Annotated in this window: 52 protein-coding genes and 1 tRNA gene (1 of these 53 only partly in view); 43 read left to right on the plus strand and 10 right to left on the minus strand. The window is 73.3% G+C overall.

Going from position 1 to position 56,544, the window contains the following annotated elements; genetic code table 11:
- The 3 genes from ACZ6Y7_RS33520 to ACZ6Y7_RS33530 all read left to right on the plus strand — a co-directional run.
- Positions 1-93, plus strand: a 93-nt coding sequence (locus ACZ6Y7_RS33520; protein ID WP_132919430.1) for an acyl-CoA dehydrogenase family protein, incomplete at its 5' end; no start/stop codon positions are given.
- Between the two features lie 87 nt (positions 94-180).
- Complete coding sequence (locus ACZ6Y7_RS33525; protein ID WP_465761719.1) at positions 181-921, plus strand: TetR family transcriptional regulator; 741 nt, start codon at positions 181-183, stop codon at positions 919-921.
- A gap of 279 nt (positions 922-1,200) precedes the next feature.
- A complete protein-coding gene (locus ACZ6Y7_RS33530) occupies positions 1,201-2,571 on the plus strand; it encodes a chloride channel protein (RefSeq protein WP_465761720.1) in 1,371 nt (456 codons plus the stop codon).
- A gap of 174 nt (positions 2,572-2,745) precedes the next feature.
- On the opposite strand, the gene ACZ6Y7_RS33535 is transcribed toward ACZ6Y7_RS33530, so the two are convergent.
- Positions 2,746-2,830: transfer RNA gene (locus ACZ6Y7_RS33535), tRNA-Leu, on the minus strand.
- Between the two features lie 302 nt (positions 2,831-3,132).
- Here ACZ6Y7_RS33535 and ACZ6Y7_RS33540 point away from each other — a divergent pair.
- From ACZ6Y7_RS33540 to ACZ6Y7_RS33550, 3 genes are all read left to right on the plus strand, one after another.
- Positions 3,133-4,464, plus strand: coding sequence for a M20/M25/M40 family metallo-hydrolase (locus ACZ6Y7_RS33540; RefSeq protein WP_465761721.1), 1,332 nt, complete (start codon positions 3,133-3,135; stop codon positions 4,462-4,464).
- A 326-nt stretch (positions 4,465-4,790) separates the two neighbouring features.
- A complete protein-coding gene (locus tag ACZ6Y7_RS33545) occupies positions 4,791-5,033 on the plus strand; it encodes a chaplin (protein WP_465761722.1) in 243 nt (80 codons plus the stop codon).
- A 379-nt stretch (positions 5,034-5,412) separates the two neighbouring features.
- The gene (locus ACZ6Y7_RS33550) at positions 5,413-6,258 is read left to right on the plus strand and encodes a chaplin (protein ID WP_465761723.1); all 846 of its coding nucleotides are present in this window, start codon (positions 5,413-5,415) and stop codon (positions 6,256-6,258) included.
- Between the two features lie 142 nt (positions 6,259-6,400).
- On the opposite strand, the gene ACZ6Y7_RS33555 is transcribed toward ACZ6Y7_RS33550, so the two are convergent.
- The gene (locus ACZ6Y7_RS33555) at positions 6,401-6,610 is read right to left on the minus strand and encodes a DUF5703 family protein (RefSeq protein WP_224285495.1); all 210 of its coding nucleotides are present in this window, start codon (positions 6,608-6,610) and stop codon (positions 6,401-6,403) included.
- Positions 6,611-6,974: 364 nt separating this feature from the next.
- On the opposite strand from ACZ6Y7_RS33555, the gene ACZ6Y7_RS33560 reads away from it, so the two are divergent.
- Positions 6,975-7,580, plus strand: a complete 606-nt coding sequence (locus ACZ6Y7_RS33560; RefSeq protein WP_465761724.1) for a hypothetical protein — start codon at positions 6,975-6,977, stop codon at positions 7,578-7,580.
- 151 nt (positions 7,581-7,731) lie between these two features.
- Here the strand turns inward: ACZ6Y7_RS33560 and ACZ6Y7_RS33565 are convergent, their stop codons facing one another.
- Both ACZ6Y7_RS33565 and ACZ6Y7_RS33570 read right to left on the minus strand, forming a co-directional pair.
- Positions 7,732-9,858 carry an AAA family ATPase gene (locus ACZ6Y7_RS33565; RefSeq protein WP_465761725.1) on the minus strand — a complete coding sequence of 709 codons (2,127 nt, stop codon included), beginning with the start codon at positions 9,856-9,858 and terminating at the stop codon, positions 7,732-7,734.
- Positions 9,859-9,916: 58 nt separating this feature from the next.
- Positions 9,917-10,897 carry an aldo/keto reductase gene (locus ACZ6Y7_RS33570; RefSeq protein WP_465761726.1) on the minus strand — a complete coding sequence of 327 codons (981 nt, stop codon included), beginning with the start codon at positions 10,895-10,897 and terminating at the stop codon, positions 9,917-9,919.
- A 254-nt stretch (positions 10,898-11,151) separates the two neighbouring features.
- On the opposite strand from ACZ6Y7_RS33570, the gene ACZ6Y7_RS33575 reads away from it, so the two are divergent.
- Positions 11,152-12,198: an LLM class F420-dependent oxidoreductase gene (locus ACZ6Y7_RS33575; RefSeq protein WP_465761727.1), complete on the plus strand. Its 1,047-nt coding sequence runs from the start codon at positions 11,152-11,154 to the stop codon at positions 12,196-12,198.
- Between the two features lie 24 nt (positions 12,199-12,222).
- Here ACZ6Y7_RS33575 and ACZ6Y7_RS33580 read toward each other — a convergent pair whose 3' ends face one another.
- Entirely contained in the window at positions 12,223-13,212 is a 990-nt protein-coding gene (locus tag ACZ6Y7_RS33580; protein ID WP_465761728.1) for a magnesium and cobalt transport protein CorA, read from the minus strand.
- Positions 13,213-13,371: 159 nt separating this feature from the next.
- Here ACZ6Y7_RS33580 and ACZ6Y7_RS33585 point away from each other — a divergent pair, with 159 nt between their 5' ends.
- The 6 genes from ACZ6Y7_RS33585 to mshC all read left to right on the plus strand — a co-directional run bounded on the left by ACZ6Y7_RS33585 (position 13,372) and on the right by mshC (position 19,286).
- Positions 13,372-14,064: a histidine phosphatase family protein gene (locus ACZ6Y7_RS33585; protein WP_465761729.1), complete on the plus strand. Its 693-nt coding sequence runs from the start codon at positions 13,372-13,374 to the stop codon at positions 14,062-14,064.
- A 247-nt stretch (positions 14,065-14,311) separates the two neighbouring features.
- Positions 14,312-14,881 (plus strand): DUF3090 domain-containing protein, encoded by a 570-nt coding sequence (locus ACZ6Y7_RS33590; RefSeq protein WP_465761730.1) that lies wholly within the window; start codon positions 14,312-14,314, stop codon positions 14,879-14,881.
- Between the two features lie 44 nt (positions 14,882-14,925).
- A complete protein-coding gene (locus ACZ6Y7_RS33595; protein WP_465761806.1) occupies positions 14,926-15,723 on the plus strand; it encodes an SCO1664 family protein in 798 nt (265 codons plus the stop codon).
- A gap of 230 nt (positions 15,724-15,953) precedes the next feature.
- Positions 15,954-16,883, plus strand: a complete 930-nt coding sequence (locus tag ACZ6Y7_RS33600) for a helix-turn-helix transcriptional regulator (protein WP_465761731.1) — start codon at positions 15,954-15,956, stop codon at positions 16,881-16,883.
- 124 nt (positions 16,884-17,007) lie between these two features.
- Entirely contained in the window at positions 17,008-17,838 is an 831-nt protein-coding gene (locus ACZ6Y7_RS33605) for a carbohydrate-binding protein (protein WP_465761732.1), read from the plus strand.
- A 218-nt stretch (positions 17,839-18,056) separates the two neighbouring features.
- Complete coding sequence (gene mshC / locus ACZ6Y7_RS33610) at positions 18,057-19,286, plus strand: cysteine--1-D-myo-inosityl 2-amino-2-deoxy-alpha-D-glucopyranoside ligase (protein WP_465761733.1); 1,230 nt, start codon at positions 18,057-18,059, stop codon at positions 19,284-19,286.
- A gap of 81 nt (positions 19,287-19,367) precedes the next feature.
- Here the strand turns inward: mshC and ACZ6Y7_RS33615 are convergent, their stop codons facing one another.
- Entirely contained in the window at positions 19,368-20,321 is a 954-nt protein-coding gene (locus ACZ6Y7_RS33615) for a PAC2 family protein (RefSeq protein WP_465761734.1), read from the minus strand.
- 356 nt (positions 20,322-20,677) lie between these two features.
- On the opposite strand from ACZ6Y7_RS33615, the gene ACZ6Y7_RS33620 reads away from it, so the two are divergent.
- Positions 20,678-21,199: an SRPBCC family protein gene (locus ACZ6Y7_RS33620; RefSeq protein WP_465761735.1), complete on the plus strand. Its 522-nt coding sequence runs from the start codon at positions 20,678-20,680 to the stop codon at positions 21,197-21,199.
- Between the two features lie 27 nt (positions 21,200-21,226).
- Here the strand turns inward: ACZ6Y7_RS33620 and ACZ6Y7_RS33625 are convergent, their stop codons facing one another.
- Positions 21,227-22,321 carry a glycoside hydrolase family 18 protein gene (locus ACZ6Y7_RS33625; RefSeq protein ID WP_465761736.1) on the minus strand — a complete coding sequence of 365 codons (1,095 nt, stop codon included), beginning with the start codon at positions 22,319-22,321 and terminating at the stop codon, positions 21,227-21,229.
- A gap of 144 nt (positions 22,322-22,465) precedes the next feature.
- Here ACZ6Y7_RS33625 and metH point away from each other — a divergent pair, with 144 nt between their 5' ends.
- From metH to ACZ6Y7_RS33640, 3 genes are all read left to right on the plus strand, one after another.
- A complete protein-coding gene (metH, locus tag ACZ6Y7_RS33630) occupies positions 22,466-25,978 on the plus strand; it encodes a methionine synthase (RefSeq protein ID WP_465761737.1) in 3,513 nt (1,170 codons plus the stop codon).
- Positions 25,979-26,117: 139 nt separating this feature from the next.
- On the plus strand, positions 26,118-26,822 hold the full coding sequence (locus ACZ6Y7_RS33635; RefSeq protein WP_465761738.1) for an HAD family hydrolase: 705 nt from the start codon (positions 26,118-26,120) through the stop codon (positions 26,820-26,822).
- 244 nt (positions 26,823-27,066) lie between these two features.
- Entirely contained in the window at positions 27,067-28,662 is a 1,596-nt protein-coding gene (locus tag ACZ6Y7_RS33640; protein WP_465761739.1) for an ABC transporter substrate-binding protein, read from the plus strand.
- Between the two features lie 76 nt (positions 28,663-28,738).
- Here the strand turns inward: ACZ6Y7_RS33640 and ACZ6Y7_RS33645 are convergent, their stop codons facing one another.
- Together ACZ6Y7_RS33645 and ACZ6Y7_RS33650 are read right to left on the minus strand one after the other, a co-directional pair.
- Positions 28,739-29,410: a response regulator transcription factor gene (locus tag ACZ6Y7_RS33645; RefSeq protein ID WP_360261643.1), complete on the minus strand. Its 672-nt coding sequence runs from the start codon at positions 29,408-29,410 to the stop codon at positions 28,739-28,741.
- Positions 29,410-30,318 (minus strand): RecB family exonuclease, encoded by a 909-nt coding sequence (locus ACZ6Y7_RS33650; RefSeq protein ID WP_465761740.1) that lies wholly within the window; start codon positions 30,316-30,318, stop codon positions 29,410-29,412. The genes ACZ6Y7_RS33645 and ACZ6Y7_RS33650 overlap by 1 nt, the downstream gene beginning before the upstream one ends.
- A 156-nt stretch (positions 30,319-30,474) precedes the next feature.
- Between ACZ6Y7_RS33650 and ACZ6Y7_RS33655 the strand changes: the two genes are divergently transcribed.
- The 3 genes from ACZ6Y7_RS33655 (at position 30,475) to ACZ6Y7_RS33665 (ending at position 33,453) form a co-directional block, all read left to right on the plus strand.
- Positions 30,475-31,692, plus strand: coding sequence for a site-2 protease family protein (locus tag ACZ6Y7_RS33655; RefSeq protein ID WP_465761807.1), 1,218 nt, complete (start codon positions 30,475-30,477; stop codon positions 31,690-31,692).
- 71 nt (positions 31,693-31,763) lie between these two features.
- Positions 31,764-32,723: a tRNA (adenine-N1)-methyltransferase gene (locus ACZ6Y7_RS33660; protein WP_465761741.1), complete on the plus strand. Its 960-nt coding sequence runs from the start codon at positions 31,764-31,766 to the stop codon at positions 32,721-32,723.
- 121 nt (positions 32,724-32,844) lie between these two features.
- On the plus strand, positions 32,845-33,453 hold the full coding sequence (locus ACZ6Y7_RS33665) for a hypothetical protein (RefSeq protein ID WP_465761742.1): 609 nt from the start codon (positions 32,845-32,847) through the stop codon (positions 33,451-33,453).
- Positions 33,454-33,468: 15 nt separating this feature from the next.
- On the opposite strand, the gene ACZ6Y7_RS33670 is transcribed toward ACZ6Y7_RS33665, so the two are convergent.
- A complete protein-coding gene (locus ACZ6Y7_RS33670; RefSeq protein WP_402216436.1) occupies positions 33,469-33,774 on the minus strand; it encodes a ferredoxin in 306 nt (101 codons plus the stop codon).
- A 284-nt stretch (positions 33,775-34,058) separates the two neighbouring features.
- Between ACZ6Y7_RS33670 and arc the strand changes: the two genes are divergently transcribed.
- The 22 genes from arc to ACZ6Y7_RS33780 form a co-directional block, all read left to right on the plus strand.
- Positions 34,059-35,825, plus strand: a complete 1,767-nt coding sequence (arc, locus tag ACZ6Y7_RS33675) for a proteasome ATPase (RefSeq protein ID WP_465761743.1) — start codon at positions 34,059-34,061, stop codon at positions 35,823-35,825.
- A gap of 230 nt (positions 35,826-36,055) precedes the next feature.
- Entirely contained in the window at positions 36,056-37,567 is a 1,512-nt protein-coding gene (dop, locus tag ACZ6Y7_RS33680) for a depupylase/deamidase Dop (protein ID WP_465761744.1), read from the plus strand.
- Positions 37,568-37,751: 184 nt separating this feature from the next.
- Entirely contained in the window at positions 37,752-37,970 is a 219-nt protein-coding gene (locus tag ACZ6Y7_RS33685) for a ubiquitin-like protein Pup (protein ID WP_402216443.1), read from the plus strand.
- Between the two features lie 161 nt (positions 37,971-38,131).
- Complete coding sequence (gene prcB / locus ACZ6Y7_RS33690; RefSeq protein ID WP_402216446.1) at positions 38,132-38,974, plus strand: proteasome subunit beta; 843 nt, start codon at positions 38,132-38,134, stop codon at positions 38,972-38,974.
- A 31-nt stretch (positions 38,975-39,005) separates the two neighbouring features.
- Entirely contained in the window at positions 39,006-39,761 is a 756-nt protein-coding gene (gene prcA, locus ACZ6Y7_RS33695; protein WP_465761745.1) for a proteasome subunit alpha, read from the plus strand.
- Between the two features lie 120 nt (positions 39,762-39,881).
- The gene (gene pafA / locus ACZ6Y7_RS33700; protein ID WP_402216451.1) at positions 39,882-41,243 is read left to right on the plus strand and encodes a Pup--protein ligase; all 1,362 of its coding nucleotides are present in this window, start codon (positions 39,882-39,884) and stop codon (positions 41,241-41,243) included.
- A 117-nt stretch (positions 41,244-41,360) separates the two neighbouring features.
- On the plus strand, positions 41,361-42,350 hold the full coding sequence (locus tag ACZ6Y7_RS33705) for an FKBP-type peptidyl-prolyl cis-trans isomerase (protein WP_465761746.1): 990 nt from the start codon (positions 41,361-41,363) through the stop codon (positions 42,348-42,350).
- Positions 42,351-42,565: 215 nt separating this feature from the next.
- Complete coding sequence (locus ACZ6Y7_RS33710; RefSeq protein WP_465761747.1) at positions 42,566-43,885, plus strand: FKBP-type peptidyl-prolyl cis-trans isomerase; 1,320 nt, start codon at positions 42,566-42,568, stop codon at positions 43,883-43,885.
- Positions 43,886-44,062: 177 nt separating this feature from the next.
- Complete coding sequence (locus ACZ6Y7_RS33715; RefSeq protein WP_465761748.1) at positions 44,063-44,446, plus strand: FKBP-type peptidyl-prolyl cis-trans isomerase; 384 nt, start codon at positions 44,063-44,065, stop codon at positions 44,444-44,446.
- A 201-nt stretch (positions 44,447-44,647) separates the two neighbouring features.
- Positions 44,648-45,622 (plus strand): helix-turn-helix transcriptional regulator, encoded by a 975-nt coding sequence (locus ACZ6Y7_RS33720; protein ID WP_465761749.1) that lies wholly within the window; start codon positions 44,648-44,650, stop codon positions 45,620-45,622.
- Positions 45,619-46,575 (plus strand): helix-turn-helix transcriptional regulator, encoded by a 957-nt coding sequence (locus ACZ6Y7_RS33725; RefSeq protein ID WP_316520336.1) that lies wholly within the window; start codon positions 45,619-45,621, stop codon positions 46,573-46,575. The genes ACZ6Y7_RS33720 and ACZ6Y7_RS33725 overlap by 4 nt, the downstream gene beginning before the upstream one ends.
- A 3-nt stretch (positions 46,576-46,578) precedes the next feature.
- The gene (locus tag ACZ6Y7_RS33730; RefSeq protein WP_465761750.1) at positions 46,579-46,809 is read left to right on the plus strand and encodes a hypothetical protein; all 231 of its coding nucleotides are present in this window, start codon (positions 46,579-46,581) and stop codon (positions 46,807-46,809) included.
- 97 nt (positions 46,810-46,906) lie between these two features.
- Positions 46,907-47,098, plus strand: a complete 192-nt coding sequence (locus tag ACZ6Y7_RS33735; RefSeq protein ID WP_465761751.1) for a hypothetical protein — start codon at positions 46,907-46,909, stop codon at positions 47,096-47,098.
- Between the two features lie 193 nt (positions 47,099-47,291).
- Complete coding sequence (tatA, locus tag ACZ6Y7_RS33740; protein ID WP_465761752.1) at positions 47,292-47,588, plus strand: Sec-independent protein translocase subunit TatA; 297 nt, start codon at positions 47,292-47,294, stop codon at positions 47,586-47,588.
- A 127-nt stretch (positions 47,589-47,715) separates the two neighbouring features.
- Positions 47,716-48,609 carry a twin-arginine translocase subunit TatC gene (gene tatC / locus ACZ6Y7_RS33745; protein WP_465761808.1) on the plus strand — a complete coding sequence of 298 codons (894 nt, stop codon included), beginning with the start codon at positions 47,716-47,718 and terminating at the stop codon, positions 48,607-48,609.
- Between the two features lie 155 nt (positions 48,610-48,764).
- Positions 48,765-49,928 carry an NAD(P)/FAD-dependent oxidoreductase gene (locus ACZ6Y7_RS33750; RefSeq protein WP_465761753.1) on the plus strand — a complete coding sequence of 388 codons (1,164 nt, stop codon included), beginning with the start codon at positions 48,765-48,767 and terminating at the stop codon, positions 49,926-49,928.
- Positions 49,929-50,034: 106 nt separating this feature from the next.
- Positions 50,035-50,382, plus strand: a complete 348-nt coding sequence (locus ACZ6Y7_RS33755) for a (2Fe-2S)-binding protein (protein ID WP_465761754.1) — start codon at positions 50,035-50,037, stop codon at positions 50,380-50,382.
- Positions 50,363-51,817 carry an FAD/NAD(P)-dependent oxidoreductase gene (locus ACZ6Y7_RS33760; RefSeq protein WP_465761755.1) on the plus strand — a complete coding sequence of 485 codons (1,455 nt, stop codon included), beginning with the start codon at positions 50,363-50,365 and terminating at the stop codon, positions 51,815-51,817. The genes ACZ6Y7_RS33755 and ACZ6Y7_RS33760 overlap by 20 nt, the downstream gene beginning before the upstream one ends.
- A gap of 62 nt (positions 51,818-51,879) precedes the next feature.
- Positions 51,880-52,815 (plus strand): dihydrodipicolinate synthase family protein, encoded by a 936-nt coding sequence (locus ACZ6Y7_RS33765; protein ID WP_465761756.1) that lies wholly within the window; start codon positions 51,880-51,882, stop codon positions 52,813-52,815.
- Between the two features lie 122 nt (positions 52,816-52,937).
- Positions 52,938-53,942: a proline racemase family protein gene (locus ACZ6Y7_RS33770; RefSeq protein ID WP_465761757.1), complete on the plus strand. Its 1,005-nt coding sequence runs from the start codon at positions 52,938-52,940 to the stop codon at positions 53,940-53,942.
- 209 nt (positions 53,943-54,151) lie between these two features.
- Positions 54,152-55,519 carry an aldehyde dehydrogenase family protein gene (locus ACZ6Y7_RS33775; protein ID WP_465761758.1) on the plus strand — a complete coding sequence of 456 codons (1,368 nt, stop codon included), beginning with the start codon at positions 54,152-54,154 and terminating at the stop codon, positions 55,517-55,519.
- Positions 55,519-56,544, plus strand: the 5' portion of a protein-coding gene (locus ACZ6Y7_RS33780) for a proline racemase family protein (RefSeq protein WP_465761759.1). Its footprint extends 3 nt past the window's final position; only the first 1,026 of its 1,029 coding nucleotides appear in the window; its start codon is at positions 55,519-55,521; its stop codon lies beyond the right edge, outside the window. Before ACZ6Y7_RS33775 ends, ACZ6Y7_RS33780 begins: the two co-directional genes overlap by 1 nt.

The following is a 56,544-nucleotide window of genomic DNA, read 5'->3' on the forward strand; positions in this document are numbered from 1 at the left end:
GTGGAGCGGATGATGCGGGACGCGAAGATCACGCAGATCTACGAGGGCACCAACCAGGTCCAGCGCATCGTGATGGCCCGCAACCTCCCGTAGCCCGTGTGACCTGCACCGACGGCCGGCCGCCAGGGCGCGGCCCGGCCGTCGGTGTCACCGCGGTGCGCCGGTGTTAGGTTCCGGAGAATGAGCGAGAAGGAAGAGCAGGACCTGCCCATGAACGACGGGCCCAACAAGCCCGCGATGCGCGAGGCGTTGGTGGCCGCGGCCTTCGAGCTCTTCCTGGAGCGCGGCTTCGAACAGACCACCATCGACGACATCGTGTCGCTGGCCGGCGTCGGCCGGCGCTCCTTCTTCCGCTACTTCCCGGCGAAGGAGGACGTGGTCTTCCCCGACCACGAGCGCAGCCTCGCCGAGATGACGGAGTTCCTGGAGTCCGGCAGCGGCGAGGAGGACCCGGTCAAGCACGCCTGCGACGCGGCCCGCCTGGTCCTGCGGATGTACGCCGAGCAGCCCTCCTTCTCCGTCCAGCGCTACCGGCTGACCCGCAAGGTGCCGGGCCTGCGGGCGTACGAGCTGTCGGTGGTCTGGCGCTACGAGCACACCCTGGCCGCCTACCTGCGCGACCGCTTCGCCGACCGCCCGGACGGCCCGCTGCGGGCGGACGTCATCGCCGCGGCCGTCGTCGCCGCGCACAACCACGCCCTGCGCACCTGGCTGCGCTCGGGCGGGGAGAGCGACTGGGTGGCGGAGGTGGACGCCGCGATGGCCTTCGTCACCGGCACCTGGAGCGACCGCCCGTCCGAGACCGCCGGGGAGGGCGAGTCCGACGAGGTGGTCGTCCTGGTCGCCAGCCGGCGGGCTCCGCTGTGGCGGATGGTCCAGGGCATCGAGAGCGCCCTGGGCGACGGGACCCGACAGGTCTGAGCGGCCCGCCCGGCACGTTTCGCCGGGCCGCCGCGCTCGCCGGGTGGCGCTCGGCGGGGCCGCCGCGCTTCGCCGGGTCGCCGTGTTCGTCGGGCCGCGCTCGGACGGCCCGGGCCCATGCCCCCGGGCCGTCCGCCGTGCTCACCCGTCCGGCGGCACCGTGCTGCGGCCGGGCCCGGTCCGCGGCCCGCGCGCCGTGCGGGGCTCCCGGCCCCGGGCGAGACTCGGTCGCAGGACGGGCCCCGGACGGCGGCGGCCCGGGAGCGCGAAGGAGCGGCCATGCCGGGGACGCCCCCGCAGCCCGACGGCGGTCCGACCCTGCGCGCGGTGCTGCTGCGCAAGGGCTACCTCGGCCTGCTGCTGGTCTCGGCGCTGGTCGGCATCCCGGTCTCGCTGGCCGCCTTCGGCTTCGTCGGCCTGGAGCACCAACTCCAGCACTGGATCTGGGAGAGCCTGCCGGAGACCGCCGGCTACCGCCGCGCCCCCTGGTGGTGGCCGTTGCCCGCGCTGCTGCTGGCCGGACTGCTGCTCGCCCCGGTCCTCACCCGGCTGCCCGGGCACGGCGGGCACGTCCCGGTGGACGGGTTCGGCGGCACGCCCACCCCGCCGAGGGCCGTCCCCGGCGTGGTGCTGGCCGCACTCGCCTGCCTGCCGCTCGGCGCGGTGCTCGGCCCGGAGGCACCCCTGATGGCGCTCGGCGGCGGGCTCGCCCTGCTCTCCGTCCGCTCCGCCAGGCGCGCCGAACGGCCGCAGCTGGTCGCGGTGTTGGGCACGGCGGGCGCGGCCGCCGCGATCTCCACCATCTTCGGCAGCCCGCTGGTGGCCGCGGTGATGCTGATCGAGGCGGCCGGGCTGGGCGGCCCGCAGCTGATCGCGCTGATCCTGCCCAGCCTGCTGGCCAGTGGCATCGGCGCCCTGGTGTTCACCGGCTTCGGACACTGGACCGGCCTGGCGACCGGTGCGCTCTCCCTTCCGCACGTGCCCACCAGCGGCCCTCCCGATCCGGGCGACTTCCTCTGGGGTGTCCCGCTCGCCGCGGCCGTCGCCCTGGTCTGCGTGGCCGGGCAGACGCTCGGGCGGCGAGTCAAGGCCTACACCGCGGCGGACACCGCCCGGGCGACCGGCGTCCGCACGGTGCTGTGCGCGGTCGCCGTCGGCGGCTTCCTCGCGCTCTACGCCCTGCTCACCGACCGCTCGCCGGAGGAGGCCGCGCTCTCCGGCCAGGCCACCCTCGGCGCACTGGCCGCCGACCCGGCCGCCTGGCCGATCGGTGCGCTGCTGGCCCTCGTGCTCTGCAAGGGCCTCGGCTGGTCGGTCGCGCTCGGCAGCCTGCGCGGCGGCCCGATCTTCCCGGCGCTTCTGCTCGGCGCCGCGCTCGGCGTGGCCTGCGCACCGCTGCCCGGCTTCGGCACCGCACCCGCCCTGGCCGTCGGACTGGCCGCCTCCGGAGCCGCCGTCACCCGCCTGCCGGTCACCGGCGCCGTCCTCACCACCGCCCTCCTCGGCGCCGAGGCGGCCAACGTGATGCCCCTGCTGATCGTGGCCACGGTGACGGCGTTCATCACCGGCGAGGCACTCCGCGGCCGCCGGGAGCGGCACCGGCCGGGGGCCGACCGGGCCGAAGCGGCCGGGGCCGGCCCGCCTCCGTGACGTCGGCCGCCCCGAGGTAGCGCTCGATCTGCCGCCGGTCCTCCGCCAACCGCAGTCAGGGGCGCCGCAGTTGGGGCGGATCCCGGCCGGCAGGCGGATCGGCCCGGCACGCCGGCCGAACCCACCGTGGCCCGAAACGAAAAGAACCCCAGACGAATCTGGGGTTCCTGCCGGTGTCCGAGGGGGGACTTGAACCCCCACGCCCGATAAAGGGCACTAGCACCTCAAGCTAGCGCGTCTGCCATTCCGCCACCCGGACCGGGTGTCGTCCTCGCGGCTTCCGATCTCTCGTCCGTCGCGCTGACAGATGTAACTGTAGCAAAGATCGGCTTGGGCTCCCAAAACGGTTTCCGGGCCGGGGGCTGACCGGGGGCGGGCCGGGTGACGGGAGCAAGGGCGGGCCTGTGACGGGGGCGTGACCAGGGGGTTTCGGGGACGTGCGGGGGGTGGATCCGGGTCGGGGGCTGGGGGAGGATGGACGGACGTGCTCGTACGGCCCGGGTGCAGGTCCCGGGGGTGGCGCGCTGGTGCGTCGGTGCGGGCCAGAGACGAGGAGTGACCGTGAGCGAGCGGAGCGAGTCGACGGCGCCGAGGGTGACGGCTGAGTCGGAGGTCGCCGGGATCTGTCGCGATCTGATCCGGATCGACACCAGCAACTACGGCGACGGCTCCGGCCCGGGCGAGCGCAAGGCGGCCGAGTACGTCGCCGAGCAGCTCGCCGAGTTCGGGGTCGAGCCCCAGATCTTCGAGTCGGCCAAGGGCCGGGCCTCGACGGTGGTGCGGATCGAGGGCGAGGACCGCTCCCGCCCGGGCCTGCTGATCCACGGCCACACCGACGTGGTGCCCGCCAACGCCGCGGACTGGACGTACGACCCGTTCGCCGGCGAGATCGCCGACGGCTGCGTCTGGGGCCGCGGCGCGGTCGACATGAAGGACATGGACGCGATGACCCTCGCGGTCATCCGCGACCGACTGCGCACCGGGCGCAAGCCCCCGCGCGACATCGTGCTGGCCTTCCTCGCGGACGAGGAGGCCGGCGGCACCTTCGGCGCGCGGTTCCTGGTGGACAAGCACCCCGGGCTGTTCGAGGGCGTGACCGAGGCGATCGGTGAGGTCGGCGGCTTCTCCTTCACCGTCAACGACCAGGTGCGCCTCTACCTGGTGGAGACGGCCGAGAAGGGCATGCACTGGATGCGCCTGACGGTCGAGGGCCGGGCCGGGCACGGCTCGATGGAGAACGACGACAACGCGATCACCGAGCTGTGCGAGGCGGTCGCCCGCCTCGGCCGCCACCAGTTCCCGCTGCGGATCACCAAGACCGTCCGGGCCTTCCTGGACGAGCTGTCGGACGCGCTCGGGGTCGAGCTGGACCCGGAGAACATGGACGAGACGCTGCGCGTGCTCGGCGGCATCGCCAAGATGATCGGCACCACCCTGCGCAACACCGCCCAGCCGACCATGCTCGGTGCCGGCTACAAGGTGAACGTGATCCCCGGTCAGGCCACCGCGCACGTGGACGGCCGCTTCCTGCCGGGCTACGAGGAGGAGTTCCTGGCGGAGCTGGACAGCGTGCTCGGCCCGCGCGTGAAGCGCGAGAGCCTGCACTCGGACAAGGCGATCGAGACCGGGTTCGACGGCGCGCTGGTCGAGGCGATGCAGACCGCGCTGCGGGCGGAGGACCCGATCGCCCGCGCGGTGCCGTACTGCCTGTCGGGCGGGACGGACGCCAAGTCCTTCCAGGACCTGGGGATCCGCTGCTTCGGCTTCGCGCCGCTGCAGCTGCCGCCGGAGCTGGACTTCGCCGGGATGTTCCACGGCGTGGACGAGCGGGTGCCGGTGGACGGCCTGAAGTTCGGCGTCCGGGTGCTGGACCGGTTCATCGACGCCTGCTGACCGGATGCCTCCTCGTCGGGCGCGTCCTCGTCGGACGCCTCCTCGTCGGACGCCTCGTGATCGGACGTCTGCTGATCAGACGACTGGGTCGGCCCGCTCCCGGGATGCCGGGGGCGGGCCGACCGCATTGTCGGAGCGGATGATTGTGGGACGGGGTCAGGGAGATCAAGAGAAACGATTCTGCCCTGAAATCCAAGTCGACCATATGTGCGAGAGCTCACCGTTGCGAGTGAATGGGAAATCCGTTCCGTACCCCGTTTGGCCGCAGCGTCGTTCATCCCTGTGCAGCCCGCCGAACGGGTTGCGTTGTCCATACAGGAGGAATGATGAAGGTCAAGAAGATCGCCGCCGTCGCCGCCGCCACCGGTGGCCTGGTCCTCGCCGCCGCCGGTGTGGCGTCCGCTCACGGCGGTGCCGGTGCCGAGGGTGCGGCGCTGGGCTCCCCGGGCATCGCTTCCGGGAACCTGGTCCAGGTCCCGGTGCACATTCCGGTGAACGCCTGCGGCAACACCATCAGTGTGATCGGCGTGCTGAACCCGGCGTTCGGCAACCACTGCGCCAACTTCTGAGCCGACCTCCGGGCCCCTGGGGCCTGTTGAGTGGACTCGACCCGGCCCCCGGGCGGCGGACGCGCCGCACCGGGGGCCTTCGCGTGTCCGACCGGGCTCGGACCGGGCACGGACCGCTCCTGGACCGGTCCCGGACCGGTCTTCGACCGGCCCGGATACACCATCGACGACATGGTCGCTCGATCGGGTGAAGTTGCCGCAATCGGCCCAACCTCCCCGTTTGCCCCTCGTTAACTCCTGTGCAGCCGAAGGCCTTGCGTGATTTACGGATGTATCAAAATTCCGACTTTCATAAGGTTCACGTCAAGCGTCACTATCTCGTCTCGAAACGTCAGGGGAAAATATGAGGAATGTAGCCAAGAAGGGGATCCTCACGGCCGTGGCCACCGGCAGTGTGCTGGCCTCGACCGCCGGCTACGCCTACGCGGGCGCCGAGGCGCAGGGGGGTGCGGCCGGGTCGCCGGGCGTCGCCTCGGGCAACTCCGTGCAGGTGCCGGTCGAGGTGCCGATCAACGCCTGCGGCAACACGGTCGACGTGGTCGGTGCGCTGAACCCGTCGTTCGGCAACCACTGCGCCAACGTCAGCGGCGGTCGTCACGCGGCGCCCCAGGGCGGCCAGTCCGGCTGGGCCGGCGGCACCGACGGCTCCGGCGCCGGCGGGAACCGGGGCACCACGGCCTCGGGCTCCTCCGCCTCCGGCACCGCCGCCCATTCGCCGGGCGTCGCCTCCGGCAACAGCGTCCAGGCCCCGGTGCACGTCCCGATCAACGCCTGCGGCAACTCCGTCAACGTGGTCGGCGTCGGCAACCCGGCCTTCGGCAACGGCTGCGGCAACGTGGCGCAGCCCGCGCCGGCCCCGGCCCCGAAGCCGAGCGACGACTGCCCCGAGGGCAGCCACCCGACCCAGCCCCCGGCCACCACCCCGCCGCAGACCGGCGGCGAGACCACCCCGGGCATCCCGCGCAACGGCGGCCCGTCCACCGGGACGCCGACCACCCCGACCAGCGCCCCGGCCGCGCCGACCGCGAAGGGCGCCCCGAGCGTCCAGGCCGTTCCGGTCGCCGACCGCACGACGGCCCCGGCCGCCACCGCGCCGGGCGCCCCCGTCGGCAGCCAGCTGGCCTCCACCGGTGCCGGCGACGTCGAGCTGCTCGGTGCGGCCGGCCTCGCGCTGCTGCTCGGCGGCGGCGTGCTCTACCGCCGCGCCCGCGCCGGGGCCCGCTGACCGGCTGAACCGCGCGCCCCACCCGGGGCCGCGCGCACCCGCCGTGGAGACGACGCACCCGCGGTCGCCCGGACGTCCGGGCGACCGCGGGTGCGTGGGGCTTCGGTGCCGGCCCCCGGCGCGGTGCGGCGCGCGCCGCCCCTCACCAGCTCCGGACCTGGCGGATGATCCTCCGCTTGAGCCGGACCGTCCGGCTGCCGTCGGGGAACAGCCTCAGCCGGTCGAGCTCCCAGTGCCCGTACTCGGCGTGCTCGGTGAGTAGTTGGCGGGCCGCGTTGCGCGTCGTCCCGCGCGGCATGCGCAGCGACTGGTACTCGTACTCCGGCTGCCGGACCGGCTTGCGTGGGGTCAAAACGCTCCTCCTGGGGGATCACCTTCGGGCAAGCCTACGGCCTGCCGCGGACAGTCGGCCCGGGTATTTCCGGCCGTCCTCCCGTGCGGAAAGGGCGGTCCGGGGGCCCGTGACCCGGCGGGTCGACTGACAGTGCATCAGTTCTGGTGCCGTTGTGGACGGGATACCCCGATCCCGGCGCACGAAGCGGGGTCAGGACGGCCCCGCCGGGCCCGGCGCGCGCCCTCTGCGCCCGTTCCGCGCCGGTGCCGCAGGGGGACGTACGTGTGCAGATCGGACATCACGGGGGAAGTTGCGGTGAAATCGCGGGTGTAGGTGACAACCGCTGTGCGTACCGCCGCCGCGGGGAGATAGCGTCTGCACCATGTCTGATGCCGCGCAGCCCACCATTGCCGAGGTACGCGCCGCCGCTGAGGCGGTCAAGGCCGCCATCGACCGTCATCTGGAAGCGGTGTCAAGCCCCAACGCAGCCGATGATCCCGCCGTGTCCGCCGCCTACGAGCAGCTCGCGACGGCGGCCATCGCCTACGACCAGCTCCTGTACGAGGCCTACGACGAGGTCACCCCCTTCGAGATTCCCGGGGACGAGGGGCCCGGCGGGTGCCACGGCCCCGAACAGCCCGAGGCGATCAGCGTGTTGATCCGCCGCGACTACCACGTCGTCGACCCCGAGCGGTTGCGCGCCCAGGCCGAGCGGCTGGACGAGTCGCTGACCCCGGGCGGCGCCGGCGCGAGCGGGGTGAACGCCGCGATCGGCGTGCTGTTCGGAGAGTACGAACCGGACGAGATCGCCGCCCGCAGCGAGGAGTTCGGCCTGGAGGAGGCCGACTCCACGCTCTGGGTCGCGGCCGCCGAACCGACCGAGCCGGGGGAGTGGCTGCCGGAGCCCTTCGAGCACGCCGATCCCCGGCTGCTGATCTGCCGGTTCGACGTGAGCGAGGTCTACGACGACGAGGACCCGGACGACTGACCCGTCCGGGACGGACGACGGGCGGGCCCCACGACCAGTGGGGGCCCGCCCGTCGCGCGTCCGCCTCGGCGGGACGAGCCCCGGCGGGACCGGCCTCCGGGCCTCCGGGGTCCGGACCCTCCGGGGGCACTGGGGCTCCGCTGCCCCGGGCTCAGTACACCGAGCCGGCGTTCTCGGCGAGGACCGCCCGCAGCCGGGTGGTGCGCGGCTGCGCCGGGCGCTCGGCGACGGCCTGGACGAGCGCCGGGCCCGCCGCGTGCACCACGGACAGGTGCCGCTCGCCCCGGCCGAAGGCGGTGTAGACCCACTGCCGGGTGAGCGCCGGCGCGGCGTCCTCCGGGAGCACCACCACCGCGCCCGGCCAGCGGCGGCCGAGGGCCTGGTGGACCGTCAGTGCCCAGCCGTGCCGCAGCCGGGAGGCTTCGGCCGGCGGGACCGTCCGGCGCGAGCCGTCCGCGTACTCCAGGTGCAGACCGGTGGCGTCGCCGTCCAGCACCCTGGCCGGCCGGGTGATGCCGGGCGCGGGGGAGTCGACCACCCGGTCCCCCGGGTCGAAGCCCGCGAACCGGCCCGGGCCGGGGTTGAGCCGGGCCTTCGCGGCGGCGTTCAGCGCCCGGGTGCCGGCCGCGCCGCCGTGGCCGGGGGTGAGCAGCACCACCTGCTCGGCGGGGATGCCGAGGGCGCGCGGGATGGAGTCGGTGAGCAGCTGGACGGCCCGGTGGACGGCCTCGCCGGCGTCCTTGGCGGTCAGGATGACCACCTCCCTGTCCGGGGCCTCGACCTGCGGGAGCTCGCCGATGCCGACCCCGGAGACCAGCTCGCCGATCGGTCCGAAGTCCGGGGTGCGGGAGGCGACCGCCGGGCAGACCTTGGCGGCGAGCAGGTCGGCGAAGAAGCGGCCGGGCCCGGCGGACCAGAGCTGGCCCGGGTCGCCGCTGAGCACCAGCCGGGTGCCGTCGGCGAGCGACTCCAGGACGTTCGCGGCCAGTTCGACGTCCAGCAGCGGGGCGTCCAGGACGACCAGGAGGTCCAGCGCGAGCGTGCCGTCCGGCGCGCGGCCGGGGCCGGCGGTGCCGGAGAGCAGCTCGGCGAGGGTGACCACGGGGACGCCCGCGCCGGCCGTGCCGCCCCCGGCCGTCCCGCCCTCGGCGAGCGCGGCGAAGGAGTCCCGGCCCTGGTCGGTCCAGGTGGCGGCCCAGGCCCGCAGCCCGAGGCCCCGGGCTGCGGCGATCAGCGCGGCCGGTTCGGCGCGGGCCGCCTCGCCGCCGGTGTGCAGCACCAGCGCGCTGTCGGCGACGGCGCGGATCAGGGCGGTGGCGGAGGAGGACGGCGCGGCCTCGGCGGCGGCCTCCCAGGCGGCGGGGGAGCTGTTCTCCCCGGCTTCCTCGGCCGCGTCCTCGGCCGCGTCCTCGGCCGTGCCCGCAGCCGCGTCCCCGCCCGGGGCGAAGGTGGCCATCAGCTGGAGCAGCTTCTCGGCGAGGCTGACCTCCGCCATCGCCAGCCCCTCCAGCGCGAGCAGGGTCCGGGTCGGGGCCTCCTCCTCGTCGTCGCTCTGCGCGCTGCGCCCCTCGGCCCCGGTCAGTTCCTCCTGGAAGGGCAGCACCTGCCCGTCCTCCACGGCGGCCGTGATCGCGCCGGCCGGGTCGGGCACGCGGAGGCGGCCGAGCTCGGCCGCCACCTCGTCGAGCTCCAGGGCGGAGTCCCCGCGCAGGGACGCCTGGGTCAGCAGCCAGAGCACCAGGGCGTGGGCGCGGCGGGGGTCCTCGGGCCGGGCGTCGGCGCCGAGCAGGCCCCGGGCGAAGCCGTCCGCGTGCTCCGGGCGGACACCGGGCAGGCCGAGCACCGCCCACGGGTCCTCGCGCAGCCGCTCGGCGGCGTCGCCGCCGAGGGCGGCCACGGCGGGCGCCGCGAGGTCGGCGGGTGCGCCGCCGGCGGCCAGCACCTCGGCGACGGCCCGGAGCGTGCCGGCGTCCACCGGAGCGGGCGTGGCGGCCCGGGCAGGGGTGGGTGCGGCCGGACGGGGCGCGGCGGACGTCCGGGCCGGGACCTGGGTCGGCACCCGCGGTTCGACGGCCTCCGGGGGCGTGTCGGCTTCGTCAGCCCCGTCAGCCTCGGCGGCTTCCTCGGCCTCCGGCCCGGCCGTCGGCTCGGGGAGTTCGACCGGCGGCGGCGTGCCCGGCGACTTGAACGGCGCCATCCCCCGGATCTGCTCCGCCAGCTGCGCGAACTTCGCAGCCTTCTCGGCGTCCCCCGGAGCGCCGTTGCCCGTGTCACTCATCGTCGTCCGCTCCAAGGTCACTCCACTGCGCGTTCTGCTCGGCGATCCGGCCCGGGCCTCACAGCTCGGTCCACCCCTGGTCCGGGTAGCGGTGCACGGGCGAGGAGATGTCGTCCAGCGCACCGCGGATCTCACCCGGAAGCGTAAGCGCCTCCACCGACAGCGCCGCCTGCAGCTGGGCGGCCGTCCGCGCCCCGACCAGCGCACTCGCCACCCCCGGCCGGTCCCTGACCCACGCCAGGGCGACCGCCAGCGGGCTGCTGGCGAGCCCGTCGGCGGCGGTGGCGAGGGCGTCGACGATCCGCCGCGAGCGGTCCCCGAGGTACGGCTGGACGAAGCCCGCCAGGTACGCCGAGGCGCCGCGCGAGTCCTGCGGGACGCCGTGCCGGTACTTGCCGGTGAGCACCCCGCGGCCGAGCGGCGAGCCGGCCAGCACCCCGGTCCCGGCGTCCAGTGCGGCGGGCAGCGCCTCCCGCTCGATCCCGCGCTGCAGCAGCGAGTACTCCAGCTGCGCCGCCGCCAGCGGCACCCGCCCGTGGTGGGCGCGCTGCCAGGTGGCGGCCTTCGCGAGCTGCCAGCCGCTGAAGTCGCAGACCCCGACGTAGCGGGCGCGCCCCGAGGCGACGGCGATGTCGAGGGCGCTGAGCGTCTCCTCGACCGGGGTGGCCGGGTCGAAGGAGTGCACCTGCCAGAGGTCGACGTAGTCGGTGCCGAGGCGGCGCAGCGAGGCGTCCAGGGCGGCGAGCAGGTGGCCGCGCGAGCCGTCGAAGCGGCGGGCGGAGCCGGGGACGCTGCCGGCCTTGGTGGCGATGACGAGTTCGGAGCGGGGGACCAGGTTGTCGGTGAGCCGGGAGAGCAGGTACTCGGCGCCGCCGTCGGCGTACACGTCGGCGGTGTCGACCAGGTTCCCGCCGGCGTCGACGAACTCCTTGAGCTGCTCGGCGGCCTCGTGTTCGTCGGTGTCGCGGCCCCAGGTCATGGTGCCGAGGCCGAGCCGGGAGACCTGCAGACCGGTGCGGCCGAGGTGACGCTGTTCCATCGGAGGGGCCCTCCAGTGGCCGGTGGCCGCGGGAGCCCCGGCAGCCCTGTGAACGCGCAGGTGGGGAGAGTGGTCCCCACCTCGGCTGAGCGTAGCGGCCGGGCGCGCGGACGGATGTGAAGACCCGCAGGAGGATCACCGGCGGACGCCGTGGGGCCGCTGTGACCCAGCCCACCACTACCCGTCAGTAGCATGTCCGGCGCGGGCGCGGTTACCCTCGGCCCGACCCCCAAACCCACTGGAAGGTGCGGCAGATGCGACTCGGGATCAACCTCGGCTACTGGGGACTCGGCATGGACGCCGACAACATCGCCGTGGCCCAGGAGGCGGACCGGCTCGGCTACGCGGTCTGCTGGGCGGCGGAGGCGTACGGCTCGGACGCCGCGACGGTGCTCAGCTACGTCGCCGCGAAGACCGAGCGGATCGACGTCGGCTCGGCCATCTTCCAGATCCCGGCCCGCACCCCGGCCATGACGGCGATGACCGCGGCGACGTTGGACACCCTCTCCGGCGGCAGGTTCCGGCTCGGCCTCGGCGTCTCCGGCCCGCAGGTGTCCGAGGGCTGGTACGGCGTGCGCTTCGACAAGCCGCTGGCCCGCACCCGCGAGTACGTGGAGATCATCCGCAAGGCGATGTCCCGCGAGCGCCTGGTCCACGAGGGCGCGAACTGGACGCTGCCGCTGCCCGGCGGCCCCGGCAAGCCGATCAAGCTCACCGTGCACCCGGTGCGCGAGCACATCCCGCTGTACATCGCCGCGATCGGCCCGAAGAACCTGGAGCTGACCGGCGAGATCGCCGACGGCTGGCTCGGCATCTTCTTCTCGCCCGAGCACGCCGCGATGTCCCTCGACCCGCTGACCGCCGGCCGCGCCAAGAGCGGCAGGACGCTGGAGGGCTTCGACCTCTGCCCGACCGTCAACCTCGCCGTCGGCGAGGACGTCAAGGCCGGGGTGGACGCGCTGCGTTCGTACGCCGCGCTCTACATCGGCGGCATGGGCAGCAAGGAGAAGAACTTCTACAACCAGCTGACCCGGCGGATGGGCTACGAGCAGGCCGCCGACGAGATCCAGGAGAAGTACCTGGCCAAGGACTACGCCGGCGCCGCGGCCGCCGTCCCGCACGACCTGATCGACGCCACCTCGCTGATCGGCGACACCGCCCGGATCGCCGACCGGATGCAGGCCTACGCCGACGCGGGCGTCACCACGCTCACCCTGGCGCCGTCCGGCTTCACCCTGGACGAGCGGATCCGGGCGCTGCGCACGGGCGTCGAGGCGCTGGAGCGCGCCGGCCTGGCGTGACGGCGAGGGGCCGGGAGGGCGGCACTACAGCCAGTCGTGCCGCTTGAACACCCGGTGCAGGACCACGCAGACCACGGCCATCAGCAGCAGCACGGCCGGGTACCCCCAGCGCTGGTGCAGCTCGGGCATGTGGTCGAAGTTCATCCCGTAGACGCCCGCGATCATCGTCGGCACGGCGGCCAGCGCCGCCCAGGCCGAGATCTTCCGCATGTCGTTGTTCTGCTGCACGCTGACCTGCGCCAGGTTGGCGTTGAGGATGTCGGACAGCAGCCGGTCCATGCCGTCCACCTGGTCGTTCACCCGGGCCACGTGGTCGGCGACGTCCCGCAGGTAGGGCGCGGTCTCGGGCCGGACGAAGCGGGTGCCGCGCTCCAGCGCCAGCATCGGCTCCAGGAGCGGGCCGGTGGCGCGGCGCACGGACATCACCTGGCGCTTGTAGCCGTAGATCCGCCCGGCGGTGTCGCGGCCGACCCGGCCGGGGGCGAAGATGTCCGACTCCAGCTCGTCGAGGTCGGCCTGGAGCGCGGTGGCCACGTCCACGTAGCCGTCCACGACGGTGTCGGCGACGGAGTGCAGCACCGAGCTGGGGCCGTAGCGCAGCAGCTCGGGATCCTGCTCCAGCCGGTCCCGCAGGCCGCCGAGCGGGCTGTCCTCGCCGTGCCGGACGGTCATCACGAAGTCCGGGCCGAGGAAGACCATCACCTCGCCGATCGTGACGACGTGCGCGCCGGGGGCGTAGCCGAGGGTCTTCAGGGCGACGAACAGTGAGCCCTGGTAGGCCTCGACCTTGGGGCGCTGGTGGGCGCTGACAGCGTCCTCGACGGCCAGCGGGTGCAGCGCGAACTCCTCGCCGACGTGTTCGAGTTCCTCGGCGGTCGGCTCGAAGAGGCCCATCCAGACGAAGCCGTCCGGGCCGGCCGCGCGGGCGGCGGCCAGCGCGCCGGGCAGATCCTCGGGGGCCTCGATCCGGCGGCCGGCGGCGTAGGCGGCGCAGTGGACGATCATGCGGGCCATTGTCCCCCGATCGCGGCTGCCTACACGGATCCGGTCCGCCGTCCCACCCGGCCGGGACGGCGGACCGCCGGAGGCACCGCCGCGACGGGCGACGGGCGGAGGGCGACCGGACGGTAACCTCCCCCCACGGCCGGGCCGGGAGGCCGTAGGCTAAGCCCCATGCCCACCCTGCTGCTCGTCCGTCACGGCCGCTCCACCGCGAACACCGCCGGGATCCTGGCCGGTTGGACCCCCGGCGTGGACCTCGACGACACCGGGCGCGCCCAGGCCGCCGCGCTGGCCGACCGCCTGGCCCGCGTTCCGCTGGCGCAGGCCGTCAGCAGCCCGCTGGAGCGCTGCCGCCAGACGCTGGAGCCGCTGCTGGCCGCCCGGCCCGAGCTGGCCCCGCCGGCCGAGGACGAGCGGCTGGGGGAGTGCCACTACGGCGAGTGGACCGGCCGTCCGCTGGCCGAGCTGGCCAAGGAGCCGCTCTGGCGCACCGTGCAGGACCACGCGGCCGCCGCGGCCTTCCCCGGCGGCGAGTCGCTGCGCGAGCTGAGCCACCGCACGGTGAGCGCGGTGCGCGAGTGGAACGCGAAGATCGCCGCCGAGCACGGCGAGGACGCGGTCTGGATCGCCTGCTCGCACGGCGACGTGATCAAGGCGGTGGTGGCCGACGCGCTCGGCCTGCACCTGGACCACTTCCAGCGGATCAGCGTCGAGCCCTGCTCGGTCACCGCGATCCGCTACACCCCGCACCGGCCCTTCGTGCTGAGAATGGGCGACACCGGCGACCTCGACTCGCTGGCGCCGAAGGCCGGTCCGGCCCCGGCCACTCCGGCCGGTGACGCGGTGGTCGGCGGCACCGCCTGAGCCGTGCGCGGCCCCCGCGGCCCCCTCGCGCGGCCCCCGGGCCGCGCCGCCGCCGGACGAACCCGCAGGCGCGAGCCCCGGGCACCCGTCCGGGCGGCACCGCCCCAGCCCCCGAGTGCCACCCCGCCCGCGCCCGTCGGCTCGGCTCCCCGGCCGGAGCCCGGAGGTCGTAGGGTGACTAACGAGTCCGAATACCCGCGATCCCCCCAGCGGATCCGCGCCGACCGACACGATCCGGAGCGAGAGCGTGCCCCGTCAGGTCTTCTTCTACGACCAGCCCGAACGGTTCGTGGCCGGCACCGTCGGCCAGCCCGGTGCCAGGGCGTTCTACCTGCAGGCCAGCGCCCGGGGCCGGATCACCAGTGTGCTGCTGGAGAAGACCCAGGTCGCGGCGCTCGCGGAGCGCATCGAGGAGGTCCTGGACGAGGCGCTGCGGCGCAGCGGCGGCGACGCCGGCATCCCGGCCACCGCGCCGAAGGACCTGCTCGACACCGCGCCGCTGGACCTGCCGCTGGAGCAGGAGTTCCGGGTCGGCACCATGGCCCTGGCCTGGGACAGCGTGGACGGCTGCCTGGTGGTCGAGGCGCAGGCGCTGGTCGAGGACGAGGACGAGGAGGAGGCCGCCGAGGCTGTCTTCACCGACGACGACACCGGCCCGGACATGCTGCGGGTGCGGCTGTCGGGCGCGATGGCCCGGGTGTTCGCCAAGCGCGCGCTGGACCTGGTCGCGGCCGGCCGCAAGCCGTGCCCGTTCTGCAACCTGCCGCTCGACCCGGAGGGCCACCTGTGCCCGCGCGCGAACGGCTACCGGCGCTGAACACCGAGACCCCGCCGCAGGCCGACCCGGGCGCCGCCGCCGCACTGGCCGCCGACGTGCCCACCGCCCTCGCGCTGCTGCGCCGGGGCGAGCTGACCGTGCACGGCCGGCTCACCGACGCCTCCAACGCCGCGCTGTACTGCACGGTCGCGCACGGCTCGCTGAGCGCGCAGGCCGTCTACAAGCCGGTGGCCGGCGAGCGCCCGCTCTGGGACTTCCCGGACGGCACGCTGGCCGGGCGCGAGGTCGCCGCGTACGAGCTGTCCGCCGCGACCGGCTGGGCGCTGATCCCGCCCACGGTGCTGCGCGACGGCCCGCACGGGCCCGGCATGGTGCAGCTGTGGGTCGAACCGGACCCGGGCGCCGAGCCGCTGCTCGCGCTGCAGGACCCGCGCGGCCCCGAGGAGGGCTGGCTGCCGATCGTCCGGGCCGAGGTCGAGGGCGGGCGCACCGCGCTGCTGGTGCACCCCGACGACCGGCGGCTGCGCCGGCTCGCCGTCCTGGACGCGGTGCTCAACAACGCCGACCGCAAGGGCGGCCACCTGATCCCCGCCGCCGACGGCCGGGTGTACGGCATCGACCACGGCGTCACCTTCAACACCGAGGGCAAGCTGCGCACCCTGCTGTGGGGTTGGGCGGGCGATCCGCTGCCCGCCGAGGCGCTGGAGATGCTCACCCGGCTGGCCGGGCAGCTGGACGGCGAGCTGGCCGAACGCCTCGCCCCGCACCTGACCGAGGCGGAGCTGGACGCCACCCGGGCCCGGGTCGCCGAGCTGCGCGGCTCCGGGCGGCACCCACTGCCCTCCCAGGACTGGCCCGCGATCCCCTGGCCGCCGGTGTAGCGTCCGCCGGTTCGGCGAGCTCCCGCGCGTCGGCGGTGGCGGTGACCCGGCGGTGGCGGTGACCCGGCGGTGGCGGTGACCCGACGGCGATGGTGACCCGACGGCGATGGTGACCCGACGGCGATGGTGACGTCACGGCGATGGTGACGTCACGGTGACGGCGACTTCAGGGTGACGGCGACGGTTCGGTGGTCTGGACCTGTCGCCGGAGCAGGTCGCACACTGCTCCGATGGACGCGCGACGGACCACCCCCACCCCCCGAACCACGCCGGACCTGCCGTTGCACCGCCTGCAGGTCCCGCTGCCGCACGTGCTCCCCTTCGCCATCGGCAGCTTCGACGCGATCGGCCCGCTCTCCCGGGCGGGCTTCCCCCACCGGCACTCCTTCCACGAGATCGTCCACGTCACCGGCGGCCGCGGCGCCCACGTCCTGGACCTGGTCCACCGGCCGCTGGAGCCACCGCAGTTGTGCGTGATCACACCCGGCCAGGTGCACTACTGGGCGGACGCCGAGGACCTCACCGGCCGGGTCCTGCTGTTCAACGAGGACTTCCTGCTCGGCCACCCGCAGGACCTCGCCGCCTTACGGGCGCTGGCCGCGCGCCCGGCCCGCGGGCTCGGAGACCAGGCCGGGGCGGTCGGCGCCCTGTTCGCCGACATGGAGCAGGAGTTCCTGACCAGGGCACCCGGCTACCAGGGCGTGCTGCGGGCCAGCCTGCACATCCTGATCGTCCGGGCGCTGCGTGCCTGCGCCCCGGCCGACCGCCCCGCGGTACCCGGCCGCCCGGCCGAAGTCGCCGCCGCCTTCACGCGGTTGATCGCCCGGCCGGGCGGGGGGCGGCGCTCGGTGGCCTCCATCGCCCAGGAACTCGGCGTCTCCCCGGGGCACTTGCAGACCCTGGTGAAGCAGGCCACCGGCCGCACCCCGGGCGGGCTGATCCGCCGGCAGCAGACGCTGGAGGCCAAGCGGCTGCTCGCCTGCACGGATCGGACGATCCGCCAGGTCGCCAAGGAGGCGGGCTTCGCGGATCCGGCGTACTTCTGCCGCTTCTTCCGGCGGGAGACCGGGATGACGCCGGGGGAGTTCCGGGCCAGGGTCGACGGAAATCACCACGATCCCCGGATCATGTCCATCGCGGTGGCGCCGGACGGCCCGTAGTTTTGCTGGCGGCCACCGGTGGCCGGTCCGGTGCGTACGGGCGGGCGGCCGGTCCGGTCCTTGTCATGCCCCCACCATGGCAAGGGCCGCCCCCACTCCCCGCCTCACGAGAAGGAGACGGCGCATGCCCGAGCCCGACGGCATGATCAGCCGCAAGACCGTCCTGAAGGCCGCCGCCGTGCTCGGGGCCGCTCCGCTGCTGATCGGCGGCGGGGTCGCGCTGGCCCGCGAGCAGGCCGGCACCGGCCGGGCCCCGGACCTCACCCCCGAGTGCCACGACGGGGACGACCCCACGATCGAGCAGACCGAGGGCCCCTACTTCAAGCCCGACTCCCCGCTGCGCAGCTCGATGGTCGACGACGGCCCCGGCACCCGGCTGACCGTCAGCGGCTACGTCTTCGGCCGCGCCTGCCGCCCCGTCTCCGGGGTGCTGCTGGACTTCTGGCAGGCCGACGACAACGGCGCCTACGACAACGTCGGCTACACCTTCCGCGGCCACCAGTTCACCGGCGCGAACGGCGCGTTCCGGCTGGAGACCATCGTGCCCGGGCTCTACCCGGGCCGCACCCGGCACCTCCACGTCAAGCTCCAGGCCCCCGGCCGCCCGGTCGTCACCACGCAGCTGTACTTCCCGGGCGAGCCGCGCAACAGCACCGACGGCATCTACGACGCCCGGCTGCTGATGAACGTCCGGCAGAACGGCCCGGTGCGCGAGGGCAGCTACGACTTCGTGCTGAACGTGCCGCAGACCCCCGGCACGCCCAGCCCGACGCCCACCGCCACCCCCACCGGGACGCCCAGCACGCCGCCGGGCGGCAGCTGGGCCCCCGGCACCTCCTACCGCGCGGGCGACCGCGTCACCTACTCCGGCGTCTCCTACCTCTGCCTCCAGGCGCACACCGCCCTGGCCGGCTGGGAGCCGCCGAACGTGCCGGCCCTCTGGCAGCGGCTGTAGCGGCTCCGGCCGCGTTCCCCGGGGAGCCGGGCGCCCGGTCGGCGGCAGGGCCGGCCGGGCGCTCATCCCCGCCCTGGGCCGGGCGGAAACGGTCGCGGATCGACCGGAGAATCCCGCCATACCAGTCGGGAAGCGGTCGGGCAATGACAGGAACCGAATCCAGTCGATCTTGCGCACTGGTTAGGCTTTCAAATGTTCGCAAGGTTAAAGTTGTTTCCATGCATGCCTGGCCCGCCTCCGAGGTTCCCGCCCTGCCTGGTCAGGGGCTCCCCCTCCGTATCCACGACACCGCAGCGGGTGCGGTCCGAGAGGTCGTGCCGCAGGACGGCACCGCCCGGATCTACGTCTGCGGCATCACCCCCTACGACGCGACCCACATGGGCCACGCCGCCACCTACAACGCGTTCGACCTGGTCCAGCGCGTCTGGAAGGACGCCGGCCACGACGTCCTCTACATCCAGAACGTCACCGACGTGGACGACCCGCTGCTGCAGCGCGCGGTCGAGACCGGCCAGGACTGGACCGCCCTGGCCGAGCGCGAGACCGCGCTGTTCCGCGAGGACATGACCGCGCTGCGGCTGCTCCCGCCGGCGCACTACATCGGCGCCGTCGAGTCGATCCCGTGGATCGTCCCGATCGTCCGGAAGCTGCTGGACTCCGGCGCCGCCTACCGGGTGGACGGCGACATCTACTTCTCGGTCGACGCCGACCCGCACTTCGGCGAGGTCTCCGGCCTCACCCGCGAGGCGATGCGCCCGGTCTTCGCCGAGCGCGGCGGCGATCCGGACCGCCCCGGCAAGCGCAACCCCCTGGACGCCCTGCTCTGGCTGGCCGCCCGCCCCGGCGAGCCCGCCTGGGACACCGAGCTCGGCCACGGCCGCCCCGGCTGGCACATCGAGTGCGTCGCCATCGCGCTGCAGTACCTCGGCATGTCCTTCGACATCCAGGGCGGCGGCAGCGACCTCTCCTTCCCGCACCACGAGATGGGCGCCGCGCACGCCCAGGCCGCCACCGGCACCCACCCGTACGCGAAGGCGTACGTGCACGCCGGCATGGTCGCCCTGGACGGTCACAAGATGTCCAAGTCGCGCGGCAACCTGGTATTCGTCTCGGCGCTGCGTCGTGAGGGCGTCGACCCGGCGGCGATCCGCCTGGCGCTGCTCTCGCACCACTACCGCGCGGATTGGGAGTGGACCAAGGACGTCCTGGACGAGGCCGTCGAGCGCCTTGCCCGCTGGCGCGCCGCGGTCTCCCGCCCGGACGGCCCGCCGGCCGAGCAGCTGCTCGCCGAGGTCCGCACCGCGCTCGCGAACGACCTGGACGCGCCCTCCGCGCTGGCCGCGGTCGACCGCTGGGCGCAGCGGCAGGAGGCCGAGGGCGGTACCGACACCGGCGCGCCCGGTCTGGTGAGCCGCACGGTGGACGCCCTGCTGGGCGTCGCCCTGTAGGGCCCGGGAGCCGAGAACGCCGGAGGGGGCGTCAGGACCGTCGTCCTGACGCCCCCTCCGGCGTCCTGCCGCCGAGGAGGACTACTCCTCCTCGGCGCCGTCCTGGCTCTCCCGGCTGCCGCCCGGCGGCTCCGGCTCGGCCGGCCGCTCCGCCGTGGCGTGCCCGGACACCGGCTTCTCGCCCGTCGGCCCGACGTTCTCCCGGCGGCGCAGGTAGCGCTCGAACTCGCGGGCGATGGCGTCCCCGGAGGCCTCCGGCAGCTCCGCGGTGTCCTGCGCCTCCTCCAACTGCTGGACGTACTCGGCGACCTCGCTGTCCTCGGCGGCCAGCTGGTCCACGCCGAGCTGCCAGGCCCGGGCGTCCTCGCCGAGCTCGCCCGGTGGGATGCGCAGGTCCAGCAGGTCCTCCAGCTTGTTGACCAGGGCCAGCGTGGCCTTCGGGTTCGGCGGCTGCGAGACGTAGTGCGGCACCGCCGCCCAGAGCGTCACGGCCGGGACCCCGGCGTGCGTGCAGGCCTCCTGGAGCACGCCGACGATGCCGGTCGGGCCCTCGTAGCGGCTCTCCTCCAGGTCCAGCCGACGGGCCAGCTCGGGGTCGGAGGTGACGCCGCTGACGGGCACCGGTCGGCTGTGCGGGGTGTCGCCGAGCAGCGCGCCCAGGATCACCACCAGTTCGATGCCCAGCTCGTGCGCGAAGCCCAGCAGCTCGTTGCAGAACGAGCGCCAGCGCATGCTCGGCTCGATGCCGCGGACCAGCACGACGTCCCTGGTCGTCGGCTCCGTCACCCGGATCACCGAGAGCCGGGTGGTCGGCCAGGTGATCCGGCGGATCCCGCCGTCCAGCCAGACCGTGGGACGGTTGACCTGGAAGTCGTAGTAGTCCTCCGCGTCCAGGGCGGCGAACACCTTGCCGCCCCAGGTCTCGTCCAGATGCGCCAGGGCCGCCGAGGCGGCGTCGCCGGCGTCGTTCCAGCCCTCGAAGGCGCAGACCATCACCGGGTCGATCAACTCGGGAACATCTTCCAGCTCGATCACCCAGCGTCTCCCTCCGGTCGGCGGCTGCACCGGTGCCGCCCCGGCTGGTTTGCCGGGGCGCCGACGGGCCGGCTGCCGACTGTCGAACCTCTCGTCTCCCATGGAACGCCTCGCCCCATGGTCCCTACCTGCCCAGCCTACGGGCTTTGATGCGCTCCGCGGCCTGGCACCGGGACAGTCTGGGGGAGCCGGCCGCCCCGATCCAGCGGATATCGCGCCCCGGCCGGCTGACGTCCCGTCAGGACGCCGGGCGGGCGCGGGCCGCGTCCGCCCGGTGGCGCAGCGCGACAGGCGTGCCGCCCCGGCCCGGCGGCGCGATGATGAACGGGCGGGGGCCGGGTGGAAGGGGCCGAGCGATGAACCGACGGCTGTGGGCCGGCGCCTGCGCGGGCGTGGCCGCCCTGGCCGGTGCCGCCGTGCTGGCGGCGGACCGGGCCGGGCGCCGGCTACCGGTGGAGCACGTCACCGAGGGCGGCCTGGACCTCGCCCAGTCGCCCGGCGCGGTCTGGGACGTGCTGACCGACATCGACCTCTACCCGGCCTGGCGCCCGGGCCTCACCCGGGTCGAGCGGCTGCCCGCCGCGGCCGGCGGCCGGGTGCGCTGGCGCGAGTACGACCGGCACGGGCACACCACGTTCGAGGTGGTGGCCAGCGAGGCCCCGCACCGGCTGGTCACCGGCATCGCCGACCCGGACCTGCCGTACGGCGGCACCTGGACGTACGTGCTCACCCCCGCCGGGCCGGGCTGCTCGCTGACCGTCACCGAGCGCGGCGAGGTCCGCCGGCCGCTGTACCGGGCCGTCTCGCACTACGTCACCGGCGAGGACGCGACCGTGCACCGCTACCTGGGCGCGCTGGCCCACCGGATGGCCGCCTGACCGGCGGGCCGGGCCCCGATGAGGGGGCTACGTCACGTCCACCCAGCCCCGTCGGTAGGACGCCCAGTTCTCGGGTGTGGCGGCGAAGTCGACGTACAGGGCGACGCCGAAGCGGGGCCGCCGAAGGTCCTCGCGGCCCAGGCCGAGCCGGACGCCGCGGACGGCCGCGTCGACGGTCTCCGCGCGGCCCCAGTGGCCCCACTTGTCGTCCCAGTAGAACGGCAGGCCGATCAACAGGTCCACGTCGGCCGGGGTGGCCCGCAGGGCGAGCTCGGTCTGCTGGGCGACGTAGCCGCCGTACAGCGGCTCGGTCGGCATCGAGGTGTCGTAGGTCATCACGGCGATCTGGTCGACCCGGCGGGCGGTGGCGGCGAAGTACGCCTGGTCCCACCACTTGCCGTGGTCGGTGAGCAGGATGCCGGCCGTGTGCAGGCCCGGGACGGGGTCGATCTGCGGGGCCGCCACCGAGAGCACGGCGCCGCGCGCCGCTGTGACCGGGCGGACCCGGTCGAGCAGGTCCAGCCAGCCGGGCGAACCGGGGCGGATCGGCTCCAGGTCGAAGTGCACCCCGTCGAAGCCCAGGTCGAGGACCTGCCGGGCGGAGCCGGTGACCCGGTCCCGGGTGGGGGCGTCCTCCAGGTCCAGGGCGTCCTTCTCCGGTCTGACCTCGTCGCCCAGCCAGGCCTGCACCCGTACGCCCGGCAGCGCCCGGTGCGCGGCGTCGGTGAACCAGCGGGCCCGCGGGTGGACGGCGGGCGGCAGCGAGCCGTCGTGCTCCAGCGGGCCGGTGTGCACGTACAGGTCGCGGATGCCGGTGCCGGCGAGCTGCCGGACGAGGGCGTCGAGGTCGGCCTCGGTCTTGCGGCCGTCCACCCAGGCGTGGCCGAGCCAGACCGCGTCCCGGCCCCGGGTGCGGGCCTCGGGGGCGGGCTCACCCGAGTAGTGCAGTCGGATCGAGACGAACAGCGAGCCCAGCGCGGCGACCGGCACGGCCGTCACCAGGGCCAGCACCAGCAGGGCCCGCCGCCGCCGGGACCACCGGCGCCAGCGGTCACGCAGCGCCCGGAGCGGGGCCGTCAGGGCCGTGCCGGTCTGCCGTCCGAAGCCCCGGAACCGAGTCACGCAACTTGCTCCCCCCTTGCGGTCGAGCGCTCAGGATACGAAACGGGTCCGCAAGCCGACCCGTCGGCCGGATACGCTGGCCACGTGCGTGCCCGACCAAGCGGGCGTGCAAAGCCGACAGCCGTCGCACCAGGGAGAAGCCCCATGGCCACTGCAGCCGACCCGTCCATCACTCAGCAGAGCCGCGCGAACGCCCTGCGTGAAGCGCTCGCCACCCGGGTGGTGGTCGCCGATGGTGCGATGGGCACCATGCTCCAGGCGCAGGACCCGACGCTGGAGGACTTCCAGAACCTCGAGGGCTGCAACGAGGTCCTCAACATCACCCGGCCCGACATCGTCCGCTCCGTCCACGAGGCCTACTTCGGCGTGGGCGTGGACTGCGTGGAGACCAACACCTTCGGCGCCAACTTCGCGGCGCTCGGTGAGTACGAGATCTCCGACCGGATCTTCGAGCTGTCCGAGGCCGGTGCCCGGATCGCCCGCGAGTGCGCCGACGCCCACAGCGCCGCCGACGGCCGCACCCGCTGGGTGCTCGGCTCGATCGGCCCCGGCACCAAGCTGCCGACCCTCGGCCACGCCCCGTACGCGACGCTGCGCGACGGCTTCCAGCAGAACGCGGCCGGTCTGATCGCCGGCGGCGCCGACGCGCTGCTGGTGGAGACCAGCCAGGACCTGCTGCAGACCAAGGCCGCCATCCTCGGCTCCAAGCGCGCCCTGGCCGAGGCCGGGCTGGACCTGCCGGTGCTGGTGCAGGTCACGGTGGAGACCACCGGCACCATGCTGCTCGGCTCCGAGATCGGCGCCGCGCTCACCGCGCTGGAGCCGCTCGGCGTCGACTTCATCGGCCTCAACTGCGCCACCGGCCCGGCCGAGATGAGCGAGCACCTGCGCTACCTGGCCAAGAACGCCCGGATCGGGCTGTCCTGCATGCCCAACGCGGGCCTGCCGGTGCTCGGCAAGGACGGCGCCCACTACCCGCTCAGCCCGGCCGAACTGGCCGAGGCGCACGACGTGTTCACCCGCGAGTACGGCCTCTCGCTGGTCGGCGGCTGCTGCGGCACCACGCCCGAGCACCTGCGCGCCGTGGTGGAGCGGGTCCAGGGCCGGGAGCTCGCCGCGCGCCGGCCGCAGCCCGAGCCCTCCGCCGCCTCGCTGTACCAGTCGGTGCCGTTCCGTCAGGACACCTCCTACCTGGCGATCGGCGAGCGCACCAACGCCAACGGCTCGAAGAAGTTCCGCGAGTCGATGCTGGCCGGCGACTGGCAGGCCTGCGTGGAGATCGCCCGCGACCAGATCCGGGACGGCTCGCACCTGCTGGACCTCTGCGTGGACTACGTCGGCCGCGACGGCGTCGCCGACATGAAGGAGATCGCCGGCCGGCTCGCCACCGCCTCCACCCTGCCGATCGTGCTGGACTCCACCGAGCCGGACGTGCTGCGGGCCGGTCTGGAGGCGCTCGGCGGCCGCGCGGTGCTCAACTCGGTCAACTACGAGGACGGCAACGCCCCCGACTCGCGCTTCGCCCGGATCGCCTCGCTGGCCCGCGAGCACGGGGCCGGCCTGATCGCGCTGACCATCGACGAGCAGGGCCAGGCCCGCACCGCCGACACCAAGGTGGCGATCGCCGAGCGGCTGATCGCCGAGCTCACCGCCGACTACGGCATCGACGAGGGCTCGATCCTGGTCGACTGCCTCACCTTCACGCTGGCCACCGGCCAGGAGGAGTCCCGCAGGGACGGCATCGAGACCATCGAGGCGATCCGCGAGCTCAAGCGCCGGCACCCGAAGGTGCAGACCACGCTCGGCCTGTCCAACATCTCCTTCGGCCTCAACCCGGCCGCCCGCGTGGTGCTCAACTCGGTCTTCCTGCACGAGTGCGTGGAGGCCGGTCTGGACTCGGCGATCGTCCACGCCTCCAAGATCCTGCCGATCTCCCGGATCCCCGAGGACCAGCGCGAGGCCGCCCTCGACCTGGTCTACGACCGCCGCCGGGACGGCTACGACCCGCTGCAGCGCCTGCTGGAGCTGTTCGAGGGCGTCTCCTCGGCCTCGGTCAAGGCCTCCAAGGCGGAGGAGCTGGCCGCGCTCCCGCTGGAGGAGCGGCTGCAGCGGCGGATCATCGACGGCGAGCGGGCCGGCCTGGAGGCCGACCTGGACGAGGCGCTGACCGAGCGCCCCGCGTTGGAGATCATCAACGACACCCTGCTGGCCGGCATGAAGGTGGTCGGCGAGCTCTTCGGCTCCGGCCAGATGCAGCTGCCGTTCGTGCTCCAGTCCGCCGAGGTGATGAAGACCGCGGTGGCCCACCTGGAGCCGCACATGGAGAAGTCCGACAGCGAGGGCAAGGGCACCATCGTGCTCGCCACCGTCAAGGGCGACGTCCACGACATCGGCAAGAACCTGGTCGACATCATCCTGTCCAACAACGGCTACCACGTGGTCAACCTGGGCATCAAGCAGCCGGTCTCGGCCATCCTGGACGCCGCGCAGGAGCACAAGGCGGACGTGATCGGGATGTCCGGCCTGCTGGTGAAGTCGACCGTGATCATGAAGGAGAACCTGGAGGAGCTCAACCAGCGCAAGCTGGCCTCCAGCTACCCGGTGATCCTCGGCGGCGCCGCCCTCACCCGGGCCTACGTCGAGCAGGACCTGCACGAGATCTACGAGGGCGAGGTCCGCTACGCCAGGGACGCCTTCGAGGGCCTGCGGCTGATGGACGCGCTGATCGCGGTCAAGCGCGGCGTGCCCGGTGCGACCCTGCCGGAGCTCAAGCAGCGCCGGCACGCCCGGGTCGAGGTGGAGGAGCCGGAGCCGGAGGTCAACCTCGGCCAGATCCGCTCCGACGTCGCCGTCGACAACACCGTGCCCACCCCGCCGTTCTGGGGCGACCGGATCGTCAAGGGCATCCCGTTCGCCGACTACGCCTCCTGGCTGGACGAGGACGCCCTGTTCAAGGGCCAGTGGGGCCTGAAGGCCGCCCGCAGCGGCGAGGGCCCGTCGTACGAGGAGCTGGTGGAGACCGAGGGCCGGCCGCGGCTGCGGGCCTGGCTGGACCGGCTGCAGACCGAGGGCTGGCTGGAGGCGGCCGTGGTCTACGGCTACTACCCGGCCAACTCCAAGGGCGACGACCTGATCGTCTTCCACGAGGACGGCACCGAGCGCACCCGCTTCACCTTCCCGCGCCAGCGCCGCGGCCGCCGGCTCTGCCTGGCCGACTTCTTCCGCCCGGAGGAGTCCGGCGTGCGGGACGTGGTCGGCCTGCAGGTGGTCACCATGGGCAACCGGATCTCGGAGGCGGCCAACGAGCTGTTCGCCGGGAACTCGTACCGCGACTACCTGGAGCTGCACGGCCTCTCGGTGCAGCTGGCCGAGGCGCTGGCCGAGTTCTGGCACGCCCGGGTCCGCTACGAGCTGGGCTTCTCCGGCGAGGACCCGCAGGACGTCAAGGACATGTTCGCGCTCAAGTACCGGGGCGCCCGCTTCTCGCTCGGCTACGGCGCCTGCCCCGAGCTGGAGGACCGCGCCAAGATCGCCGAGCTGCTGAAGCCCGAGCGGATCGGCGTGGTGCTCTCCGAGGAGTTCCAGCTGCACCCCGAGCAGTCCACCGACGCGATCGTGATCCACCACCCGGAGGCGAAGTACTTCAACGCGCGGTAACCCGTACGTCCTTCTCCGTTCGCTCTTTCCGGACGAAGCGGGCGTATCCTTGATGATCCTGAACGGGCCGGTCCGCTGACCAGCGGGCCGGCCCGTGCCATCCCCGGGCGCGCCCGGGGCCTGTCGAAGGGAACCCGCCATGACCACCAGCCCCACCGCCACCCGCGTCCTCGACCACGGCGACGACCGCGGCCTGCAGGCGGTGCTGCTGGACATGGACGGCACGCTGGTGGACACCGAGGACTTCTGGTGGCAGGCCGAGGTCTCGCTCTTCGCCGAGCTGGGGCACCGGCTGGACGAGGCGGACCGGGCGCACGTGGTCGGCGGACCGATGACCAGGGTGATGGACTACCTGGTCGCCCGGACCGGCGCGGACATCGCCCCGGCCGACCTGGGCGTGCTGGTCAACCAGCGCTTCGTGGACCTGCTGGCCGACGGCGTGCCGCTGATGCCGGGCGCCGAGCGGCTGCTCAACACCCTTGCCGCGCACGGGATCCCGGCCGCGATGGTGTCCGCCTCGCACCGGCACGTGATCGACATCGTGCTGCGCTCGCTGGGCGCCCACCGCTTCGCCTTCACCATCGGCGGGGACGAGGTGGCGCGCACCAAGCCGTTCCCGGACCCGTACCTGGAGGCGGCCCGCCGGCTGGGCGCGGAGCCGGCCCGCTGCGTGGTGGTCGAGGACACCCCGACCGGCGTGCGCGCGGGCGAGGCGGCCGGCTGTCCGGTGGTCGCGGTGCCCTCGGTGGCGCCGATCGAGCCGGCTCCGGGGCGTCTGGTGGTGCCCTCGCTGGAACAGGTCGACCTCGACCTGCTGCGTTCGCTGGTGGCCTCGCGGGTCTGAGGCAGGGCCCTCGCGAGTGTGATTGTCATCTCATTGCCGACCGGCCTTACCCGCCGGTAGGGAGTCCGGCGGGGCTCCCACCCGGGAGGTTCGGGGGAGAAAACGGGCATTGGCTGACATCTCGTCGGGCGTGCCGTGATGCCCTGCTCCGCCGTTTCCCAAACGTCATCTGCGCGGGTATCGGTCGTGCGTGTTCGATATGGCACGCTACTCGGGTTTCGTGCCACCGATAAGGACGCGCCCCGTGAAGACTTCAGCTGAACGCCTCGCAGTACTCGGCTGTGCCGGTCTGGTCGCCGTGACGGTGGCCGGCTGCGGATCGGTGACCGACGCCGTGAAGGGGGACAGCGGCAAGTCGATCACCATGGGCACCGCCCAGCTGAGTGGCGTGCTGGACCCGGCGGTCTCCTACGACTCCGGCTCCTGGCTGGTCCTGCGCAACACCTTCCAGTCGCTGCTGGCCTTCCCGGCCGCGGCCAGCACGCCCGCCCCGGACGCCGCGCAGTCCTGCGAGTTCACCGGCGGCGACGCCACCGAGTACCACTGCACCCTGCGGCCCGGGCTGAAGTTCTCGAACGGTCACCCGCTGACCGCCGCGGACGTGGTCTTCTCGATCGAGCGGGTCAAGAAGATCAACGACCCGGGCGGCCCGGTCTCCCTGCTCTCCTCGATCAAGTCGGTCGAGGCCAAGGGCGACACCGAGGTGCTCTTCCACCTGGACACGCCCGACGCCACCCTGCCGGCCAAGCTGGCCAGCCCGGCCGGCGCCATCGTGGACCACCAGGTCTTCCCGGCGGACAAGGCGCTCGCCAACGACAAGGTGATCGGCTCCGGCCCGTACCGCGTCGACTCGGTCGAGATGGCCGGCAAGCAGCTCGGCAAGGTCGTGCTGCTTCCCAACGACAAGTTCACCGGCGACGCCAAGCTGCGGAACAACAAGTTCACCGTGCGGTACTTCGACAAGCCCGAGGACCTGAAGGCCGCGCTGGACAAGGGCGACGTCGACCTCACCGACAACAGCCTGGAGCCGAACACCGCCGCCCAGATCCGCTCCGACCAGCAGGGCGGCAAGGCCGACCTGCAGGTGACCGAGGGCGACAGCAACGACACCCGCTCGCTGGTCTTCAACACCAAGGACCCGGTCGGCGGCAACCTCGCCGTCCGCCAGGCCGCCGCACAGCTGGTGGACCGCAAGGCGCTCGCCCGCGACGTCTTCGCCCGGACCGTCCAGCCGCTCTACGCGATGGTCCCGGCCGGCGTCACCGGCCACACCACCGCCTTCTTCGACCGCTACGGCGACCAGGACGTGGCCAAGGCCAAGAAGATCCTCGCCGACGCCAAGGTCCAGACGCCGGTCAAGCTCAACCTCACCTGGTCCCGTTCGCGGGCCGGCAGCAACGAGGCCGACACCCTCAAGAAGCAGCTGGAGGCCGGCGGCCTCTTCCAGGTCACCGTCCAGCAGGAGGTGGACTGGGAGGCCTACAAGAAGGGCTGGGCCGACGGCAAGTACCAGGCGTACGTGATCGGCTGGTTCGCCGACTACCCCGACCCGGACAACTACATCGCCCCGCTCCTGGTCAACGGCGGTGCCTACCACCACGGTTGGGACGACCCGCGGATCAGCGGCAAGCTGGTCCCGGACGCGCTCAAGCAGGCCGACCGCAGCGCGGCCGCGGCCGGCTACGGCCAGATCCAGCAGATCGAGGCGGAGAACGCGCCGCTGATCCCGCTGTACCAGAACAAGGCCTTCTACGCGTTCCGTTCGTACATCACCGGGGTCGAGTCCACCGTCGACACCACCGGCGTCTTCCGGTTCTGGGAGATCGGCCGCACCAAGTAGCGGACGCAGCACGGCGGCCCGTCCGCCCCCTCACCGGGGGAGCGGACGGGCCGCCGTCACGTTCCCGCCGGGCCGCCTACAGCGTGCCCGGGCGCACCAGGCCGCTCTCGTACGCGTACACCGCCGCCTGCACCCGGTCGCGCAGCTGCAGCTTCGTCAGCACATGGCCGACGTGGGTCTTCACCGTGGTCTCGCTGACGAACAGCTCGGCCGCGATCTCCGCGTTCGACAGCCCGCGCGCCACCAGCTTGAGCACCTCCAGCTCACGGTCGGTCAGCGCGCTCAGCGCCTGCGGCGGCGCCTCGTCGCCCGAGGGCAGCTTGGTGGCGTACATGTCCAGCAGCCGGCGGGTGATGCTCGGCGCCAGCATCGCCGCGCCGTCCGCGACCACCCGGATCGCCTGCACCAGCTCCTCGGCCGGGACGTCCTTCAGCAGGAAGCCGCTGGCGCCCGCGCGCAGCGCCTCCACCACGTACTCGTCCAGGTCGAAGGTGGTCAGCACCAGCACCTTGGCCGGACCGTCCCGCCCCGGGCCGGCGATCCGGCGGGTCGCCTCGACGCCGTCCATCCGCGGCATCCGGATGTCCATCAGCACCACGTCGGGCTGCAGCGCCCGCACCTGGTCCAGCGCCTGCTGACCGTCGCCGGCCTCACCGACCACCACCAGGTCGGACTCGGCCTCCAGGATCATCCGGAAACCGGTGCGCAGCAGCGGCTGGTCGTCGACCAGCAGCACTCGGATCGTCACTAGGACTCCTTGCTCATCGGATCCCCCGTGGGATCGTCTTCATCAGACGTACGGGCCAGCGGCAGCGGGTACGGCGGTGGCGTGCCGCCGAACTCCGGGCAGCTGGCCCGGTGGTCGCACCAGTCGCAGAGCCGGTTGCGGGTGGCCGGGAAGTCCCCGGTGGCCACCGCGTGGGTGATCCGCTCCCAGAGCGCCTGCAGCTTGCGCTCCACCGCGAGCAGGTCGGCCTCGTCCGGGTCGTAGCTGACCACGTCCCCGCCGCCGCCGAGGTAGACCAGCTGGAGGCGCTTGGGGATCACGCCCTTCCAGCGCCACACCACCAGTGCGTAGAACTTCATCTGGAACATCGCCTTGCCCTCGAAGTCCCGCGAGGGCGCCCGGCCGGTCTTGTAGTCCACCAGCCGGACCTCGCCGGTCGGGGCGACGTCGACCCGGTCGATGTAGCCGCGCAGCAGCAGCCCCGACTCCAGGGCCGTCTCCACGTACAGCTCGCGCTCCACCGGGTGCAGCCGGGTCGGGTCCTCCAGCCGGAACCACTGGCCGACCAGCTTCTCGGCGTCCGCCAGCCAGCGGGTGAGGGCCGCGCCGTCCGGGTCGGCCGGGAACAACGAGCCCAGCTCCGGCCGTTCCCCCAGCAGCCGCTCCCACTGCGGGCGCAGCAGGCCCAGCGCCCGTTCCGGCGTGCGCTCGGCCGCCGGGCTGTCGAACAGCCGCTCCAGCACCGCGTGCACCAGCGTTCCCCGGGTGGCCGCCGCGCTCGGCGGCTCGGGCAGCCGGTCGATCACCCGCAGCCGGTACAGCAGGGGACAGGTGAGGAAGTCCCCCGCGCGGGACGGGGAGAGGCCGGTCGGCGGCGCGGCCGGGCGCTCCGGGGCCTCCGGGGCGGCGGTGGTGTCGGTCTGCTGCATGGCTATGACCCTATTGCCCTTCGCTGTCATCCCGCTGCCACCGTGCTGCCGGGCCCGCGCACAGGGTATGAGTCCAAGAGGGGCGCACGGCGCCGGAGGGCCGCGATCACGTAGCGTGGGCGCACCGGGGGCACGACGGGGGAGACGACCGAAGGGATCACGGTGAGCGACAGCAGGGGGCAGCAGACCTCCGACCAGCCGCCGCGGGACGACCGGGGGCGCCCGGCCGGGCAGCCGTCCGAGCGCCGCGGCGGCCTCCTGATGGGCCGGCCGTTCGGCGTGCCGGTCTACCTCACCCCGTCCTGGTTCGTCATCGCCGCGCTGATCACCTGGGTGTTCGGCGGGCAGCTGGACGACGTGCTGCCCGATCTCGGCGGCGCCCGCTACCTGGTCGCGTTCTCCTTCGCGGTCGCCTTCTACGCCTCCGTCCTGGTCCACGAGCTCGCCCACACCCTGGTCGCGCTGCGCTACGAACTCGGCGTGCGGCGGATCCAGCTGCAGTTCTTCGGCGGCGTCTCCGAGATCGAGAACGAGGCCACCACGCCCTGGCGCGAGTTCTGGCTGGCCTTCGTCGGCCCGCTGCTCTCGCTCGTGCTCGGCGGCCTGTTCTACCTCGGGGTGCGGGCCGTGGACCTCTCCAGCGTGCCCGGGGTGCTGCTCACCGGCCTGATGGTGTCCAACCTGGTCGTCGCCGCCTTCAACCTGCTGCCCGGCCTGCCCCTGGACGGCGGGCGGATGCTGCGCGCCGTCGTCTGGGCGGTCACCGGCAACCCGATGACCGGCACGGTGGCCGCCGCCTGGGTCGGCCGGGCGCTGGCCGTCGTGGTGCTGTTCGGCCTGCCGCTGGCCAGCGCCGCCCGCGGGGTCGAGCGCACCACCACCGACACCCTGGTCGACGCGGTGCTGGCCGCCGTCCTCGCCGCGATCATCTGGAACGGCGCCACCGGCAGCGTGCGCAACGCGCGGCTCAAGGCCGCGCTGCCCGGCCTGCGGCTGCGCGACCTCGCCCGGCGCGCGGTCGAGGTCACCGCCGACACCCCGCTCGGCGAGGCGATGCGCCGCGCCCACGAGGCCCGGGCCGGCGCCGTGGTCGTGGTGGACGGCCGGGGCGAGCCGATCGCCCTCGTCCGCGAGTCCGCCGTCCGGGCCGTACCCGAGCACCGGCGCCCCTGGGTGGCCGTCGGCCCGCTCTCCCGCGACCTCGAACCCGGCCTGCGACTGGACGCCGACCTGGGCGGCGAGGACCTGCTGCGGGCCGTCCAGACCACCCCGGCCGGGGAGTACCTGGTGGTCGAGGCGGACGGGCGGGTGTACGGCGTCGCGGCGCTCAGCGACATCGAGCAGCGCCTGACCGCCGCCGTCTCCGGGCGCTGAGCCCGCCCGCCCGGGGTCCGGATGATCACCGTGGTCGGGCGGGCCGCTCCGCTTCCCTTAGGATTGTCCGCATGTCCGAACCGACCGGTGCCGCCCGCCGACGCGGGCCCTTCCAGGTCGGGGACCAGGTCCAGCTGACCGACCCCAAGGGTCGCCACTACACGTTCACGCTCCAGGCCGGGAACCAGTTCCACACCCACAAGGGTGCGTTCCCCCACGACGAGCTGATCGGCGCCCCCGAAGGCACGGTCGTGCGCACCACGGGGAACGTCCCGTACCTCGCGCTGCGCCCCCTGCTCCCCGACTACGTCCTGTCCATGCCGCGCGGCGCCGCCGTGATCTACCCCAAGGACGCGGGTCAGATCCTGGCGATGGCCGACATCTTCGCGGGTGCCCGCGTGGTCGAGGCCGGCGTCGGCTCGGGCGCGCTCAGCACCTACCTGCTGCGCGCCGTCGGCGAGCAGGGCATGCTGGCCTCCTACGAGCGTCGGCAGGACTTCGCCGACATCGCCAAGGGCAACGTCGAGCGCTACTTCGGCGGGCCGCACCCGGCGTGGAAGCTCACCGTCGGCGACCTCCAGGACAACCTGGTCGAGACCGACGTCGACCGCGTCATCCTCGACATGCTGGCCCCCTGGGAGTGCCTGGACGTCGCCTCCAAGGCGCTCGTCCCCGGCGGCCTGATCTGCTGCTACGTGGCCACCACCACGCAGATGTCGAAGACCGTCGAGGCGCTGCGCGAGCACGGCACCTTCACCGAGCCGCAGGCCTGGGAGACCATGGTCCGCACCTGGCACCTGGAGGGCCTGGCCGTCCGCCCGGACCACCGGATGATCGGCCACACCGGCTTCCTGCTCACCGCCCGCCGCCTGGCGGACGGCGTCGAGCCGCCGCTGCGCCGCCGCCGCCCGGCCAAGGGCGCGTACGGCGAGGACTACGACAGCGGGGCGCCCGAGCCGACCCTGCAGGAGCGCGCCGCGGCCCGCAAGGCCTCGCGCGTCGTCGAGGACGACCAGCCCGACCTGGGCTGAGCCCGGACCCGTCGCCGAGGGGTGGCACGAGCGATCTCGTGCCACCCCTCGGTCCTTCCGTCGACCGGGTGTGGGACGATGCTCGCTCACGCAGCTCCTGGAGCTCTGGAGGGGACGCCTGGTGGAGACCGCGGTCGGGACGAAGGCGACGGCTGGACAGCAGACACCGCGCGGCGGCACCCGGACCGGGCACGCGCGCACCACTCCCTGGCACTGGGCCCTCGCCGTGGCCGGCTGCGCCGCCGTGACGGGCGCCGCCCTCGCCGCCTCCCCGGCGACCGGCACCCCCGTTCCCGCCCACGGCGCCCCCAAGGCCCTCGCCGCGAGCGCGGCCCCCGACCCGGCCCAGGCCCAACTCCCGCTCGACTGCGGCCCGTTCCCGGTCAAGGCGGCGATCAGCGTGCCCGCCGAGCTGGCAGACGGCCGCCCGGGCACGGTGGTCGCCGCGCACTGCGCCACCGAGACCGGCACCCCGCCGGACGCCGTCTTCCTGCTCGGCTTCGGCCCCGGCGGGCGCCCGACGGTGCTGGCCACCCTGCTCCCCGAGCGCGAGAACCTCACCGTGAGCCGGCTCGCGGTGCGTTCGGACGGCGCCATCACCGGCCGCGCGCAGGGGTATTCGAGCGAGGACGTGCCGCGCTTCCGGCCCGACATCTCACTGGAACTCACCTGGACGCACAAGGGCGGCGGCTGGGAACGCTCCCAGGCCGCCCCGGTCAGCCAGACCTGAGGGGCCCGGGGCCGGTCACTCCGCGTCCGGGCCGTACACCTCGACCCGGTCGGCGACCCGGCGTACGTGGATGCAGTCGCCGGGGCACTCCTTCGCCGAGTCCACCACGTCCTGAAGGATCGTCAGCGGCACCGGGGCGGTCTCCCCGGGCTGCTGGCGCAGCTCGTCGTCCGGCCCCTTGACGTAGGCGAGGCCGTCGATGTCGAGCTCGAAGACCTCCGGTGCGTACTGGACGCAGATGCCGTCGCCCGTGCACAGGTCCTGGTCGATCCACACCTCCAGCTCCTCGGTCGCTGCCGCGGTCTGCTCGGTCACCGACATGGTCCCCTGCCGTTTCTGTCCCGGGTCGCCCATTTCTGGGAGCAATCCCGCCATTCGTACAACGATCGGACCTCGCCTTGTGGTCGCGATCGGATATCGCTTCGCTCGACGATACATCTGGCCCGCTTTGGGCGGTGCGCGGTGGGTATCCCCTTAGCAGAGGGGAAGCACGCTGGGGCGAAGATCGGACACGCCCGTTCCATCTTTCTTGATCTAGGGGTTTACGGACCCCTGGTCCCAGGTAGGGTCTGGAAGCGTCCAGCTCCCCGGAGGAGGTGAGGACCGTGGCAGCCCACGATGACGACTACAACCGCAGCACCGGCAGGCCCGCTCGTGGTTCCGACGAGGCCGCTCAGGTCTCGTACCTTGAGCAGGAAATCGCCGTGCTGCGCCGCAAGCTCGCCGACTCGCCGCGCAATTCGAGGATCCTCGAAGAGCGGATCGTCGAGCTCCAGACCAACCTGGCGGGCGTGACCGCCCAGAACGAACGGCTCGCTTCCACCCTGCGCGAGGCCCGCGACCAGATCGTGGCCCTCAAGGAGGAAGTGGACCGGCTGGCACAGCCCCCGGCGGGCTTCGGCACCTTCCTCGAAGCGAACGAGGACGGGACCGCCGACATCTTCACCGGTGGGCGCAAGCTCCGCGTGAACGTCAGCCCCAACGTCGCCCTCGACGAGCTCCGGCGGGGCCAGGAAGTGATGCTCAACGAGGCCCTCAACATCGTGGACGCGATGGCCTTCGAGCGCATCGGCGAGATCGTCACCCTCAAGGAGGTCCTGGAGGACGGCGAGCGCGCCCTGGTTCTCGGCCACACCGACGAGGAGCGGGTGGTGCGGCTCGCCGAACCGCTGCGCGAGATCACCATCCGGGCGGGGGACGCCCTGCTGCTGGAGCCCCGCTCCGGCTACGTGTACGAGGTCGTGCCGAAGGCCGAGGTCGAGGAGCTGGTCCTCGAAGAGGTCCCGGACATCGACTACCGCCAGATCGGCGGCCTGAGCAACCAGATCGAGCTGATCCGCGACGCGGTCGAGCTGCCGTACCTGCACGCCGACCTCTTCAAGGAGTACGAGCTGCGCCCGCCCAAGGGCGTGCTGCTCTACGGCCCGCCCGGCTGCGGCAAGACGCTGATCGCCAAGGCGGTCGCCAACTCGCTGGCCAAGAAGGTCGCCGAGGTCACCGGCCGCCCCCAGGGGAAGAGCTACTTCCTCAACATCAAGGGCCCCGAGCTGCTCAACAAGTACGTCGGCGAGACCGAGCGGCAGATCCGCCTGGTCTTCCAGCGGGCCCGGGAGAAGGCGGGCGAGGGCACGCCCGTCATCGTCTTCTTCGACGAGATGGAGTCGCTGTTCCGCACCCGCGGTTCCGGCGTCAGCTCGGACGTGGAGAACACCATCGTCCCGCAGCTGCTCGCCGAGATCGACGGCGTGGAGGGCCTGGAGAACGTCATCGTCATCGGCGCCTCGAACCGCGAGGACATGATCGACCCGGCGATCCTGCGGCCCGGCCGGCTGGACGTCAAGATCAAGATCGAGCGCCCGGACGCCGAGGCCGCGAAGGACATCTTCTCCAAGTACCTCAAGGAGTCGCTGCCGTTCCACCCGGACGACCTCAAGGAGCACGACGGCTCCGTCGAGGCCACGGTGGCCGCGATGATCCAGTCGGTGGTGGAGCGGATGTACTCCGAGACCGAGGAGAACCGCTTCCTGGAGGTCACCTACGCCAACGGTGACAAGGAGGTCCTGTACTTCAAGGACTTCAACTCCGGCGCGATGATCCAGAACATCGTCGACCGCGCGAAGAAGATGGCCATCAAGGACTTCCTCGACCACGGCCAGCGCGGTCTGCGCGTCTCCCACCTGCTCGCCGCCTGCGTGGACGAGTTCAAGGAGAACGAGGACCTCCCGAACACCACCAACCCGGACGACTGGGCCCGTATCTCCGGCAAGAAGGGCGAGCGGATCGTCTTCATCCGCACGCTGGTCACCGGCAAGCAGGGCGCCGAGTCCGGCCGCTCCATCGACACTGTCGCCAACACGGGGCAGTACCTGTAAGCACACGGTTACCCGGGCCGGGAAGCGGTCCCCGGAGCTGTACGCACACCGTCCGGCTGTGGCGCCTCGCGGCCCCGCAGCCGGACGGCGCGTCTCGGGGGCCGCCGTCCGGCGCCGGGTTCTAGGCTCGACCCACCGTTCGCGGGCCGACGGCCGGCGCCCGGTGTTGTTCAGCGGTACGTCAGCGTGTTCCGCCCGCCGGGGGCGGAGCACCGGGCAAGGAGGGCCGCATGACCGTACGGCGCGTGATGGGCATCGAGACCGAGTACGGGATCTCCGTGCCCGGGCACCCCAACGCCAACGCCATGCTCACCTCGTCCCAGATCGTCAACGCGTACGCGGCGGCGATGCACCGGGCACGGCGGGCCCGCTGGGACTTCGAGGAGGAGAATCCGCTGCGCGACGCGCGGGGCTTCGACCTGGCGCGCGAGGTCGCGGACGCCAGCCAGCTGACCGACGAGGACATCGGCCTCGCCAACGTCATCCTCACCAACGGGGCGCGGTTCTACGTGGACCACGCGCACCCCGAGTACAGCTCGCCCGAGGTCACCAACCCGCGCGACGCCGTGCTGTGGGACAAGGCCGGCGAACGGATCATGGCAGCGGCCGCGCAGCGCGCCCTGGAGCTGCCCAACGGGCAGAACATCCACCTGTACAAGAACAACACCGACAACAAGGGCGCCTCCTACGGCACCCACGAGAACTACCTGATGAAGCGGGCGACGCCGTTCGCCGACATCGTCCGCCACCTCACCCCGTTCTTCGTCTCCCGCCAGGTGGTCGCCGGCGCCGGCCGGGTCGGCATCGGGCAGGACGGTTCCGCGCACGGCTTCCAGATCAGCCAGCGGGCGGACTACTTCGAGGTCGAGGTCGGCCTGGAGACCACGCTCAAGCGGCCGATCATCAACACCCGGGACGAACCGCACGCCGACGCCGAGAAGTACCGCCGGCTGCACGTGATCATCGGGGACGCCAACCTCTCCGAGATCTCCACCTACCTCAAGCTGGGCACCACCGCGCTGGTCCTGTCGATGATCGAGGACTCCTTCATCGCCTCCGACCTCGCCGTCGACCAGCCGGTGCGCACCCTGCACCGGGTCTCCCACGACCCGACGCTCCAGCACCTGATCACCCTGCGCAACGGGCGCAAGCTCACCGCCGTCCAGCTCCAGCTCGAGTACTTCGAGCTGGCCCACAAGTACGTCGAGGACCGCTTCGGCACCGACGCGGACGAGCAGACCGTGGACGTGCTGGCGCGCTGGGAGGACGTCCTCGGCCGGCTGGAGCGGGACCCGATGTCGCTGTCCCGGCAGCTGGACTGGGTCGCCAAGCGGGAGATCCTGGAGGGCTACCGCAGCCGGGACGGCCTGGAGTGGTCCAACTCCCGGCTGCACCTGGTCGACCTCCAGTACAGCGACGTGCGGCCCGAGAAGGGCCTCTACAACCGTCTGGCGGCCCGCGGGCGCTTCGACCGGCTGCTGACCGAGGACGAGGTCGAGCGGGCCGTCACCAAGCCGCCGGAGGACACCAGGGCGTACTTCCGCGGCCGCTGCCTGGAGCAGTACGCCGAGCACGTCGCGGCGGCCTCCTGGGACTCGGTGATCTTCGACCTGCCGGGCCGGGACTCGCTGCAGCGGGTGCCCACCCTGGAGCCGCTGCGCGGCACCCGCAACCACGTCAAGGAGCTGCTGGACCGCTGCCGCACGGCGGAGGACCTGCTGCGGGTCCTGGCCGGCGGGTAACTTTCCGATCACCACGGGTGAACGTCCGCCGAATGGGAATCATCCGGGGTGGCAGCGGGTGTTGGACAGGAAGCGCCACCGGCAAACCGGGAGCGGCAGTCGCACCTTGTGTATAGGGTCGGTGCCAACCGGCAACGACCCAACCGACCAAACCGTGCCAGACGATTCGAGCGGGGTGAGGGAAATGGCGAGCAAGGACACCGGCGGCGGCCAGCAGCGGGCAAACCGCTCCTCCGAGGAGGTCGAGGAGCAGGCCGCGGAAACGCAGAATTCCGAGGACCTCAAGGAGCGCCAGGAAAAGCTGGGCGACGACGTCGACGCGGTGCTGGACGAAATCGACGAGGTGCTGGAGTCGAACGCGGAGGATTTCGTCCGCGGATTCGTGCAGAAGGGCGGCCAATAGTCCGTCCCCGGTATTCGGGAATTCACGGTCGTGACCGTCGAGGGCGGTCGGGCGGCACTCGCCGCCCGGCCGCCCGGCACCTCCCCACCTCCTGCGGACAGTGATCGCCGGGCGGGTAGGGTGCGGGCAATGCGCGCTTCAAACTACCTGGAAGGAATCGTGTGGAAGCCAACACTCGTGGCACCGGGCGTCTACCGGCTGCCTTCCTGACCCCGGGGTCCTCCTCGTTCCTCGACTTCCTCGCCGAGCACCGGCCGGAGCTGATCCCCGGCCACCGCGGGCTCCCCGAGGGCTCGGTCGTCGAGGCGCCGCACGGGACCACGATCGTGGCCGCGGTCTTCGACGGCGGTGTGGTGATCGCGGGTGACCGCCGGGCGACGATGGGCAACGTGATCGCCCAGCGCGACATCGAGAAGGTGTTCCCGGCCGACGAGTACAGCGCGGTCGGCATCGCCGGCACCGCCGGCCTCGCGGTCGAGATGGTCCGGCTGTTCCAGCTGGAACTGGAGCACTACGAGAAGATCGAGGGCACCACGCTCTCGCTGGAGGGCAAGGCGAACCGCCTCACCAGCATGATCCGGGGCAACCTCGGGATGGCGATGCAGGGCCTCGCGGTCGTGCCGATGTTCGCCGGCTACGACCTGGACCTCGGGCGCGGCCGGATCTTCAACTACGACGTCACCGGCGGCCGTTCCGAGGAACGCGGGTTCGCCGCCACCGGGTCGGGCTCGGTCTTCGCCCGCGGTTCGCTGAAGAAGCTCTACCGCGAGGGCCTGACGGCCGACCAGGCCGTCACCCTGGTCGTCCAGGCGCTCTACGACGCGGCCGACGACGACTCCGCCACCGGCGGTCCGGACCTCGCCCGCAAGATCTTCCCGATCGTCTCGCTGATCACCCAGGACGGCTTCCGCCGGCTCACCGAGGCGGAGGTCACCGAGGTCGCCGTCGCCATCACCGACGAGCGGCTGGCCCGACCCAACGGCCCGCAGGCCCCGCTGATCTAGCCATCACCTCACAGGAAAGGGACGACCGCCGGTGTCGACACCGTTCTACGTCTCGCCCCAGCAGGCCATGGCGGACCGCGCGGAGTACGCCCGCAAGGGCATCGCGCGCGGCCGCAGCGTGGTCGTGCTCACCTACGCCGACGGCATCGTCTTCGTCGCGGAGAACACCTCCAGAGCGCTCCACAAGGTCTCCGAGATCTACGACAAGATCGCCTTCGCGGCGGTCGGGCGCTACAACGAGTTCGAGAACCTGCGCATCGGCGGCGTCCGCTACGCCGACCTGCGCGGCTACTCCTACGACCGGGCCGACGTCACGGCCCGGGGCCTGGCCAACGTGTACGCCCAGACCCTGGGCACCATCTTCTCCTCGGTCGGGGAGAAGCCGTACGAGGTCGAGCTGATCGTGGCCGAGGTCGGCCGGACCGCCGACAACGACCAGATCTACCGGCTCACGCCGGACGGCTCGGTCGTCGACGAGAAGAACTACGTGGTGGTCGGCGGCAACGCCGACTCCATCGGCAACTACCTCGGCCAGCGCCACCGCGCGGGCCTGAGCCTCACCGAGGCGGTGAAGGTCGCGGTCGACTCGCTCGCCCGCGACCCCAACGGCGGCAGCCCGCGCAGCCTCACCCCGGAGCAGCTGGAGGTCGCGGTCCTCGACCGCCAGCGGTTCCAGCAGCGGAAGTTCAAGCGGATCCTCGGCAACCAGCTCGGCCGGCTGCTCGACGGGGACCAGTCCGCCGAGGCGGACGACGAGGACACCCCGGCGGACACCACGCCGGAGTAGCAGTGCCTGAGGGGTCCCGCACGGCGGCCGGAACGCCGTCGTACGGGACCCCGGTGCCCCTGCGGCGGCCCAGTCGTCGTGGAGGCGGTTTCGGACAGCTCCGACCAGAATGGAGTGCTCATGGACCGCCGGATTTTCGGGCTGGAGAACGAGTACGGCGTGACCTGCACGTTCCGCGGGCAGCGGCGGCTGTCGCCGGACGAGGTGGCGCGGTACCTGTTCCGCCGGGTCGTCTCCTGGGGCCGCAGCAGCAACGTCTTCCTGCGCAACGGTGCCCGGCTCTACCTCGACGTCGGCTCGCACCCCGAGTACGCCACCCCCGAGTGCGACGACGTGGTCGAGCTCGTGACGCACGACAAGGCCGGCGAGCGCATCCTCGAGGGCCTCCTGGTGGACGCCGAGCGGCGGCTGCACGAGGAGGGCATCGCCGGCGACGTCTACCTCTTCAAGAACAACACCGACTCGGCCGGGAACTCCTACGGCTGCCACGAGAACTACTGCGTGGCCCGGCACGGCGAGTTCTCCCGGCTGGCCGACGTGCTGATCCCGTTCCTGGTCACCCGGCAGCTGATCTGCGGGGCGGGCAAGGTGCTGCAGACCCCCCGCGGCGCGGTCTACTGCGTCAGCCAGCGGGCCGAGCACATCTGGGAGGGCGTCAGCTCCGCCACCACCCGCTCGCGGCCGATCATCAACACCAGGGACGAGCCGCACGCGGACGCCGAGCGCTACCGCCGGCTGCACGTGATCGTCGGCGACTCCAACATGTCCGAGACCACGACGCTGCTCAAGGTCGGCTCCACCGACCTGGTGCTGCGGCTGATCGAGGCCGGCGTGGTGATGCGCGACCTCACCCTGGAGAACCCGATCCGGGCGATCCGCGAGGTCAGCCACGACCTCACCGGCACCCACCAGGTGCGGCTCGCCAACGGCCGCGAGGCCAGCGCGCTGGACATCCAGGAGGAGTACTACACCAAGGCGCTGGAGTTCGCCGACCGCAAGGGCATCAACACCGGCACCGTCGCCCGGATCCTCGACCTGTGGGGCCGCACCCTGGAGGCCGTCCGCACCGAGCGGCTGGACGGGGTGGCCACCGAGATCGACTGGATCATGAAGTACAAGCTCATCGAGCGCTACCGCGAGAAGCACCAGATGAGCATGTCCAACCCTCGGGTCGCGCAGATCGACCTCGCGTACCACGACATCCACCGCCGCCGCGGGCTGTTCTACCTGCTCCAGGGCAAGGGGCAGGCGCAGCGGGTGACCACCGACCTCAAGACCTTCGAGGCCAAGTCGATCCCGCCGCAGACCACCCGGGCCCGGCTGCGCGGGGACTTCATCCGCCGGGCGCAGGAGCAGCGCCGGGACTTCACGGTGGACTGGGTGCACCTGAAGCTGAACGACCAGGCGCAGCGCACGGTGCTGTGCAAGGACCCGTTCCGTTCGGTGGACGAGCGGGTGGAGAAGCTCATCGCGGGGATGTAGTGCCCGCGGTGATCACGGCGTCCGGCCCCGGTGGTGTCTACCGGGGCCGGACGCGTGCCGGGCATACGCTGTCCGTCGAGTCAGGAGAGCCGACTTCGACCGACAGTTAGGACCACCGTGCGCCGCACCGCCGGTTTGCTTCTCACCCTGCCGCTGCTGCTGGCGGTCGCCTGCAGCAGTTCCCCCAAGGCGGCCGGTCCGGCGACGCCGTCCCCGGCTAGCGCCGCCCCGACGGTGCCGGCGCCGGTCAACGAGGCCTCGCCGATGCCCACCCTTTCGGGCGGCGGATTCGGCAGCAAGGCGACCATCACGATCCCCGAGGGCGCGCAGCCCAGCGGCCAGTTCGTGGTGAACACGGTCAGCGAGGGCGACCGCGCGACCGTCAACAAGGGCGACTGGGTCACGGTCAACTACACCGCGAAGGACTGGACCACCGGCAAGGACCTGCCCAGCTCGTACGACGCCAACGGCAAGCCGCAGCTCTACCAGGCCGGCAGCGGGCAGCTGGTGCCGGCGCTGGACCAGAGCGTGATCGGCAAGAAGGTGGGCACCCGGCTGCTGGTGGTGGCCCCGCCGGCGGCGGCCTTCGGGGAGCAGGGCTCCGCGCAGCTGGGCGTCGACAAGAACGACACCGTGGTGTTCGTGCTGGACATCATGGAGAGCCTGCCGCAGGACTCCACGCTGACCGGGACCATGACCCAGCCGCCCGCGAACCTGCCGCAGGTCAAGGACAACGGCAAGGCGCCGGTGACGATCACCGTGCCGGCCGGGCAGCCGGCGCCCACCGACCTGCAGCAGGCGGTGCTGATCAAGGGCGAGGGCAAGCAGGTCAAGACCGGGCAGACGCTGGTGGTGCAGTACACCGGGGTGCTGTGGAGCAACGGCCAGCAGTTCGACTCCTCCTGGACGCACGGCGGCGCGCAGGCGGTGCAGATCGGCACCGGCAGCGTGATCGAGGGCTGGGACAAGGGTCTGGTCGGGCAGAACGTCGGCAGCCGGGTGCTGCTGGTGGTGCCGCCGGCGCTCGGATACCAGGACAAGGCGCAGGGCTCGGTACCGGCGAATTCCACGCTGGTCTTCGTGATCGACATTCTGGAAGCGGTGTAGCACACGCCCTAGGAAGTCGGCGGGGGGATTCCGTACGCTTGGGCGGACGCTCGTACAACGAAGCGTCCGCCCTCATCCTGAGCTGTCATACTGCCCTCGCGCTGTGGCAGGCGCCGTCCGGCGCCGAGGTCCGGGGCGGGCGGTGCGACGGCCGGCCGGCGCTCAGCACGCCGGGCGCAGACCTGGAAGACCTGTGGCGAGATGGATGGGGAGTCATGACTGAGAAGACGCCGAGCCCGGGCGGGGCCGGCACCGCGGCGAACGACAGCTCTGCGGGTGACCCGGCCGCCTCTCGTCCCGGCGGACCGCTTCCGGGAGACGGCGAGTCGATCGTCGTTCCGCCGTCGATCCTGAAGCAGCAGGCCGGCTGGGCGGTGCCCGGCGAACGGCCGGCGGTCCCGGGCGGGACCAAGACCGACGACGCCCCGCAGATCTTCGCCTCCACCGTGCGCCGCGCGGAGACCTCCGAGGCCGGGTACGACGAGAACCCGCCCGGTGTCGGCAAGCTCGGTGTGATCCTCGGCACGGTGCTGGCCGTGCTGCTGGTCGGCAGCGCCGTGACGCTGTACATGGTCAACAAGGACGGCGGCAGCAAGGACGCCGCCTCCGCGGCCAAGCCGGACGCGGCCAAGACCGCGCCGCCCACCCCCAGCGCCGAGCCGGTGCCGCCGATCAAGGACAGCGCGAAGGTGCTGCCGACCGTCACCGGGGACTTCGGCAAGAAGGCCGACATCCAGGTGCCGACCGAGGCGGCCGACGGCAGCTTCGTGGTGAAGGTGCTCTCCGAGGGCTCCGGCCCCAAGGTGGAGAAGAACTCCTGGACCTCGGTGGACTACACCGCCAAGGACTGGAACACCGGCAAGGACATCCCGAGCTCGTACGACGCCAACGGCAAGCCGCAGATCTTCCAGGCCGGCACGGACTCGCTCATTCCGGCGCTGGACCAGGCCGTGGTCGGGAAGAAGGCCGGCAGCCGGGTGCTGGTGGTGGCCCCGCCGGCCGCCGCGTTCGGCTCCCAGGGCAAGGCCGACATGTCGATCGGGCCCAAGGACAACCTGATCTTCGTGATCGACATCCGGAACGCCAACGCGCCGGACGCGGTCGTCAGCGGCACGGTCACCCCGCCGCCGGCGGACTTCCCGCAGGTCAAGGACAACGGCAAGAAGCCCGCCGAGATCACCCCGGTGCCCGGGGCCAAGGACCCGACCGAGCTGAAGAGCCACGTCCTGATCAAGGGCACCGGGCCGAAGGTGGAGAAGGGCGAGAAGGTCGTCGTCCAGTACACCGGCGCGCTGTTCAAGGACGGCAAGGTCTTCGACTCCTCGCTCAGCAAGGGCCAGGCGTTCACCTTCCCGGTGGGCGGCGGCCAGGTCATCCAGGGCTGGGACCAGGGGCTGGAGGGCCAGACCGTGGGCAGCCGGGTCGAGCTGGTGATCCCGGCCTCGCTGGGCTACGGCGACAAGGGCCAGGGCGACATCCCGCCCGGCGCGACGCTGGTGTTCGTGGTGGACATCCTGGACGCGGGACAGGGCTGATCCACTTTCGGGTGACAATGGTCTGCGTATGACCTCCGGGTCCGGCCGCGTGGCCGGACCCGGACGGGCGGCGGGCGCCCGTACGGTGGTCCTCCCGTACTCCTTGTTCGGGTGGACCGGGTGCGGGCGCCCGCCGCTTGGTCGTGAACGCACTGCGAAAACGTGAGAAGAGGGACTGTGAGCGCCAACCTCAACGAGAAGCCCGAGATCGACTTCCCGATCGGCGACGCCCCGAAGGAGCTGCAGATCCGCGACATCGTCGTGGGTGACGGCGACGAGGCCAAGCCGGGTCAGAACGTCCGCGTCCGCTACGTCGGCGTGACCTTCGAGACCGGCGAGGAGTTCGACGCCAGCTGGAACCGGAGCCCGAACGAGTTCAGGTTCCCGCTGGGCGCCGGCCGCGTCATCAAGGGCTGGGACCAGGGCGTCGTGGGCATGAAGGTCGGCGGCCGCCGCGAGCTGACCATCCCGCCGCACCTGGCCTACGGCGACCAGTCGCCGACCCCGGCGATCCCGAAGGGCTCGACCCTGATCTTCGTGGTCGACCTGCTGGGCGTCTGAGCCTCCCGCTCGGAGCCCGTCGTGACCGCGGCCGGACCCCTCCGGGGGCCCGGCCCGCGGGCGTTCCCGGGCGGTGCGGGACGCAGCCGTGGGACGCGGCTTTTGCAGTGCGTACCGCTACCGGTACGGTCGGTCCCGCCGGGTGGTGATCGCCCGGTTGGCGCACCCCGCGCGCGGCGCGGCACACCGGAAGGGTCAGCGATGGCGATCGCCAAGGCAGAGCGGCTGATGAATCTCGCCCTGTGCCTGATGAACACCAGACGTCCGCTCTCCAAGAAGGAGCTGCGGGAATCCATCGAGGCGTACCGCGAGGCCTGGCAGAGCAGCAGCGAGGACGCCTTCAACCGGATGTTCGAGCGGGACAAGGACGACCTGCGCGAACTCGGCCTGGTGATCGACGTCGACGAGAGCGCCCTGGACGGCGAGCTCGGCTACCTGGCCCGCGCCGACCGCAACCGGCTGCCCGAGATCGCGCTGGACGCCGAGGAGGCCGCCGCGCTGACCCTGGCGGCCCGGGTCTGGCAGCAGGCCAAGATGTCCGGCGCGGCCAGCGGCGCGCTGCAGAAGCTGCGCGCGGCCGGGGTGCCCTTCGCCGAGACCGAGGGCCGTACCGCCCTGGAGCCGCGCATCCCCGCCCGGGAGGCCGCGTTCGAGCCGCTGCTCACCGCCGCCCGGGACCGCCGTCCGGTCACCTTCGAGTACCGCAAGGCCGGTGCCGCCGCCGTCGAACAGCGCAGCGTCGAGCCGTGGGCGCTGGAGTGCTGGCGCGGGCACTGGTACCTGGCCGGGTTCGACCGCGACCGCGGCGACGCCCGGGTGTTCCGGCTCAGCCGGATCACCGGGAAGGTCCGGGCGAAGAACGGGGCCTTCCTGGGCACCGTGCCCGAGCACGTGGACGTCCGGGCCACCGTGGCGAAGTTCGCGGGGGAGGGCGCCACCGCCACCGCGACCGTGCGGGTCCGCCGGGGCGCCGGCTTCCCGCTGCGCACCAAGGCGCTCGGCAGCACCCGGGTCGACGAGGTCTGGGACGAGCTGGAGATCCCCTACGGCAACGGGCTGGGCGCGGACCTGGCGGAGTTCGGGCCGGACGTGCTGGTGCTCGGGCCGGAGGAACTGCGGGCGGATGTGGTCGACCGGCTGCGGGCGGTCGCGGGTATCGAGGATGTGCGGGCATGAGCAATGCGATCGACCAGACGCGACGGATGCTGTCGCTGGTCACCTACCTGCGCGAGCGGCCCGGGGCCGAGGTCGCCGAGGTGGCCCGGGCGTTCGGGATCAGCGAGCGCGAGCTGATCGGCGATCTCAACGTGCTGCCGATGTGCGGCACCAGCTTCCGCGGCGGCGACCTGCTGGACATCGACACCGACGGCGAGCGGATCTGGTGGCACAACGTCGACGACGTGGCCCAGCCGCTGCGGCTGGCCGCCGACGAGGCCACCGCGCTGCTGGTGGCCGCCCGCGCGGTGGCCGGGCTGCCCGGGCTGCGGGCCGGCGACCGGGAGGCGCTCACCCGGGCCGTCGCCAAGATCGAGAACGCGGCGGGGGAGAGCGCCGAGGGCAGCGCCCGGGTCGGCGTGACCTTCGAGGCGGAGAGCCACGTGTTCGCCGACATCGACCGCGCGCTCAGTGAGGGCCGCCGGCTCTGGCTGCGCTACTACTCGCACGGGCGCGGCGGGATGACCGAGCGCGAGGTCGACCCGATCCGGCTGCTCACCGAGGGCCACACCTACCTCGAGGCCTGGTGCCGCACCTCCGAGGACCACCGGATGTTCCGGCTGGACCGGGTCGCCGAGATCCGCGTCCTGGACGTCCCGGCCGACCCGCCCCGGCGCGAGCCGCGCGACCTGAGCGGCGGGCTGGTCAACCCGGCGGCGGACGACCCCGAGGTGGTCGTCGAGGTCTCCTCCGGCGGCCGCTGGGTGGCCGAGTACTACACCCACGACCGGGCCGAGGAACTGCCCGACGGCGGGCTGCGGATCACCCTGCGCAGCGCCGACCCCTCCCAGCTGCGGCCGCTGGCGCTGCGGCTGGGCCGGGACGGCCGGATCGTCTCGCCGCCCGAACTGGCCGAGCAGGCGCGCTCGGCCGCGCGGGAGGCGCTGGCCGCCTACGGGGAGGGGCAGGTCTGAGCGGTGGAACCGGGGACCAGATTCAAGGTGTACTGCTCGGAGTGCCGGGAGAAGGTGGAGCTGCCGGCCGAGGAGTTCCGGCTGACCCTCGGTCGCACCCCGGCCCAGGCGCACTACAGCTTCGGCTGCCCGCTGTGCGGGGCGGCGGTGCGCAAGCCGGCCGGGGAGAAGATCGTCGAGGCGCTCCTGGGGGCCGGGGTGCGCACCATGCGGCTCGTCCCGGCCGAGGGGTAGGGCTCCTCCCGGCCGAGGGGTAGGGCTCCTCCCGGCCGAGGGATGGCTCGTCCCGGCCGAGGGATGGGGCACCCGCACCCCGTATAGGGTGGGGCGCATGTCCTGGATGCTCGTCGCCGCCGTCCTGCTCGCCACCGCGGGCCTGCTGGTCCTCGGGGTCCTCGCGATCCGGCTCTGGCTGGACGTGCGGGCCCTCGCCAAGGGCGTGGACACGGCCGCCCGGGCGCTCGCCTCGGCGGCGGAGGAGCTGGCGGACGCGGTGCCGCGCCCGGGGACGCGGGCGGCGTAGCACGGATCGGTCGTAGGCGGTACGGGGGCTGCTGCACGGAGGTAGGGGCGGGTTACGCTCTCCAGTGGCTCCTGAACCGCTTACCGGGGGCCGCCGTCCTGTTCGGGCGGCCGTCGTCGTGGCGTCATCCGCAGCGGTTACCATCCGCAGCGGACGGCTCCGACGGGCCGTCGATGACTGAAGGTGGTCGCGCATGCGCATCTCGATGACCGCGATCGTGGTGATCGTGATCCTCGCCATCGTGCTGTTCGGAGCCAAGCGGCTGCCGGAGGTGGCGCGGTCGCTGGGGCAGTCGCTGCGGATCCTGAAGAGCGAGGCCAAGGCGATGCGGACGGACGGCGAGGCCGAGCCGTCGGCGCGGGCCGGCCAGGCACCGGTGGACGGTTCGAACGGTTCGGCGGGTTCCGCGGGCAAGACCATCCAGGCCGCTCCGGGCGCCTCGGGCACGGCCCGTCCGGTGGCGGAGCCCGACGGCGAGCGCCCGTACTGAGTGCGGCGAACGTGACGCACGCGACCATGGGGGCCCGTCGACCGGCGGGCCTCGACGCACGAGTTGAGGACCGGGGTTGAGCAAGCTCTCCAAGGCGTCGAAGGCGCCCAAGGATCCTGAGGGGCGGATGGCCCTCGCCGACCACCTGCGGGAACTGCGCAACCGCGTGGTCAAGTCGGTCCTGGCGATCGTGCTCTTCACGATCGTCGCGCTGATCTTCCACAAGCAGCTGGAGACGCTGCTGCTGAAGCCGATCCCGCAATGCGACAAGACGAACGCGGCGCAGTACCACGGGCGTTGTGCGCAGGTCTCGACGGTCGGCCTCACCGCCGGTTTCAACTGGATGCTGAAGGTCGCGCTGACGGCCGGCGTGGTCTGCGCCGTCCCGGTCTGGCTCTACCAGCTGTGGTCCTTCGTCGCACCCGGTCTGCACAAGCACGAGCGCAAGTACACGGTCATCTTCATGGCTTGCGGTGCCCCGCTGTTCCTCGCCGGTGTGGGCTGCGCGTTCATGGTGATGCCGACCACGGTCGCGATGCTGATCTCGTTCAGCCCGACCGACACGGTGCCGATCCTGCCGCCGGACGACTACTTCGACATCGCCACCCGGATGGTGCTGGTCTTCGGCCTGGCCTTCGAGTTCCCGCTGCTGCTGGTGATGCTGAACCTGGTCGGCATCGTGAGCGGCAAGCGGCTGCTCGGCTGGTGGCGCGGCATGGTCATGGGCATCACGGTGTTCGCCGCGTTCGCCACCCCGAGCGCGGACCCGGTCAGCATGCTGCTGCTGGCCGCGCCGATCTGGGGGCTGTACTTCGTCGCGGTGCTGCTCGCCCTCTTCTTCGACAAGCGGAAGGCGCGCCGCAACCCGGACGCGCTGCTGGACGACGAGGAGGCCTCGCACCTGGACCTGTCCGTCCAGCCGGTGGCCGGCGCGGAGGCCGTGCACGCCTCGGCGGCGCCGACCGCGAGCAGTGCCCCGGTGCCGGCTTCGCGCCACGAGCAGATGGACGACATCACCTGAGCCGGTAGGCCCGGAGGGAGCCCCGGTCCGTCGCTTCTGGGCGACGGACCGGGGCTTTCCGCTGGTCGGGGGCGTCGCGGGGTTCCGGTGGGGTGGTGCCGGGGTTTCGGTGGGGCGGTCTTGGCAGGGTGGATGGCATGTGACATATTACTGGCGTGCTGAAGACCCCCGAGAGACCTCCTCTGGACGTCGTCGTGGTCGGCGCCGGTGTGGTCGGCGCCGCCTGCGCCTACTACGCCGCCCGCGCCGGGCTCGCCGTCGCCGTCGTGGACCGCGGCCCGGTGGCCGGCGGGACCACCGGTGCGGGCGAGGGCAACCTGCTGGTCTCCGACAAGGAGCCCGGGCCCGAACTCGACCTCGCCCTGCTCAGCATCCGGCTCTGGCGCGAACTCGCCGAGGAGCTCGGCGCGGCCGTCGAGTACGAGCCCAAGGGCGGCGTGGTGGTCGCCTCCACCGCCGCCGGGCAGGAGGCGCTGCGCGCCTTCGCGGCCGGGCAGCGCGCCGCCGGGGTGGCCGCCGAAGAGGTGCCCGGCGAGCGGCTGCACGAGCTGGAGCCGCACCTCGCGCCCGGTCTGGCCGGCGGCTTCCACTACCCCCAGGACGCCCAGGTCCAGCCCGCCCTGGCCGCCGCCCACCTGCTGCGCGAGGCCCGTCGGGCCGGCGCCGAGCTGATCACCGGGGAGACCGTGACGGCGGTCGACCGGGGGCCCGACGGCGCCGTGCGCGGGGTGCGGACCGACCGCCGCCGGCTGGCCGCGCCCGCCGTGGTGAACGCGGCCGGCACCTGGGGCGGCGAGCTGGCCGCGCTCGCCGGGGTGCAGCTGCCGGTGATGCCCCGGCGCGGCTTCGTGCTGGTCACCGAGCCGCTGCCGCGGATCGTCCGGCACAAGGTCTACGCCGCCGACTACGTGGCCAACGTGGCCAGCGGCTCGGCCGGACTGGAGACCTCCGCCGTGGTCGAGGGCACCCCGGGCGGGCCGGTGCTGATCGGCGCCAGCCGCGAGCGGGTCGGCTTCGACCGCACGCTCTCCCAGGAGGTGCTGCGCCGGCTGGCCGGCCAGGCCGCGGCACTCTTCCCGGTGCTCGCGGACGTCAGCGTGCTGCGCGCCTACCGGGGCTTCCGCCCGTACCTGCCGGACCACCTGCCCGCCATCGGCGCGGACCCCCGGGCGCCCGGGCTGTACCACGCCTGCGGGCACGAGGGGGCCGGCATCGGGCTGGCGCCGGCGACCGGACTGCTGATCAGCGAGCAGCTGGCCGGGAAGCAGCCCGAGCTGGACCTCGCGCCGTTCCGCGCGGACCGGTTCCCGGTCGGATGAGTGCCCGCCCCGCGTGCGCGCCCGGCATGGCACGAGCGCTCGCGCCGCAGGAACGCCCGCCCCGCAGGAACGCGCGCCCGCGAGGGCCTCGTACGAGATTCCGCTGATGTTCCGTCCTGGATTGGAGACGCCGCCGATGCGCCGCCGCACCCCCGCCGGGCTGGTCGAGGCCGAGCCCGGGCCCGCCCACCACATCGAGTTCGACGGACGGCCCGTCCCGGCGCTGCCCGGGCAGTCGATCGCCGCCGCGCTCTGGGCCGACGGCGTGCTCGCCTGGCGCACCACCCGGGTCGGCGGGAAGCCCCGCGGGGCGTTCTGCGGGATCGGCAGCTGCTTCGACTGCCTGGCCGTCGTGGACGGCCGGCCCAACCAGCGCACCTGCCTGCTCCCGGCTGAGCCGGGCACCACCGTCACCACCCAGGAGGGTCACGGCCGTGCCGAACTCGCCGTCTGAGACCTCGTCCTTCGACCTCGCGGTGATCGGGGCCGGCCCGGCCGGGCTCGCCGCCGCCGTCACCGCCGCCGACCTCGGGCAGCGCTGCGTCCTGCTGGACGGCGGGCCGAGCACCGGCGGGCAGTACTACCGCCACCCGGCGCCCGGCCTCGGTGCGGCCCGTCCGGACCGGCTGCACCACCACTGGTCCGCCTACACCGGCCTCGCCGACCGGCTCACCGTCCACGAACGGGCCGGGCGGGCCGCCTTCCGGGGCGGGCACCAGGTCTGGGCGCTGGAGCGCACCGGCGACGGCTTCGCGGTGCACGTGACCCGCGGACCGGAGAGCACCGACCGGGCCACCGTCCGGGCCCGGTCGGTGCTGCTCGCCACCGGTGCGTACGAGCGGCAGCTGCCGTTCCCCGGCTGGACCCTGCCCGGTGTGGTCACCGCGGGCGGCGCCCAGGCCATGCTCAAGGCCGGGCTGGTGCTGCCCGGGCGGCGGATCGTGGTCGCCGGGAGCGGGCCGCTGCTGCTGGCGGCGGCCTCCTCGCTGGTCACCGCCGGCGCCGAGGTCCCCGCGGTGGTCGAGGCCACCGCCTACCTCGGGTACGCCCGGCGGCCGGGCGTGCTCGCGGGCGTCCCCGCGAAGCTGGTCGAGGGCGCCGGGCACGGCGGAGCGCTGCTGCGGCACGGCGTACGGCTGCGCCCGCGCAGCGCCGTGGTCGAGGCGCACGGGACGGACCGGGTCACCGGCGTGACGGTGGCCCGGCTGGACGCCGACTGGCGGCCGGTGCCCGGCACCGAGCGGCGGATCGACTGCGACGCCCTCGCCGTCGGCCACGGGCTGCTGCCGCAGATCGACCTGGCCACCGAGCTGGGCGCGCGGACCCGCACCGGGCCGGACGGCGCGGTCGCGCTGGAGGTCGACGCCCGGCTGCGCACCAGCGTGCCGGGCCTCTGGTCGGCGGGCGAGACCAACGGCGTCGGCGGCGCCGATCTGGCGCTCGCCGAGGGCGAGTTGGCCGCGCACGCGGTGGCCGGGGCGCTGCCGCCGGCCGCGCTGCTGCGCCGCCGCTCGCGGCTGCGGGCCTTCGCCGAGCTGATGGCCGCCGCCCACCGGCCGGGACCGGGGTGGACCGGGTGGCTGCGCCCGGACACCGACGTCTGCCGGTGCGAGGAGGTGTCGGTGGCGGCGATCCGGGAGGCCGTGGACGAACTGGGCGCGGGCGACCCGCGCACCGTCAAGCTGCTCACCCGGGCCGGGATGGGGTGGTGCCAGGGCCGGATGTGCGGTCCGGCCGTGGCCTGCCTGGCCGGCCCGGGTGAGCCCGGGGCAGACCGGCGGCCGCTGGGGTGTCCGGTGCCGCTCGCGCAGCTGATGGCGGGGCCGGCCCCGGAGTCGCCCCAGGGGCTGCCCCCGGAGGCCCCGGCAGAGTCCGCCCGGGAGTCGTGAACGGGCCCGTCGACGAACCGGCGGGCCGGGGACCTTGTCTCCGGCCCGCCCGCACCTATAAAATGTCACACCTCACCAAGGAGTCCACCGTGTCCATCACCCCGCACGACACCGCCCGTCCCTGGCGCGGCATCATGGTCGCCACCACGATCCCGCTGCGCCCGGACCACTCCGTCGACTACGACGCCTACGCCGAGCACGTCCGCTGGCTGATCGACTCCGGCTGCGAGGGCGTCGTCCCCAACGGCTCGCTGGGCGAGTACCAGACGCTCACCGCCGAGGAGCGCTCCCGAGTGGTCGAGGTGGCGGTCGAGGCGGCCGGCGACGGCTCCCGGGTCATGCCCGGGGTGGCCGCGTACGGCAGCGCCGAATCCCGCCGCTGGGCCGAGCAGGCCGCCGAGGCCGGCGCCGGCTCCGTCCTGCTGCTGCCGCCGAACGCCTACCGGGCCGACCACGCCTCGGTGCGCGCGCACTACGCCGAGGTCGCCAAGGCGGGCCTGCCGATCGTCGCGTACAACAACCCGATCGACACCAAGGTGGACCTCGTCCCCGCGCTGCTGGCCGAGCTGCACGCCGAGGGCTCGATCGTCGCCGTCAAGGAGTTCAGCGGCGACGTCCGCCGGGCCTACGAGATCGCCGAGCTGGCGCCCGGGCTGGACCTGCTGATCGGCGCCGACGACGTGCTGCTGGAGCTCGCGCTGGCGGGCGCCGTCGGCTGGATCGCCGGCTACCCCAACGCGCTGCCGGAGGCCTCGGTGGCGCTCTACGACGCCGCCGTCAAGCACGACCTGGACACCGCCCTGCCGCTGTACAAGGCGCTGCACTCGCTGCTGCGCTGGGACTCCAAGACCGAGTTCGTCCAGGCCATCAAGCTCTCCATGGACATCGCCGGCCGCCCCGGCGGTCCGGTCCGGGCGCCGCGGCAGCCGCTCACCCCGGAGGTCGAGGCGGCCGTGCGCGCGGCCACCGAGAAGGCGCTGGCCGAGGGCCTGGCGTGACCCGGTAGCCCCCGACCTCCGGGCCGGCTGCGGCGGCAGCCGGCCCGGACCCCGCCGGACCACCGGCCGCCACCCCTCCGCCGGCCCCCCGACCACCACGACCAGTACGGGAGTTGTGACCCATGCGCAGCCGTCACGTGTTCCACGCCGTCGACTCGCACACCGAGGGCATGCCGACCCGGGTGATCACCGGCGGCTTCGGCGTCATCCCCGGCGCCACCATGGCCGAGCGCCGGGTGCACTTCCAGCAGCACCTGGACCACTTCCGCACCCTGCTGATGTACGAGCCCCGCGGTCACGCGGCGATGAGCGGCGCCATCCTGCAGCCGCCGACCCGGCCGGACGCGGACTTCGGCGTGCTCTACATCGAGGTCTCCGGGCTGCTGCCGATGTGCGGGCACGGGACCATCGGAGTCGCCACCGTCCTGGTCGAGACCGGCATGGTCCCGGTGGTCGAACCGGTCACCACCGTACGGCTGGACACCCCGGCCGGGCTGGTGGTCGCCGAGGTGAAGGTCGAGGACGGCGCCGCCACGGCGGTGACCATCCGCAACGTGCCCTCCTACGCCGTCGCGCTGGACCGGAAGATCGAGGTGCCCGGCTACGGCACGGTGACCTACGACCTCGCGTACGGCGGCAACTTCTACGCCATCCTGCCGCTCGCCGAGTTCGGGCTGCCCTTCGAGCGCGAGCGCAAGCAGGAGATCCTGGACGCCGGGCTCGCCATGATGGACGCGATCAACGCGGGCCCCGACCGGCCGGTGCACCCGGAGGACCCGTCCATCCACAGCTGCCACCACGTGCAGCTGCTCGCCCCCGGCTCCACCGCCGAGCACTCCCGGCACGCGATGGCCATCCACCCCGGTTGGTTCGACCGCTCGCCCTGCGGCACCGGCACCTCGGCCCGGATGGCCCAGCTGCACGCGCGCGGCGAGCTGCCGCTCGGGCAGGACTTCCGCAACGACTCCTTCATCGGCACCACCTTCATCGGGCGGCTGGTCGAGGGGGCGGAGGTGGCCGGGCGGCCCGCGGTGGTGCCCACCGTCACCGGGCGGGCCTGGGTGACCGGCACCGCCCAGTACTTCCTCGACCCGAGCGACCCGTTCCCGGCGGGGTTCCTGTTGTAGGGCGGGTCCGACGGTTCCCCTCCCGGGCCCGCTCCGCATCGGGCTCGGCCCGCATCGGGCCCGCTCCGCATCGGGGCCGCTCCGCATCGGGCTCGGCCCGCATCGGGCCCGCTTCGCATCGGCTCGGCCCGATGCCACCGGCGGCGGGCCTGCCGCTCCCGTGGCGGGCGCGCCACCTGCTCCGAAACTCCTTCGAAGGGCTGCCAGTCGTGACCATCACCTCGTACAACCCCGCCGATCCCGCCGACCTCGTGGTCGCCGTGGAGGAGCCCGGAGCCGAGGCCGTGCGGGCCGCCGTCGGGCCGGCCAGGGCGGCGCAGGCGGACTGGCTTGCGGCCGGGGCCGGCGCCCGGTCGGCGGCGCTCGGCCGGATCGCAGACGCGGTCGAGGCGCACGCGGAGGAGCTGGCCGCGCTGATCGTGCGCGAGGTCGGCAAGCCGCTCGCCGAGGCCCGCGGCGAGGTCGCCCGGACCGCGGCGATCTGGCGCTACTACGCGCAGGCGCCGTACGCGCCCTCCGGTGAGGTGCACGAGACCGCCGCCGGGCCCGGGCTGCTGCTCACCCGGCGCCGGCCGTACGGGGTGGCCGGGCTGATCGCGCCGTGGAACTTCCCGCTGGCGATCCCGAGTTGGAAGGCCGCGCCGGCGCTGGCGGTCGGCAACACGGCGGTGCTCAAGCCGGCGCCGGAGGCGACCGCCTGCGCGCTGCGGCTGGCGGAGCTGGCCCGCGGCGCCGGGCTGCCCGAGGACGTGTTCACCGTGGTGCCCGGCGGGGCGGAGGAGGGCGCGGCGCTGGTCGACGCGGTGGACGTGGTGTCGTTCACCGGCTCGACCGGCGTCGGCCGGGCCGTGGTGCGAGCGGCGACCGGGCGAGGGGTGCCGGTGCAGGCCGAACTCGGAGGCCTGAACGCCGCGTTGGTGCTGCCCGACGCGGACATCGCACAGGCCGCCGGGCACATCGCGGCCGCCATCGCCGGGTACGCCGGGCAGAAGTGCACGGCCACCAGCCGGGTGATCGCGGTCGGCGAGGCCTACGAGCCGCTGCGCGAGGCCCTGGTCAAGGCGTTGGCGGCGGTCGACGACACGGTGTGCGGCCCGGTGGTCAACTCCGCCGCGCGGGACCGGCTGACCGGCGCCGTCGGCTCGGCGGTCGAGGCCGGGGCGAGCGTGCTCACCGGCGGCCGGGTGCCCGAGCGGGCCGGCTGGTACGTCGAGCCGACCCTGCTCGCCGACGTGCCCGCCGAACACCCGCTGGCCCGTGAGGAGTTCTTCGGCCCGATCGCCGTGCTGCACGCCGTGGCCGACCTGGACGAGGCGATCGCGCTCGCCAACGACACCCCGCACAGCCTCGCCACCTCGGTGCACACCCGCAGCCTGGACGTGGCGCTGGCCGCCGCCGACCGATTGGACGCGGGCATGATCCGGGTGAACGCGCCGTCCAGCGGCGTCGACTTCCACCTGCCCTTCGGCGGGGCCAAGGGCGCGAGCCACGGCGAGCGCGAACAGGGCCGGGCGGCCCTGGACTTCTACACCGTCAGCCGCACGGTCAGCGTGCTGCCGGCCGGAGGTGCGCTCTGATGTTCGTGCGGACCGTGGACTACCACACCGCCGGCGAGCCGTTCCGGATCGTGCTGGACGGCGCACCGGTCATCCCCGGCGACACCGTGGCCGAACGGCGGGCCATCGCGCTCGGCGCCGGCGGCACCGCCACGGCGCCCCGGCCCAGCGCGCTGGACGACGTCCGGCGGCTGCTCACCCGCGAGCCGCGCGGCCACGCCGGGATGTACGGCGGGTTCCTGGTGCCGCCGGACGACGACGAGGCGCACCTCGGCGTGCTCTTCTGGCACAAGGACGGCTACTCGACGGCCTGCGGGCACGGCACCATCGCGCTCGGCGCGTGGGCGGTGGACTCCGGACTGGTCGCGGCCCCCGCCGACGGCGTGGCCCGGGTGCGGATCGACGTGCCCTCCGGCCGGGTCACCGCGCTGGTGCACCGGACCGGCGGACGCACCACCGGGGTGACCTTCCGCAACGTGCCCACCCGGGTGAGCGCGCTCAAGCTGCCGGTGGAGACCTCGCGCGGCACGGTCGAGGTCGCGGTGGCGCACTCCGGAGCCTGCTACGCCTCGCTGCCCGCCGCGTCCCTGGGGCTGGCCGTGGAACCGGCGCAGCGGCCCGAACTCACCGCTCTGGGACGGGAGATCCGGGCAGCGCTGGCGGACTCGGCGGCGGTGGCGCACCCCGACGACCCCCGGCTGTCCGGGGTGTACGGGGTGATCCTCTTCGAGGAACTCCCCGATACGGACGGCGTGTTGACCCAGCGGAACGTCACCGTCTTCGCGGACGGGCAGATCGACCGTTCGCCCTGCGGCTCCGGCACCTCGGCCCGGCTCGCCGTGCTCGCCGCCGAGGGGCGGCTGGTGGCCGGAGAACCGCTGCGGCACGAGTCGATCATCGGCACCGTGTTCACCGGCCGGGTGCTCCCCGGCGGTGACCCGCTGGCCGGGGGCGTCGTCACCGAGGTCGGCGGGACGGCCCACCGCACCGGTGAACACGGCTTCGTACTGGAGCCGGAGGACGAGCTGGGAACGGGGTTCCTGCTG

It is taken from the genome of Kitasatospora sp. NPDC053308 (assembly GCF_055585785.1).

Coding starts and splice junctions, on each gene's coding strand:
- ACZ6Y7_RS33525 (WP_465761719.1), top strand. CDS start 181: ATGAGCGAGAAGGAAGAGCAGGACCTGCCCATGAACGACGGGCCCAAC.
- ACZ6Y7_RS33530 (WP_465761720.1), top strand. CDS start 1,201: ATGCCGGGGACGCCCCCGCAGCCCGACGGCGGTCCGACCCTGCGCGCG.
- ACZ6Y7_RS33545 (WP_465761722.1), top strand. CDS start 4,791: ATGAAGGTCAAGAAGATCGCCGCCGTCGCCGCCGCCACCGGTGGCCTG.
- ACZ6Y7_RS33560 (WP_465761724.1), top strand. CDS start 6,975: ATGTCTGATGCCGCGCAGCCCACCATTGCCGAGGTACGCGCCGCCGCT.
- ACZ6Y7_RS33565 (WP_465761725.1), bottom strand. CDS start 9,858: ATGAGTGACACGGGCAACGGCGCTCCGGGGGACGCCGAGAAGGCTGCG.
- ACZ6Y7_RS33570 (WP_465761726.1), bottom strand. CDS start 10,897: ATGGAACAGCGTCACCTCGGCCGCACCGGTCTGCAGGTCTCCCGGCTC.
- ACZ6Y7_RS33575 (WP_465761727.1), top strand. CDS start 11,152: ATGCGACTCGGGATCAACCTCGGCTACTGGGGACTCGGCATGGACGCC.
- ACZ6Y7_RS33580 (WP_465761728.1), bottom strand. CDS start 13,212: ATGGCCCGCATGATCGTCCACTGCGCCGCCTACGCCGCCGGCCGCCGG.
- ACZ6Y7_RS33585 (WP_465761729.1), top strand. CDS start 13,372: ATGCCCACCCTGCTGCTCGTCCGTCACGGCCGCTCCACCGCGAACACC.
- ACZ6Y7_RS33600 (WP_465761731.1), top strand. CDS start 15,954: ATGGACGCGCGACGGACCACCCCCACCCCCCGAACCACGCCGGACCTG.
- ACZ6Y7_RS33605 (WP_465761732.1), top strand. CDS start 17,008: ATGCCCGAGCCCGACGGCATGATCAGCCGCAAGACCGTCCTGAAGGCC.
- mshC (WP_465761733.1), top strand. CDS start 18,057: ATGCATGCCTGGCCCGCCTCCGAGGTTCCCGCCCTGCCTGGTCAGGGG.
- ACZ6Y7_RS33620 (WP_465761735.1), top strand. CDS start 20,678: ATGAACCGACGGCTGTGGGCCGGCGCCTGCGCGGGCGTGGCCGCCCTG.
- metH (WP_465761737.1), top strand. CDS start 22,466: ATGGCCACTGCAGCCGACCCGTCCATCACTCAGCAGAGCCGCGCGAAC.
- ACZ6Y7_RS33635 (WP_465761738.1), top strand. CDS start 26,118: ATGACCACCAGCCCCACCGCCACCCGCGTCCTCGACCACGGCGACGAC.
- ACZ6Y7_RS33650 (WP_465761740.1), bottom strand. CDS start 30,318: ATGCAGCAGACCGACACCACCGCCGCCCCGGAGGCCCCGGAGCGCCCG.
- ACZ6Y7_RS33660 (WP_465761741.1), top strand. CDS start 31,764: ATGTCCGAACCGACCGGTGCCGCCCGCCGACGCGGGCCCTTCCAGGTC.
- ACZ6Y7_RS33670 (WP_402216436.1), bottom strand. CDS start 33,774: ATGTCGGTGACCGAGCAGACCGCGGCAGCGACCGAGGAGCTGGAGGTG.
- dop (WP_465761744.1), top strand. CDS start 36,056: ATGACCGTACGGCGCGTGATGGGCATCGAGACCGAGTACGGGATCTCC.
- ACZ6Y7_RS33685 (WP_402216443.1), top strand. CDS start 37,752: ATGGCGAGCAAGGACACCGGCGGCGGCCAGCAGCGGGCAAACCGCTCC.
- pafA (WP_402216451.1), top strand. CDS start 39,882: ATGGACCGCCGGATTTTCGGGCTGGAGAACGAGTACGGCGTGACCTGC.
- ACZ6Y7_RS33710 (WP_465761747.1), top strand. CDS start 42,566: ATGACTGAGAAGACGCCGAGCCCGGGCGGGGCCGGCACCGCGGCGAAC.
- ACZ6Y7_RS33720 (WP_465761749.1), top strand. CDS start 44,648: ATGGCGATCGCCAAGGCAGAGCGGCTGATGAATCTCGCCCTGTGCCTG.
- ACZ6Y7_RS33725 (WP_316520336.1), top strand. CDS start 45,619: ATGAGCAATGCGATCGACCAGACGCGACGGATGCTGTCGCTGGTCACC.
- ACZ6Y7_RS33735 (WP_465761751.1), top strand. CDS start 46,907: ATGTCCTGGATGCTCGTCGCCGCCGTCCTGCTCGCCACCGCGGGCCTG.
- tatA (WP_465761752.1), top strand. CDS start 47,292: ATGCGCATCTCGATGACCGCGATCGTGGTGATCGTGATCCTCGCCATC.
- tatC (WP_465761808.1), top strand. CDS start 47,716: ATGGCCCTCGCCGACCACCTGCGGGAACTGCGCAACCGCGTGGTCAAG.
- ACZ6Y7_RS33755 (WP_465761754.1), top strand. CDS start 50,035: ATGTTCCGTCCTGGATTGGAGACGCCGCCGATGCGCCGCCGCACCCCC.
- ACZ6Y7_RS33765 (WP_465761756.1), top strand. CDS start 51,880: ATGTCACACCTCACCAAGGAGTCCACCGTGTCCATCACCCCGCACGAC.
- ACZ6Y7_RS33770 (WP_465761757.1), top strand. CDS start 52,938: ATGCGCAGCCGTCACGTGTTCCACGCCGTCGACTCGCACACCGAGGGC.